Source organism: Streptomyces sp. STAM6 (genome assembly GCF_054963715.1).
On the sequence record NZ_JBUEFZ010000047.1, the window covers coordinates 1 to 41,048 of the forward strand.

Below are 41,048 nucleotides of genomic sequence, written 5' to 3' on the forward strand. Positions count from 1 at the left end.
TCGCGTTCCGTCGCGGTACGGGTTGCCGGCATGACGCTGCGTCATGCCGGAGCCGCCTCAAGAGCCGGGATACACCCAGGGGTTGGGGCGGCACTTGACGCCGTCGACCTCCAGCGACTTGGTCTGCTGCTGCATGACCGGCGCGAGGGCGCCCGGTGTCGTGCAGTTCACGTGGTTGTGGCCCAGCCGGTGGCCGACCTCGTGGTTGATCAGCATCTGCCGGTAGGTGTACATCGCCTTGATGCCGTACGTCGGCGAGCCCTGCGCCCACCGGTAGGCGTTGATCATCACGCGCTCGGTGGAGGCCGAGTCGCACGAGACGTTGTCGACGGTGGTGTCCAGGTCGGACTTGGCGCACCAGACGCCGGTGGTGCCGGGGCTGGCCAGCGTGACCACGAAGTCCGGCTCGCCGGAGGAGATGCGCTCGAACGTCATGGCGCCGCCGTGCGCCCAGCTGCGGTCGTCGTTGAGGGTCTTCTGGACCGCCTCGGCGAACAGCTTGGAGTCGAGCCCGAGGCCCTTCTCCACGTCGACGCGGTAGCGGACCTTGCGTCCCTTGCCCGGCGCCTTGTCGAGGCCGGGCACGGCCTCGAAGTCACCGGACCCGGTCAGCTTCGGGTCGAGCGGGTAGGGCCGGGCCATCAGCTGGGCGTAGGTGGCCGGGGCGGCCGGGCGGGCGGCCTGCGGAGGGGCGGCCCGCTGGTCGGAGCGGGAGGCGGAGCCGTCGTCGGCCTCCCGTTCGGCGGTCTCGCCCGCGGAGCGTGCGGCGGAGGGGTCCTGGCCGGGGTCGGTGACCTGGCCGGCCACGACGACGGCGAGGACGGTGGTGACGGCTGCGGCCGCGATGCCGGTGAAGGTACGGCCCTTGCCGGTCCTGGCGCCGGGCTCGGCCGCGGTCCGCTCGCCGTCCTCGTCGGGTGCGCCGCTGTACGGCGCGGCCGTGCGCTCCCCGTCGGGCCCGGCGTCCCCGAACGCCTCGACGAACTCCCGCCGGGGGCCGGGGATCCGGGCTCCCGCTCCCCTGCCGCTCGCCGGGCGGAAGCCCGGTGGCAGGGGGCCGGCGGGAAGGGGGCCGGTGGAAAGGGGCGGCGTGGGGCGGGGGGCGGCCGGGAAGGTCCCGGTGTCCGTGGCGGCGGCCGTGGCCGTCGTGGCGCCGCCGGTGCGTGGTGCGCCGCGCCAGTCGCCGTAGCGGGCGGCTTCGCCCCAGCCGCCGCCGGGCTCGTGCTGCTCCGGATGGCCGCCCCTCACCCGCTGCCGGGGCGCCGGCTGTTGCGGGCCGGGGTACGGGGCCCGGTCCGGGGTGCCGTGGGCGGGAGTGCCGTACGCCGGGGTGCCGTGGGAGGGCGTCCCGTACGCGGGGGTCCCGTACGCCGGGGTGCCGTGGGAGGGCGTCCCGTACGCGGGGGTCCCGTACGCCGGGGTGCCGTGGGGCGGGGTGCCGACGTGCGGGTGACTGCCGGTGTCCTGCTCCGGCGCGGCACCCCGGCGTCGCCGCCCGGTGCCCGCCCCCGGGCCGTCGCCCGGGGCGGTTCGTGCCGCCGACGCGCCCTGTCCCCCCGCGCCCTGTCCCGGACCGGCCGGTGCCTTGCGTTCGGAGCCCTGAGGTGCGGGGCCTTTGCGGCTGTGTCGTCCCACGCCCCGGATCAGCTCCCGCCGTTGTTGTCGATCATTTCACGGACGGCCGTGGCGACCGTTTCCGGATACTCCATCATCGCGACGTGCCCGGCGTCCGGAAGGGACAGCAGCCGCGAGTCACGGAAGGCCGCCGCGGCCTTGCGCGCCATCCGGTACGAGACGAGCTGGTCGCGTCCTCCGTACACGAGCAGCGTCGGAGCGAGCACCCGCTCGGCCTGCCGCCAGAGCCCGTGCTGTCCGCCGAGGGTGTACGCGTCGACGATGCCACGCGCCGAGCGTGCCATCGCGTCCCAGAAATAGGGAAGGCTCAGCCGCCGCTCCATCTCCTCGACCGCGTTGCGCATGCCTTCCTCGCTGACCCGCCCGGGGTCGCCGTAGCAGAGGGCCATCACGCCGCGCACGCGCTGTTCCGCCGTCCAGTCCTTCGTGATCCGGGCGAAGAGCGGCGCCACGCCCGGCAGTGCGAGCAGGGCGGTGGGCCAGGCGCCGCGCTGGGCGCGGAGCTCCGGCAGCGCGGGAGAGACGAGGGTCAGGGTGCGCACCAGGTCGGGCCGGACGGCCGCGACCCGGGTGGCGACGGCGCCGCCCAGCGAGTTTCCGATCAGGTGCACCGGCCCGCGGTCACCCGCGTCCAGCAGCCGGATGACGGCCCGGGCGTGTCCCGTCAGGGAGTAGTTGCCGTCGTCGGGCGGCGGGGAGTCCCCGAAGCCCGGCAGGTCGACCGCCTCGCCGTCCAGGATGTCCTCGAGCAGCGGCATCAGCGCCGACCAGTTCTGCGAAGAGCCGCCGAGCCCGTGGACGTACAGCGCGGGCGCGCGGCCGTCGCGGCCGGAGGGGCGGTGACGCACCGTGAGCGTCAGCCCCGGCAGCGCGACGGAGCGCAGGCGCTCGCCCTCGGCGACCCGCACGGGACTCACCCGTGGGGCGGCCGCCGCCGCGGCGACGGACTCCGGGAGCTCGGTCGAAGACATGCGGGCAATGTTACGAGACGATCACGCGGCGATTGATGTGTTCGCCGTCACAGATCGTATAGCGCCTGGAAGGGGTACCTCCTAGGCTCGTAGTGAGGGCATTGCGCCCAGGCCCCGCCCGCCCCCATGTGAAAGGGAGCCCATGACCACCGCCGATCCCGCCGACCCTGAAACCTTCGACGAGTTCACCGACGACGAAGCGGGGACCGCCGAACTGGACGAGGAGACCCCGGAGGCCGATGCGGCCGAACAGCACAAGGAGCTCCGGCCGGACGCGGACGACCCGCTGACCGGCATCGATACGACCAGGGTGAATGAGGCGGACGCCGTGGAGCAGACCCGGGTGGTCGCCCAGGACGAGGACGACTACCGCTGATTTGGGCGGCTTGGCGTTGTATCACCGGCTACCCGAAGCGTCCGGTACGTGAAATTCTGCGCTCGCACCGCGCACAGCCGGGTTACCCAAAAGTACGATGGCGGCGCGGCGCACAGCGCGCATGGATCGATTTTGGGAGGCGGCGTGACAGCCATCGAGCAGACAGAGGCGGCGCGCCCTAGGGGCACGCGCCTGCCGCGCCGAGCCCGACGCAACCAGCTCCTGGGAGCGGCCCAGGAAGTGTTCGTGGCCCAGGGCTACCACTCGGCCGCCATGGACGACATCGCAGAGCGCGCGGGCGTCAGCAAGCCGGTGCTCTATCAGCACTTCCCCGGGAAGCTGGAGCTCTACCTCGCGCTGCTGGACCAGCACTGCGAGTCGCTGCTCCAGGCGGTCCGTACGGCGCTGGCCTCGACGACGGACAACAAGCTGCGCGTGGCGGCCACGATGGACGCCTACTTCGCCTATGTGGAGGACGAGGGCGGCGCCTTCCGACTGGTGTTCGAGTCGGACCTGACCAATGAGCCGGCGGTCCGCGAACGGGTGGAGCGGGTCTCGCTGCAGTGCGCGGAGGCCATCTCCGAGGTGATCGCCGAGGACACCGGGCTGTCCAAGGACGAGTCCATGCTGCTGGCCGTGGGCCTCGGCGGGGTCTCCCAGGTGGTGGCGCGGTACTGGCTGTCGAGCGAGTCCGCGATTCCCCGCGACAAGGCGGTGGAGTTGCTGACGTCGCTGGCGTGGCGGGGCATCGCCGGCTTCCCGCTGCACGGCACGGAAGGCCACTGACCCTGGTCCGTTCCCGGCCGTTGTTCGCTCCTGGCGTGCCGCCGTGAGCCCTGCCGTGTCCACTCTCCGGGCTAATGTGTGCTGCGTACGGCGCGGCTGACCGCGCATCGCTGACCGTTCGGAGGGACATAGCCGTGGAGGTCAAGATCGGCGTGCAGCACGCGCCCCGGGAGATCGTTCTGGAGAGCGGGCAGTCCGCCGAGGAGGTCGAGCGCGCGGTTGCCGACGCGCTGGCCGGCAAGGCGCAGCTGCTCAGCCTCACGGACGAGAAGGGCCGCAGGGTCCTGGTGCCGGCCGACCGGATCGCCTACGTGGAGATCGGCGAGCCGGCCGTGCGCCGGGTGGGCTTCGGAGCGCTCTGAGCAGCACACGGTACGGAACATGAAGGCCCGGCGGGGTGCTCCCCGCCGGGCCTTTCGCCGTTCACGGCCGGCGCCGGCCGTCCTGTCACGGGGGGTCCGGCCGTCCTGTCCCGGGGGATTTCCGGTGCCCCACGAGCAGGATTGCCTTTCGTGCGCATCGGGTAGTACGGGCATTGACCGTTTTGCCCGCCCCGCCGTACGCGAGGTGATCCGCAGTGTTCTGGGAAGCTCTCGGCTCCGTCGTGCTGGGACTCGCGCTGTCCCTCGCCGCCGTCCACCGGCTCGCTGACCGGCTTCCGTCAGGCCGCGTGGTCGTCGTCACCGGTGTGCTCGGCGCACTGTTCGGGGCGCTGCTCACCCACGCGGCGCTGGGGCCCGGCCATGCGCTCGGCACCCTCGCCGGCGCGGCGGTCGTCGGCGCCGTACTGCTCTCGCTGCTGATCCGCCCGGCCCGCCGCTTGCGACGATCAGCGGCGACGTGATCCACGCCGCCGCGATCCCGATTCCTGAGTCCCCCCGAGTGGAGCGGGCTCGCCTCAGGCGGCCAGGCCCAGCGCCGCCATGCGCTTGGTGTGCGCCTTGGTGATCCGGGAGAACATCTCGCCGACCGCCGCCAGGTCGAAGCCGTCCGCGACGCCGCCGACCAGCATCGTCGACAGGGCGTCCCGCTCGGCCACCACTCGCTGGGCCTGCGACAGCGCCTCGCCCATCAGCCGGCGCGCCCACAGCGCGAGGCGGCCGCCGACGCGCGGGTCCGCCTCGATCGCGGCGCGCACCTTCTCGACGGCGAAGTTGCCGTGGCCCGTGTCGTCGAGCACGGCCAGCACCAGCGCGCGGGTGTCCGAGTCCAGCCGGACCGCGACCTCTCGGTAGAAGTCACTGGCGATCGAGTCGCCCACGTACGCCTTGACCAGGCCCTCCAGCCAGTCCGACGGGGCCGTCTGGCGGTGGAAGTCGTCCAGCGCCTTGGCGAACGGCTCCATCGCGGCGGTGGGCTCCGCGTCGATCGCGGTCAGCCGGTCACGCAGCCGCTCGAAGTGGTGGAACTCGGCGGACGCCATCTTCGCCAGCTCCGCCTTGTCGGCGAGGGTCGGCGCCAGCTTCGCGTCCTCGGCGAGCCGCTCGAAGGCCGCCAGCTCTCCGTAGGCCAGCGCGCCGAGCAGGTCCACGACCGCCGCGCGGTACTGGGGCTCGGCGGAGGCCGCGGCCCAGTCCAGGGCGGCGATCCCGGTCGGTTCTTCGGCGGCAGTGGCGTTGTCAGGCGTCTCCATGGAGCGCACAATAGCCCGCCCGTCGGCACCCGGAAGGCCCTGGTCAGTCACTGTGACCTCCCCCTCCTTATGAATTGGCCCGACACGCCTGCGCGAATCCGGGGTACAGTGGTAATGCGCCTGCTGAGTATTCAGTCACGTTCGTACGTACTCGGTGGGCCATCTCATGAATGAGGATGCCCGGTCGGTGGCCCGATCGGCTCCGACCCGACAGCCCTCCGTGCGGATCGACGCACCGGAGGGGCCCTCAGCGGTATGACGCTCGAGCGACGGCAGTGGTCCCGCGCCACCCGACTGCGGTCTTGACGGGCTGCGGCCGGACGTGACCGGCACGGTAAGACCCCCAGCGTTCGCCTCATGCCGCGTCTCACAGAAGAGGCAGCACCCTGACTACGACTTTCCGAGAGCTCGGGATCCTTCCCGAGACGGCCGAGGCCCTGGAGGCCGTCGGCATCACCAATCCCTTTCCCATCCAGGAGATGACCCTCCCGGTCGCGCTCTCCGGCACCGACGTCATCGGCCAGGCCAAGACCGGCACCGGCAAGACGCTGGGCTTCGGCCTTCCGCTGCTGGAGCGCGTCACCGTTCCCGCGGACGTCGAGGCGGGCCGGGCGAAGCCCGAGCAGCTGACCGACACCCCGCAGGCACTCGTGGTGGTCCCCACCCGCGAGCTGTGCACGCAGGTCACCAACGACCTGCTCACCGCCGGCAAGGTCCGCAACGTGCGGGTGCTCGCGATCTACGGCGGCCGGGCGTACGAGCCGCAGGTCGAGGCGCTCAAGAAGGGCGTCGACGTGGTGGTCGGCACACCGGGCCGTCTCCTCGACCTGGCCGGTCAGCGCAAGCTGAACCTGTCCCACGTCAAGGCCCTCGTCCTCGACGAGGCCGACGAGATGCTCGACCTGGGCTTCCTGCCCGACGTCGAGAAGATCATCAACATGCTTCCGGCCAAGCGTCAGACCATGCTGTTCTCGGCGACCATGCCGGGCGCGGTCATCGGCCTGGCCCGGCGGTACATGTCGCAGCCCACCCACATCCGCGCCACCGCGCCGGACGACCAGGGCGCGACCGTGGCGAACATCGCGCAGCACGTGTTCCGCGCGCACTCCATGGACAAGCCCGAGATGGTCTCGCGCATACTGCAGGCCGATGGCCGCGGGCTGGCGATGATCTTCTGCCGTACGAAGCGCACGGCGGCCGACATCGCCGAGCAGCTGGAGCGCCGCGGCTTCGCGTCCGGCGCCGTCCACGGCGACCTGGGCCAGGGGGCCCGCGAGCAGGCGCTGCGCGCCTTCCGCAACGGCAAGGTCGACGTCCTGGTCTGCACCGACGTCGCGGCCCGCGGCATCGACGTCGACGGTGTCACGCACGTGATCAACTACCAGTCGCCGGAGGACGAGAAGACCTACCTCCACCGCATCGGCCGCACCGGCCGTGCGGGCCGCACCGGTACGGCGATCACGCTGGTCGACTGGGACGACATCCCGCGCTGGCAGCTGATCAACAAGGCGCTGGAGCTGGACTTCAACGACCCGGTCGAGACGTACTCCACCTCTCCGCACCTGTACGCGGAGCTGAACATCCCCGAGGGCACCAAGGGCATCCTGCCGCGCGCCGAGCGGACCCGTGCGGGTCTGGACGCCGAGGAGCTGGAGGACCTGGGCGAGACCGGCGGCCGTGGCGGCCGTTCCTCGCGCGCCCCGCGCCCCGCGGAGGAGCGCCCGGCCCGTACGCGTACGCCTCGCCAGCGCCGCCGCACCCGGGGCGGTACCCCGCTGGCGGAGGGTGCGGCGCCCGTCGCCGGTGCGCCGGAGCAGACCGCCGAGCAGGTCGCCGACGCGCCGCGCACCCCGCGCCGTCGGCGCCGTACCCGTGCCGGTGCGGGCGCCGGGGAGGCCGCCGCGGTGGCCACGGCGCCGGTGACGCCGGTCGCCCCGGTGGAGCAGCCGGAGCCGGTCGTGGAGCAGGTCGTGACCGACCGGCCCGTGACCGACCGGCCCGTGGCCGACCAGGCCGTCGCGGACGAGGCCGCCGAGGCGCCTGCCAAGCCGCGCCGCCGCCGCACGCGCAAGGCCGCGGAGCCCGCCGTCGTGGCCGTGGACACGGCCGAGGCGGTCGAGGCGGTCGAAACCGCCGAGGCGAAGCCCCGGCGCCGTACGCGCAAGGCCGCCGAGCCGGCCACCGAGGCCGTCGCCGCGGTCGAGACGGCGGAGGGCACGGAGGCCAAGCCCCGCCGCGCCCGCAAGACCGCCGCCACCACGGTCGAGGCCACCGCCGACGCCCCCGAGGCCGAGGCCAAGCCCCGCCGCCGCACCCGCAAGACCGCCGCGCCGGCCGCGGAGGCCACCGAGGCCGTGGAGGCCACCGCACCGGAGGCCGAGGCCAAGCCGCGCCGTGCGCGCAAGGCCGTCGCCGCGGTGGAAACCGCGGAGGGCACGGAGGCCAAGCCGCGCCGCACCCGCAAGACCGCCGCCACCACGGTCGAGGCCACCGCCGACGCCCCCGAGGCCGAGGCCAAGCCCCGCCGCCGCACCCGGAAGGCCACCGCGCCGGCCGCGGAGGCCACCGAGGCCGTGGAGGCCACCGCACCGGAGGCCGAGGCCAAGCCGCGCCGCCGTCGCACGACGAAGGCCGCCGCGGCCGCTCAGCCCGAGAGCTGACGCGCCCTCACGCCGACGGCCCCGTTCCCTGCCGGGAGCGGGGCCGTCGGCGTTCGGCCCCGCGGGCCCGGGTGGCGCGCGGCCGGGAGGGGGCCGGTTAGCCTCGTTCCATGAGTCGCCCGCCCACGTTCGTCCCGCCCGCCTGCGCTCGCGCGCACCACCTCCGCACCGTCCGCGGCGACTTCGCCGTGCTCGACGCGGCGCCCGCCGACGGCCGGCCTCCCAGGGGCACCGCGCTCCTGCTGCCCGGGTACACCGGGAGCAAGGAGGACTTCATCGCGATGCTGGAACCGCTCGCCGGCGCGGGCTACCGCGTGGTCGCCGTGGATGGCCGCGGGCAGTACGAGACGGACGGCCCCGAGGACCAACAGGCTTACGCGCAGGGCGAGTTGGCCCGCGATGTACTGGCTCAGGCGGCGGCCCTCGACAGCGGCCGCGTCCACCTTCTCGGACACTCGCTGGGCGGTCAGATCGCTCGTGCCGCCGTCCTGCTCGACGCCTCGCCGTTCCGCACGCTGACCCTCATGTCGTCCGGCCCCGCACAGGTGGCACAGGCCCAGCAGGACAAGGTGAAGCTGCTCGGCGACGCTCTGCGGGTGATGGACATGGGGCAGGTGTGGGAGGCGATGCGTGCCCTGGACCCGCCGGAGGACGCCGACGACCCGCGGAGCGACCGGGAGGACCTCCGCCGCCGCTGGCTGCGGCACAACCCGGCGCAGTTGCTGGCCACCGGTCGGCAGCTGACCGTCGAGCCGGACCGGATCGACGAGCTGACGGCGCTGCGTCCGCCGCTTCCCGTGCACGTGATCTCGGGCGTGCGGGACGACACCTGGCCGGTGCCGCTGCTGAACGACATGGCGGAGCGGCTCGGCGCGCACCGCACGATCGTCGAAGGTGCCGAGCACTCGCCGAACACCGACCGGCCGGCCGAGACGGCGCGCGCGGTGGCGGCCTTCTGGAGCGGCCGGGACGGCGGTCAGAACCGCGACTGAAGGTGCTGCCAGAAGCCGTCGCGCAGCGCGCGGCGCAGGACGGCGTGCCCGCGCAGCGACCGGCTCAGCACCCGTTCCGCCTCGATGAGCAGGTCCTGATCGACGGGGCCGGGCAGATAGGGGTGGCCGGGCAGCAGCTCGGCCATCGCGTCGCGGCCCCGCTCGGCCAGCCAGGTGGCGGCGATCTGGGCGCCCACGAAGCGCACTTCGTCGCGCGACGGCGGGGGCTCACCCTCGTTCTCGTACGTCGTCACGGCCCGCCGGGTGATGTAGGGGCGGCAGAAGTCCAGGTCGAAGGTGCGCGTGCTGTCGACTTCCCAGAGCAGGGGTTCCGCCTGGTTGCGCCCGTCGGCGGCCTCGATGCCCCACAGGTGGACACGGGCGCCGTAGCCCTGGGCCGCCTCGACGGCGGAGACCAGGTCCTCGTCGCCGCCGACCAGCGCGGCGTCGCTGATGGCGCGGTGTCGGGCCAGGGACTCCAGGTCGGAGCGGATGAGTGAGTCGACGCCTTTCTGCTGGTTGTTGGCGTTGAGGTTGCCCAGCCGCACCTTGACGTCGGGGAGTTCGGCGATGGCCTGCTGCTCGGGGGTGTGGATGCGGCGCCGGGCGCCGTCGTACCAGTAGACGCGCAGCAGCCGGCTGTCGGCGAAGATCGTGCGCGCCTTGTCGATGAAGGCGTCGATCAGCCCTTCGGCGTCGAGGTCGAAGGAGCGCCGGTCCTCGGTGCCCGCTACAAGCAACCCGGCCGCAGCATGGACGTAACCGGCGTCGACGAAGATGGCATGCGTCGAGGGGGTCTTCGCCACCTCGGCGAGCATGCGCTGCAGGAGCTCGTTGGTGCGCTCCAGGCGGATGCCGAGTTCGGTGATCCGGTCGGGGGCGAGCCCGTCGGTGCGGGGGGTGTCTTCGTCGTTCATACCGGCCTCATTGTCCGCCGCCCCGAGCCACTCCGCCAGCTTCCCTACCCCTTAGTAGTTAGCTACTCGAAAATTTTCTTTAGCGTAGGGAATGTTTGAGCGGGCCATCCTGTTGCACCCGTACAGAACCACAGTTCTCCATCAGGAGGATCAACTCGGACGAAGGGAGAAGCCTCATGCGCTTCGAGATTCTGCGACTCGACGACGTCGACGGCACGCCCGTGGACAGCACCGTCGTGGACGCCGCCTCCGTCAACCGGATCGTGCAGCAGGCCGCCTCCGTGGGCCAGCGCATCTGGATCCGCCCGGCCGGCACCACGGCCTCGTAACGCTCGGCCCAGTCAGGCAGCACCGCGCCCCCGCGCGGACTCCGAACGGCACCGTTGGAAGACGGTCGCACCGGAATCCGCACGGGGGCGCAGTGGTCTCGGCGGGCGGGCGCGGCGAGCGCGGCGGTCAGGCTCCCTGGATCACCTGCGACACACCGTTGATGATCTGCTGCACGGCGATCGCCGAGAGCATCATTCCGGCGAGCCGGGTCACCAGCACCACACCGCCGTCCTTGATGACGCGGATGATCAGCAGCGAGTAGCGCATGGTCAGCCAGAGCACCACGTGCATGGCGGCGATCGCCGCCCAGACCGAGATCTGCTGCCCCACGCCGTCCGCGTGCTGCACGGCGAGGATCACCGACACGATCGCGCCCGGCCCGGCCAGCAGCGGCATGCCCAGCGGCACGAGCGCCACGTTGACGTCCTTGGTCTGCTTGGGCTCGTCCGTCTTGCCGGTGAGCAGGTCGAGCGCGATCAGGAGCAGGAGCAGTCCGCCCGCGATCATCAGGGCGGGGACGGAGACGTGCAGATACGCCAGGATCTGCTGCCCCAGGATGCCGAAGACGGTGATGACGCCGAAGGCGACGGCGACGGCCTGCCAGGCCATCCGGCGCTGCACCTTGGTGGCCCGGCCGGAGGTCAGGGCGAGGAAGATCGGTGTGATCCCGGGGGGATCCATGATGACAAAAAGGGTCAGAAAGAGAGAGCCGAAGACGGCGATGTCGAACACAGTGAGGCCTTGCGAGAAGAGGTCGTACAGAAGAAAGCGGGGGCCGTGGAAGCCGGGCCGGACCGAGGAGAGAAGAGGCGCGGGGCCGGGGCGGGAAAGCCCCTAGCGGCGTCCCCCCGTGCCGGGCACCGGGAACGCGCCGGTCGCGCGCCGGGTGATCTCGCCGTAGATCTCCGGGTCGGTCGTGAAGTCGCCGAGCCGGCAGGTCTTGCGGGTGCCGTGGTAGTCGCTGGAGCCGGTGGCCAGCAGGCCGAGATCGACGGCGAGGCCGCGCAACCGGGCGCGCGTGGGCTCGTCGTGGTCCATGTGGTCGACCTCGATGCCGTCGAGCCCGACGGCGGCGAGCTCCGCCAGGACGGACTCGGGCACGGTGCGACCGCGCTTGTGGGCACCGGGGTGGGCGAAGACGGTGACGCCGCCCGCCGCCTTGACGAGGCGGACCGCGGTGAAGGGGTCCAGTTCGTGCTTCTCGACGTACGCACGGCCGCCGTCCGCGAGCCACTCGGGTGTGAAGGCGTCGGAGACACTGGCCACGACGCCGAGCTCGACCAGCGCCTCGGCGATGTGCGGGCGGCCGACCGAGCCGTCCGCGGCGATGGCGGCGACCCGGTCCCAGGTGACGGGCACACCGAGCGCCTGGAGCTTGGTCACCATGGCCTGGGCGCGCGGGACGCGGTCGTCCCGCACCAGCTCGCGCTCGCGGGCCAGCTCGGGCTCGTCCGCGTCGAAGAGGTACGCCAGCATGTGGACGCCCACGCCGTCGATCCGGCAGGAGAGCTCCGCACCGGTGACCAGCGTGAGCGCCCGGTCGAGGTGCGCGAGCCCGGCGATCGCCTCGGCGTGGCCGCGGGTGGTGTCGTGGTCGGTCAGCGCGACCACGTCGAGACCGGCCGCGGCGGCGGCACGCATCAGCCCGGCCGGGGAGTCCGTGCCGTCGGAAGCCGTGGAGTGGGTGTGCAGATCGATGCGCACGACGCTGGCTCCGGGGCTCGGGACGGACAGGGGACGCTCAAGGATAACGTCGATACGGAACCCGCCCGACCGCCTCGTGTCTCCCCCGCGGACGACGGCGGGCCCGCGTCAGGACAGCAGGCGCGGCGAGAGCGCCCCGCACGGCAGGAGTTCCATCTCGGAGCCCCGCTCGCGCAGATCGGTGAGCACCAGCTCGTCGTAGAGCAGCAACCCCGACTGCTCGGGCCAGACGATCGCCCAGAGCCACAGCCCGCGGGCCTCTCCCGCGAAGACGGCACGGTCCTCGGGGGCGTCGCTGACGTGCCAGAGCGGGGTGGGCCGGCCGGCCGCCAGCACCTTGGCCTGCGGCGGCTTGTCGACGCACATGTGGGGGCCGGGGTCGGGGCCGTCGATGCCGGCGTACCGCGCGCCGAGTCCGACGCCCAGTTCCTCGGCGATCAGCAGCAGCTCGCCCATGCCGCCCACCGGGCCGGGGCCCGAACAGGCGACGGCGGTGGCGCGGCCGCCGCTGCGGTCGTCGCCGGCGTACGCGACGCCGGTGAACAGCCACCCGATGGGCAGCGGCCACGGCATCCAGACGGGGACCTGGGCGCGGTGCGTGACCACACCGAGGGCCTCGACGCTCGGCGGGATCACGGGCTGCAGCGGATGCACGGCGCCGTGCACGTCGCACTGCCAGGAGTCGGAAAAGAGACCGGGCGCCCGGACCCGGCCTCCACACTTCGGGCAACTGGGTTCGCCCCTCATAGCGTTCAACGGTCCTCCCCGGCCGTCGCCGCGTCAAGGACGATCACCCGTCCGGTGTGCCGCTCTGCCCGGGGAATTTACGTGCACCCTGCACCCATTAGCCGCTCTAACTCATTCCGTGGGTAGAGCAACCATCCGAAGGAGCCAAGGGGCCACAGGCATGCGCGCGGAGGAGGTCTGGGGCACCCTCCGCCGCCGGCCCATGGCCGCCCGGCGCGCCGCCGGCGCGCCCATCGACCCGTTCACGGGACGGGCATCGGTCCGGTGGACCCGGACCGTCTCCGTGCCGGTCGTTCGCGCCGGTCGTTCGTGCTGCTCGCCGCCGTCGCCGTCGGGGAGGGCGACCACACCACCGCGGCCGTCCGCACGGCACCGCGGGGAGCATCCACCGGTACGCACATCACCCGCCGTCACCGAACCGGCCCTCGGCGTCCCGGGCTCCCCGAGCGGCGAGCGGCGAGCGGCGAGCAGTGGAGCGACCCGTTCGTGGTCACCGGGTTCGCGGCGCCGGCCGGTGCCGGCCTCGTGCGGGCACGGCGGCACCGCCGGCGCGCCGGCCGGGAGCAGGCACCCCGGCACGCCACCGAGGACGGCGGCCCCGCGTCAGCCGGCTGATACGGGGTCAGTCCAGAGTCACGGACCCGCGTCGCGGATCGCGCAGGTCCGTGCCGTGGTTCAGCCAGCGCTCCTGCAGGGCCTGCGCCCCGTGCACCCGCTTCCACGCCGCCTCGTTGGGCGTCATCGGCAGCAACGGCAGGAAACGCACCGGGTCCATCGGCTCGTCCAGTTCGAGGTCCTCCACCAGCCCGCCGGGCTCGGCGACGAGGACGGAGCTGAACGGCGCGCCGGGCCACAGCGGTTCACCCACGTCGAGCGAGGCGCCCGGCGCCACGACGACGCCCTCGACCTGCGGCGAGGCCGCCAGTACCGCCAGCGGGCGCAGCACCTTGTCGGTCTCGGCGAGCCCGGCCCTCACGGTGAGGACCAGCTCCGCCCGCGGACCCCTCACGGGGTCGGCCAGGGCAGCCGTGGGATCGGTCATCGGCGAGGCCGACATACCGAGCGTGGCGTACCTCACGACGTCCCCGTCGACGAAGCGGAGCACCTCGATGCGGTCGGTGCCGAGGAAGGTCACCGCCGCGCGCGCGTCCGGTTCGCCCAGGGCGGTACGCAGCCGGGCCTCGACCAGAGCAAGAACTTCTCCCATGCAGCGAGCATAAAGCGCGTATGGAGCGGGCAAAGTGAGGGATTGACCCTCAGTCGGCTGATACGCTTGGCCGTCTGATCGGGACAGCATGCCGAGCATCGCTCTCAGTCCCGACGACACGTCATCCCCCACGGGGGACCGGCCGGAGGAGGTGGGGCTGCGGTGGATCGAAGTCGACCGTGCAGTACCAACCGTTCTTCCGCTCCGCGCTCATCTTCGTGAGCTCACTTCTGTGACCCGAGGCGTCCCGGCGCCGCGCTCATGGCTACTCGCACGACGGAAGAGCACACCGTTTTTGCCTGTCTGTAGCGAACGCCGTCACCGCGACCCCGCGGTGCCGCCCGCTTTGCGGACGTAATCAACGCCACGTCCTCATTCCGGGCTGTGCCACGCCTCTCGCCGACGGCCTCTCCGTGAAGGAGCCAGCCATGTCGATGATTCGTGACCTGCGTGCGGTGGTCCGTCCCTCCCTGCGCAAGCGGACCGCCTCGCCGTACAACGCGTACAACTCCTACGACGCGACCCGCGACCCGTCCGCGTCCAGCGCCGTCGTCGACTGCGCGGTCTACCGCGACGGTCGCCGGGTGAAGGACGACTCGTGCCTGACGCCGCGCGAGGCGATGCGGCGGGTGCGTGAGGACGGCGGCTTCGCCTGGATCGGGCTGCACGAGCCGACCGAGGCCGAATTCGCGGGTATCGCGGCCGAGTTCGGGCTGCACCCGCTGGCCGTGGAGGACGCGGTCCACGCCCACCAGCGGCCCAAGCTGGAGCGGTACGACGACACGCTCTTCACGGTCTTCAAGACCATCCACTACGTCGAGCACGCCGAGCTCACGGCGACCAGCGAGGTCGTCGAGACCGGTGAGGTGATGTGCTTCACCGGCCGGGACTTCGTCATCACCGTGCGGCACGGCGGGCAGGGCTCGCTGCGCAATCTGCGCCACCGCATGGAGGGCGAGCCGGAGCTGCTGCAGAAGGGGCCGTCGGCGGTGCTGCACGCGATCGCCGACCATGTGGTCGACGGCTACATCGCGGTCGCCGACGCGGTGGAGATCGACATCGACCAGATCGAGATCGATGTCTTCTCGCCGCCCGCCAAGGGCAGCACGCGCGGCGCCGACACCGGGCGGATCTACCAGCTCAAGCGCGAGGTGCTGGAGTTCAAGCGGGCGGTCACCCCGCTGCTGCGGCCCATGCAGCTGCTCAGCGAGCGGCCGATGCGGCTGGTCGACCCGGACATCCAGAAGTACTTCCGGGACGTCGCCGACCACCTGGCCCGGGTGCAGGAGCAGGTCATCGGCTTCGACGAACTCCTCAACTCGATCCTCCAGGCCAACCTCGCGCAGGCGACCGTCGCGCAGAACGAGGACATGCGCAAGATCACCTCGTGGGCGGCGATCGTCGCCGTTCCGACGGCGGTGTGCGGGGTGTACGGCATGAACTTCGATTACATGCCGGAGCTGCACTGGAAGTACGGCTATCCGATGGTGCTCACCGGCATCATCGGCATCTGCCTCGCGATCCACCGGACCCTGAAGCGCAACGGCTGGCTGTAGGCCCGGGAGGCCTGGTTAAGCTGCGGGCATGACGGAAAAGCTGCTCGGCCAGGCCCTCGTCGAGGAGGCCACGAAGAAGTCCGGCCTCATCTGGGTGCGGGGCGCCGGTCCGTCCCGGGCGCTGTGGCACGTCTGGCACGAGGGCGCGGCGCACGTCGTGGGCGACGGGCCGGGCGAGCAGCCGCTGCCGGGCGGGCTGACCGACGGCGCGACCGCCCAGGTCACCGTGCGCAGCAAGGACAAGGGCGGCCGGCTGGTCGCCTGGTCGGCGACGGTGAGCGAGCTGGCGCCCGGCTCCGATGAGTGGGAGTCGGCGGTCGGCGAGCTGAAGGGCAAGCGGCTGAACGCGCCGGACGCGGAGACGATGACCGAGCGCTGGGCGCGCGAGTGCCGGGTGCTGCGGCTGACGCCGCGCGACGCCTCCACGGACCATCCGCAGGGCTCACTGGCCGCGCGGCCGCTGCCCACCCCCGCCACCACCCGCCGGCCGGTCCCGGCCGCGCTGCCGCGCCTGCTGCTGGGGCGCAAGAAGAAGCACCGGGGCTGACACCGCGGCCCCGCCCGCTCGGGCGGGCCACAGTCGCTGCGGCCCCTAGTCGCTCGTACGGGGGAGCTGGCGGCCGTAGTCGACCGTCTCGTCCTTGGTCGGGGCGGCCAGGGGGAAGTCCTTGTTCCAGTCGGAGAGGGTCACCACGCCGGCGCCGCCGCCGCGGGCGTACTGCAGCGGGAAGGGCGTGCCCTCCAGCGCCACGTCGAGCGTTCCGCCCTCGCCCTGCCGGCCGCCGACGACCTTGATCGTGCGGATGCCGCCGACCTTGTCCCGGTCTCCCTTGGTGACCTCGCCGTGGACCGCGAGCAGCCCGTCGAGCAGCACGTTCATCTCGGTGAAGCCGCGCAACTGCTTGTACGAAGGGTCGTCCTGCGGCACTTTGACGTATTTGTCCTCGAGCTTGTCCGCCGCCTCGGAGTCCGACTCGGTGGGCTCGGAGCTCTCTGCGTGGCTCCAGAAATCCGCGTCCGCCTTCAGATAGAGCGCGTCACCGACCCGCAGCAGTTCGAAGGTGCTGGTCTTGGTGACCAGCGAGCCGGACGCCCCGGACCGCTTCAGTCGCATGTTCAGCTTGTACGTGCCGCCCTTGCTGACCAGCGTTCCGGCCAGGCGCACCGCCTGCGCCTCGTCCGCCGCCGCCTGGGCCTTGGACTCGATCTCGGCGGGCTGGAGTCTGCCCACCCCGTTGGTCCCCTCGTCCGGATCCTCGCCGCAGCCCGTCAGCACTGCGGTCAGCCCGACGCAGAACGCGACGGGGAGGGCGGCCCGGCGGGCACGCGAAGCCGGGGGGAGAGCGGTCACGTGCGCACTGCCTCTCGTCTACGTGTGGGGGGTTGGCTGACCGCAGCGTACCGGGGTCCTCTACGCAGCTTGCAGAGAGCCGTACGGACGCCCTGCCAGCGCGACGCCGAACGGGACGGGCTAGCCTGAACCGGGACAGAGCTGCACTGCGTACGTGGAGGAGGCGCGCGGCATGGCGGCAGGCGCCCCCCGGATCTTCGTCTCGCACCTCGCCGGCGTTCCGGTCTTCGACCCGGCGGGCGACCAGGTGGGGCGCGTGCGCGATCTGGTCGCGATGCTGCGGGTGGGCCGCCGCCCGCCGCGGCTGCTCGGCCTGGTCGTCGAGGTGATCGGTCGGCGGCGGATCTTCCTGCCCATGACCCGGGTCACCGGCATCGAGTCCGGCCAGGTCATCACCACGGGCGTGATGAACGTCCGGCGCTTCGAGCAGCGGCCGACCGAGCGCCTGGTCCTGGGGGAGCTGCTCGACCGGCGGGTGCGCCTGGTGGAGGACGGCTCCGAGGTCACGGTCCTGGACGTGGCGATCCAGCAGCTGCCCGCCCGCCGCGACTGGGAGATCGACAAGGTCTTCGTGCGCCGGGGCGGCGGCGGGGCGCTGCGCCGCAAGGGCGAGGCGCTGACCGTCGAGTGGTCCGCGGTGACCGGCTTCTCGCTGGAGGAGGAAGGGCAGGGCGCGGAGAGCCTGGTGGCCACCTTCGAGCGGATGCGCCCCGCCGACCTGGCCAATGTGCTGCACCACCTGTCGCCGAAGCGGCGCGCCGAGGTGGCGGCCGCGCTCGACGACGACCGGCTCGCCGACGTGCTGGAGGAACTGCCCGAGGACGACCAGGTCGAGATCCTGGGCAAGCTCAAGGAGGAGCGGGCCGCCGACGTGCTGGAGGCGATGGACCCGGACGACGCCGCCGACCTGCTGTCCGAGCTGCCCGAGGACGAGAAGGAGCGGCTGCTGGACCTGATGCGCCCGGACGACGCGGCGGACGTGCGGCGGCTGATGGCGTACGAGGAGCGCACCGCGGGCGGCCTGATGACCACCGAGCCGATCGTGCTGCGGCCCGACGCGACGGTGGCCGACGCCCTCGCGCGCGTGCGGCAGCAGGACCTCTCCCCGGCGCTCGCCGCCCAGGTGTACGTCTGCCGGCCGCCGGACGAGACGCCGACGGGCAAGTTCCTGGGCACCGTGCACTTCCAGCGGCTGCTGCGCGACCCGCCCTTCACGCTCGTCTCGGCGATCGTCGACAGCGATCTGGAGCCGCTCGCCCCGGACACCCCGCTGCGCGCGGTGACCAGCCACCTCGCCACCTACAACCTGGTCGCCGCCCCCGTCGTGGACGAGAGCGGTTCCCTGCTCGGCGCGGTCACGGTCGACGACGTCCTGGACCACCTGCTGCCCGAGGACTGGCGGGAGACCGAGTTCACCCCGGGCACGGAGGAAGCCGCGCATGGTGTCTGAGCGCACGCAGGAGCGGTCCGCGCCCCGGATCCGGCTGGACCAGCCGGGGGTGCGGCGTCCGAGGCTGCTGCCGGCGTACGACCCGGAGGCGTTCGGGCGGCTGTCGGAGCGCATCGCCCGCTTCCTCGGCACGGGCCGGTTCCTGGTCTGGATGACCGCCGCGATCATCGTGTGGGTGCTGTGGAACGTCTCCGCGCCCACGCATCTGCGGTTCGACCCGTACCCGTTCATCTTCCTGACGCTGATGCTGTCGCTGCAGGCCTCCTACGCGGCGCCGCTCATCCTGCTCGCGCAGAACCGGCAGGACGACCGTGACCGGGTCACCCACGAGCAGGACCGCAAGCAGAACGAGCGGTCGATCGCGGACACCGAGTACCTCACCCGGGAGATCGCCGCGCTGCGCATCGGCCTGGGCGAGGTGGCGACCCGGGACTGGATCCGCTCCGAGCTGGAAGACCTGATCAGGGAGCTGGAGGAGCGGCAGGAAGGGCGGCGGCGCGGTCTATTCCCGCACTCGCCGGCGCACGGGAGTGACGAAGCCGACCGCTGACAGGCTTTCCGGGGGCCGGGTGGGGCGCCGTACCATCTCCGTATGGCTACGGAAGACGCGGTGCGCGAAGCACTGGCGACGGTGAACGACCCAGAGATCAACCGACCGATCACCGAGCTCGGCATGGTCAAGTCGGTCGAGATCGGCTCGGACGGGGCGGTGGCCGTCACCGTCTACCTGACGGTCTCCGGCTGTCCGATGCGCGAGACGATCATCACGAACGTGCGTGAGGCGGTCTCCCGGGTCGAGGGCGTGACCTCCGTCTCCGTGGACCTGGACGTGATGAGCGACGCCCAGCGCAAGGAGCTGGCCGCCGCGCTGCGCGGCACCACCGCCGAGCGCGAGGTGCCGTTCGCCAAGCCCGGCTCGCTGACCCGGGTGTACGCCGTGGCGTCCGGCAAGGGCGGCGTCGGAAAGTCGTCCGTGACCGTGAACCTGGCCGCCGCGATGGCCGCCGACGGGCTGAAGGTCGGTGTCGTCGACGCCGACATCTACGGGCACTCGGTGCCCCGCATGCTGGGCGCGGACGGCCGGCCGACGCAGGTCGAGAACATGATCATGCCGCCGTCGGCGAACGGTGTGAAGGTCATCTCGATCGGGATGTTCACCCCGGGCAACGCGCCGGTGGTGTGGCGCGGCCCGATGCTGCACCGCGCGCTGCAGCAGTTCCTCGCCGACGTGTACTGGGGCGACCTGGACGTGCTGCTGCTCGACCTGCCGCCGGGCACCGGCGACATCGCCATCTCGGTGGCGCAACTGGTGCCGAACGCGGAGATCCTGGTCGTCACCACCCCGCAGCAGGCGGCGGCGGAGGTCGCCGAGCGGGCCGGCTCGATCGCGGTCCAGACCCACCAGAAGATCGTCGGTGTCGTCGAGAACATGTCGGGCCTGCCCTGCCCGCACTGTGACGAGATGGTCGACGTCTTCGGCACCGGCGGCGGCCAGAAGGTCGCCGACGGTCTGACCCGGACGACCGGTGCCACGGTGCCGGTGCTGGGCTCGATCCCGATCGACGTGCGGCTGCGCGAGGGCGGCGACGAGGGCAAGCCCGTCGTGATCACCGACCCCGACTCCCCCGCGGGCTCCGCCCTGCGCGCCATCGCCGGCAAGCTGGGCGGCCGTCAGCGCGGCCTGTCGGGCATGAGCCTGGGGATCACGCCGCGCAACAAGTTCTGAGCGCGAACAGCGTGAAGGCACGGACAGCGTGAAGGCACGGACAGCGTGAAGGCACGGACAGCGTGAAGGGGCGCCGCTCACCGAGCGGCGCCCCTTTCGTCGTCCCGGAAGCCCCGGAACCGTCTACACGTACGTCGTGATGTCCTTGACCACGGCGAAGCCGAGCCCGTACGCGCTCATCCCCCGTCCGTACGCACCCAGATGGACGCCCCCGTCGGTCGTCCCCGCCAGCACCCAGCCGAACTCGGACTCGCGGTAGTGGAACGGCATCGGCACGCCGTCGACCGGCAGCGAGAGCGTCGACCAGGCGCTCCCGCCCAGGTCGTCGGCGAGTTCGAAGGCGGTCTCGGTCTGCTGGTCCAGCCACTCGTCCCGCAGCGCGTGGTCCATCTGCGGCGGCCAGGTGTGGGCGAGGAGCCCGGAGCCGGCCAGCCAGGCGGCGGAGGAGACGGTGGTGGCGTCCAGGACGCCCGTACCGTCACCGGTGCGGCGCACGGGATGGGCGGCGACCGTGACGACGGCCGCGAACCGCTCCTTCTCGGCGCCGCTGTCGGACCTTATCGACGGCTCGTCACCGTGGCCGGTGGAACCGTGCTGCACCGTGCCGTCGGCGGCCGTGCCGACCTGCATCAGCCAGCGCGGCCCGGTGAACGCCTCGTCCAGGCCGTACCACGGGAAGGGGGCACTCAAATAGCCGTCGACCGTACGCCGGGCCGTGGGCACCCCCTCGGAAGTGGCTGGGGTGCTCGGCGCTGCCCCCTGCGCGCCTACCCGACTTGTCGTCTCCATCTGCCTGGCCGCCTCCTCGCTACATCCGGACAGATGGAGAGGATATCCACCCCGGGCGGGGTCTTCGGGAACGGCGCTGTCAGGTGGCGTCGGCGTCGAACGGCGGGCGCTCGTCCGCGCCGGGCGTGTCGCGCTTCTTCAGCAGGTCCGGCGAGCCTCCCCCGTTGCCTTCGGCACGGGAGGCGCCCCCGACGCCGGCCGGGACGGCGGTACCGGACCCGGGGTCGTTCACCGCGTCGGCGACGTCGTTGATCTCCTTCTTGAGATCGAAGCTGCTGCGGAGCTCCTTGAGGTCCTCGTTCTCCGTGAGCTGCTTGCGGATGAACGTCTTCGGGTTGAGGTCCTCGAAGTCGAAGTCCTTGAACTCCGGTCCCAGCTCGCTGCGGATGTCCTGCTTCGCGCTCTCGGAGAAGGCCCGGATCTTGCGGATGAAGCGCGCGGCGTCCTGGATGACCTTCGGCAGCTTGTCCGGGCCGAAGATGAGCACGGCAAGGATCACGAGCGTCACCAGCTCGAGTGCGCCTATGTCACTGAACACCTTGCTGCTCCTTCCTCCGGGCCTCGGGGCCCGCTCCACGGTACCCGGCAAATCTGTCGGGGAGGTACCTTCCGGTGACCATCGGGGGTGTGGCCCGCACCGGGCGGATCAGCCGCTCGTGGAGGAGCCGAGGGTGAGCGTCTTGGTCTGCTCCTTGCCGCTCCGGAGCAGGGTGAGCCGCAGCTGGTCGCCGGGGCGGTGGGCGCGGATCTTCACGATGAGTTCCTCGCCGCTGTGCACGCGCTGGCCGTCGACCTTGGTGATGACGTCGCCGGGGAGGATGCCCGCCTTGGCCGCGGCGCCGCCGGGGGTGACCGAGGGACCGCCGTCCTGGGCCTTGTCGCCGACACGGGCGCCGTCGCCGCTGTACTTCATGTCGAGGCTGACGCCGATGACGGGATGGCTGGCCTTGCCGGTGTTGATGAGCTCTTCCGCGACGCGCTTGCCCTGGTTGATGGGGATGGCGAAGCCGAGCCCTATGGAGCCGGCCTGACCGCCCTCGGGCCCCGAGCCGTTGTCCGCCGCCCGGATGGCGCTGTTGATGCCGATGACACGGGCCTTTGAGTCGACCAGCGGCCCGCCCGAGTTGCCCGGGTTTATCGGGGCGTCGGTCTGCAGGGCGTCGACGTAGCTGATGTCGCTGCCGTCACCCTTCTCGCCGCCCGCGGTGATGGGCCGCTCCTTGGCGCTGATGATGCCGGACGTCACGGTGTTCTGGAGGTCGAAGGGGGCGCCGATGGCCACGACCGGGTCCCCGACGCGGACGTTGTCGGAGTTGCCGAGCGGCAGCGGCTTGAGGTTGGACACCCCGGACACCTTGACGACCGCGAGGTCGTAGCCGCTGTCCTTGCCGACGAGCTTGGCGCGGGCGGTCTCGCCGCCGCTGAAGGTGACGGTGATCTCGCCGGAGCTGCCCGCCGGGTCGACGACGTGGTTGTTGGTGAGGATGTGGCCCTGCTCGTCGAGGACGAAGCCGGTGCCGGTGCCCTGCTCCCCGCCGCCGCTGACGTGCAGGGTGACGACGCTGGGCAGGGCGCTTGCGGCGATGCCCGCGACGGAGTCCGGGGCGCGGCCGCCGTCCTCCCGGCCCGCCTGCGGCAGCTCGACCGTGGTGAGCCCGCCGTGGCGCTCTATGTACGCCCCGACGCCGCCGCCCAGTACGCCGGTGAGCAGCGCGAAGAGCAGGGCCGCCGCGACTTTGGCGCCACGCCGCTTCCGGCGGCCGCCGTCCGGAGCGGGCTGCCCGGGGTGCGTCAGAGGCCCGCGGGCCGCGGGGCTGCTCCAGGGGTCGTACTGCAGCCACTGCGTCGACGCCGGCTGGGGCTGAGCCTGGGCCTGGGCCTGGGCCTGGGCCTGGGCCTGCGGGACGGCTCCCGGCTGCGGGACGGTTCCCGGCATCTGCGTCCGGGGCTGGGGCAGGGGCTGGGCCGGCTGCTGAGGGTGCGGGGTTCCGTACGCCGCCACGGGCGGGGCCTGCGGCGCCGCCGGTGCCGGCGCGGGCGGCTGCGCGGGCGGCACCGGGGTGCCGTGCGCGGGGGTCGCCACCGGCCGCTGTACGGGCGGGGCCGGGGCCCACGGACCGGGCTCGCCGTACGGCGGGGTGCTGTACTCGTCGGGCTGGTGCAGCGGCTGCGGCCGCACCTGAGTCTGAAGGGGCCGGGTGGCGGGCGCGGGGCCACCGTCCCGGACCGGCGCCGTGGGGCCCGCCGGTGCGGACACGTCGGGCTCCGGGGCCGTCGCGGGGTGCGCCTGGGTGTCGGCCCGGTTCGGCGCGGGGGCGGCGCCCTCCGGCTCCGTGGGCGTCGTCGCGTCCGGCCGCGCGGGCCGGCTCCACCACTTCGGCTTCGACCCGGTCGGCTTCCCGTCGTCCATGCTCTCCCCGCAACTGGCCCTCCGCGCCCCCTGCCGGGCGCCCCTGTCCATGGATTCAACCAGGTCCGGGGCCCTTCGCGCAGGGGGCCCTGCGACGGGCCGTCAGCGTCTGGCCGAGAGTGGCAGCACGCTGGGGGACGGTGTGGCGGACGGGCTGAGCCCCGCGGCCGTCGCGAGGTGCAGCGCCGACCCGGTGGGCCGGGCGAGCGGCAGCGGCGTGGCACTGCTCAGCGCGGAGAGACCGCTCAGACCGCCCAGCCCGCTCTGCTGTGCGGCCAGCAGAAAGGGGTGGTCTCCCGGCTGCCGGTTCTGCCGCACCGGTACGCCCGGCAGCGGGGCGGTGCTGTCCGTGGCCCTGACGGGTCCGACTCCCCGGCGGCGGCTGGTCTCGGCGCCGGGCGTCTGGGCGGGTGCGCGGAGCGGGGTGACGCTGTTCCCGCTCCCCTCGCCGCGGGCGTCGAGCGGGGCGACCGTTGGCAGGGCGCCGCCGAGGGCGATGGCCGCGAACGACACGGCGCTGGCGGCGGCGAAGGCGAACCTGCGCCCGCGCCAGGCCGACGAGCGGTCGTGGTCCGGACGGCCCACCGCGTGGATGCGGAAGCCGGCGCCGGGGCCGCCGGGCAGCACGGATTCGGCCGTGCCGTCGGCCGGGGCGTACCGGAAGCCGTCCGTCTTCACCGTGAGGACTCCGTCGCCGAGGCGTCCGGGGCCGAAGGGCCCGCTCCGGTCGTCGTCTCCCGGAGCACCCCCGGGCAACCCCTGGAGGCGTGCGAGCAGCCCCTCCGAGGGAGGAGGAGGGGCTGCCTGGGCGAAGACGCTCTTCAGCCGGCGCTGGGCGTCGGCCTCGGCCTTGCACTTGGGACAGGTCGCCAGGTGGGCCAGGACCCGCTCGCGCGCGTCGTGGCCGAGCTCGCCGTCCACCAGGGCAGCGAGACGGTCCCCCAGGTGCTGTTCCGCGGGGGTAGGACTGGTGCCACTCACGCGGGTCCGCCCTCCCCGCCCACGGCCACGAAGGTGCGCTGCTCGGCCCGGGCCTCGGGCGATCGGTGCTTGAGGGCCTTGCGCAGGTGCGAGCGGCCGCGGTGGATGCGGCTGCGGACGGTGCCGAGCTTCACGCCGAGGGTCGCGGCGATCTCCTCGTACGACAGTCCTTCGATGTCGCACAGCACCACGGCGGCGCGGAACTCCGGTGCGAGGGTGTCGAGCGCCTGCTGGACGTCGGCGTCGAAGTGCGTGTCGTGGAAGACCTGCTGGGGGGACGGCTCCCGGCTGGGCAGCCGCTCGGCCGCGTCGTCGCCGAGGGCGTCGAAGCGGATGCGCTGCTTACGGCGCACCATGTCCAGGAAGAGGTTGGTGGTGATGCGGTGCAGCCAGCCCTCGAAGGTGCCGGGGGTGTAGGTCGACAGCGAGCGGAACACCCGGACGAAGACCTCCTGGGTCAGGTCCTCGGCGTCGTGCTGGTTGCCGGTGAGGCGGTAGGCGAGACGGTAGACCCGGCCACTGTGCGTGCTGACGATCTCCTCCCAGGAGGGCGGAGTCCACGCCTGCGATTCCGCATCCGATGCGAAGGTCGCGGTGGTGGGTGCGAAGTCGGTGGCGGCGTGGGAACGGTCAGCGGTGTCGGTCACGGATTTCGGCTCACCCGCCGACCTGAGAAGGCGCCGAAGCACTCCTCCCCGATCCACAGGCGCAGCCGCACCTCCCCTGTCGGCTCTGGTGGTGTCCAGTGGAGCCCCTACCATAGCCACCTCGCCCGTTAGCTCCGGATAAGAATCTTTACGTGAATTTGGGACCGGCTTCGGGTCTTGATCCATGTAATCCCCCCTGCCCCTCCATAACGCACGGTCCCATCTGCGGGTTCCCGGCCCCGAACGGATACAGTCACCGTTGCGCCAACTACGGGGACAGGAGAGGGTCATTACCGCCAACCGGCAGACGAGCTGGGCGTTCGCCGACGCCTTTGTCGCCGAGGACGATGCTCTGCGCTGGGCCCGTGAGCGGGCCCGGGAGGCAGGGCTGCCCTCGGTGTCGCCAGGCACCGGCGCCGCGCTGCGTTTGCTGGCGGCCACGGCGGACGCCAAGGCGATCGCCGAGATCGGCACGGGGACCGGCGTCTCGGGGATCTACCTGCTGCACGGCATGCGGCCCGACGGCGTTCTGACCACGGTGGACACGGAGCCGGAGCGGCAGCAGTTCGCCCGGCAGGCGTTCCGGGCGGCGGGCTTCGCGGGGAACCGGGCACGGTTCATCCCGGGCCGTGCTCTGGATGTACTCCCCCGGCTCGCGGACGGCGGGTACGACCTGGTCTTCTGCGACGGCGACCGTACCGAGTCCCTCGACTATCTCGCTGAATCGTTGCGCCTGCTGCGACCGGGGGGTCTCGTGTGTTTCGAGGGGGTCTTCGCGGACGGCCGCACGGTCGACTCGGGGGCCCAGCCGGCCGAGGTCCTCAGGCTGCGCGAGCTGCTGCGGACGGTCCGCGAGAGCCAGGAGCTGGTGCCCTCACTGCTGCCCGTGGGCGACGGGCTGCTCTGCGCGGTCAGACGCGGCTGAGCCGAGCGGCCGCGGCCGGACGGCACACGGCTCGACAGGCGCTCGACGGGCACACGGCTCGACGGGGGCGGGGCCGGGACGGGCGCACGGCCGGGCCGGCGTCGCGGGAACGCGAGAGCCCCGGTGGAAGCGCGTGAACGCGTTCCGTACCGGGGCTCTCGGAAAAACCGTGCGCGTTGCCGCGTCAGCCGACGACCTTCTTCAGTGCGTCGCCGAGGGCGTCGGCCTCGTCCGGAGTCAGCTCGACGACAAGCCGACCGCCGCCTTCGAGCGGAACGCGCATGACGATGCCCCGCCCCTCCTTGGTCACCTCGAGCGGGCCGTCGCCCGTCCGCGGCTTCATGGCCGCCATGCTCGTTCCCCTTCCTGAAACCAGCTCATCGTCAGCCGACGGCCCTCTGGCATGGGCACGCATCACCGGCATCGAACACATTGCTTCCAGGTCATTATCCCGCATGGCAGGACCCGATGACCAACATCGGACGGCATCGCTTAGGCAACGCGCTCTCGCAAAACGGCCCAATTCGGGGATCCGCCTGCGATACTTCGCCGCCGCACGCACCGGGGTGACCGGACATTCTTTGACGCAGGTCACATGTCGGAGCCGGACGATCTCCGCCATGCTGAGCGGGACATCGCCGCATCGACTGAGGGGACCTGCCATGGCCGACACCGTGCTGTACGAGGTGAGCGACGGGCTCGCGACGATCACACTCAACCGGCCCGAGGCCATGAACGCCATGAACATCGAGGCGAAGGTCGCCCTGCGGGACGCGCTGCGGACCGCCGCCGACGACGACGCGGTGCGGGCGGTGCTGCTCACCGCTGCCGGGGACCGTGCCTTCTGTGTCGGCCAGGACCTCAAGGAGCACATCGGGCTGCTCCAGGCCGCCCACGAGTCGGGCGGCGGCGACAACGTGATGAACACGGTGAAGGAGCACTACAACCCCATCGTGCGGACGATCACCGAGATGCCGAAGCCGGTGGTGGCCGGCGTGAACGGCGTCGCCGCCGGCGCCGGCGCGGGCTTCGCCTTCGCCGCGGACTACCGCGTGGTGGCGGACACGGCGAAGTTCACCACCTCCTTCGCGGGAGTGGCGCTCACCGCCGACTCGGGCGTCTCCTGGACCCTGCCTCGGCTGATCGGTCCGAGCCGCGCCGCCGACCTGCTGCTCTTCCCCCGCTCGATCACCGCCCAGGAGGCCCAGGAGCTGGGCATCGTGAACAAGCTGGTGCCGGCCGCGGACCTGGCGGCGGAGGCCGAGGCCGTGGCGCGCGCCCTCGCCGAGGGCCCGACCCTCGCCTACGCGGCGATCAAGGAGTCGCTCGCGTACGGGGCGGGACACTCCCTCTCCGAGACCCTGGACAAGGAGGATGAGCTGCAGTCACGGGCCGGTGCCTCCGCGGACCACACGATCGCGGTGACGGCGTTCGTCACGAAGACGAAGCCGGAGTTCACGGGCCGCTGACCGGCCGGGGCGGCCGCCCGCGCCACATCTCCGCGCCGCCCGCCGGCGCGCGGGGCGCGGGCACCCGGGACGGGCGTCGGGCCGACGTCAGGCCCGGGCGGGCCCCCGGGCGACGCAGTCCGCCAGGTGGTCGTCGACCAGGCCGCAGGCCTGCATCAGGGCGTAGGCGGTCGTGGGCCCGATGAAGCGCAGTCCGCGCTTCTTGAGGGCCTTCGACAGGGCGGTCGACTCCTCGGTGACCGCCGGGACGTCGGCGATGGTGCGGGGCGCCGGGCGCGCGGCCGGGTCGGGGGCGTGCGACCAGATCAGCTCGTCCAGCTCGCCCGGCGCCCAGCCGGCCAGCACACGGGCGTTGGCGAGACAGGCGTCGATCTTGGCGCGGTTGCGGATGATGCCCTCGTCGGCGAGGAGCCGCTCGCGGTCGGCGTCGGTGAACTCCGCGACCGTCTTGATCCTGAAGTCCGCGAAGGCGCGGCGGAAGCCCTCACGCCTGCGCAGGATCGTGATCCAGGACAGGCCGGACTGGAACGCCTCCAGGCAGAGCCGTTCGAAGAGGGCGTCGTCGCCGTGGACCGGGCGGCCCCACTCCTCGTCGTGGTACGTCACGTAGTCCGCCGTGGACAGGCCCCACGGGCAGCGCGGCCGTCCGTCCGGCCCCGGGACGGCGGTCACCGGTCCCGCTCCTCGTCCTCGTCCCCGTCCCGGTCTTCGCCGGACGGGCGCTCGGGCCGGGCGCCCGGCTTCTCGAAGAGATCCGGTCCGCCGACCGCCGTGGCCTGGGCCCCGGCCAGCGCCGCCTCCAGCTCGGCGATCCGCGCGTCGCGCTCGGCGAGTTCGGCGCCCAGCCGGCTCAGCACGTCGTCGACGTCCCCCATCCGGTAGCCGCGCGGTGCGAGCGGCAGCCGGAGGGCCTCCACGTCGGCGCGCCCCACGGGCCGGGTCGCCGGCAGCGGGTCGACCAGCTGCTCGGGCGCCGCCTCGGGAAGGACCTCGCTCTCCCCGCCGCCGACCACGGCGAGGGTGACCGCGGCGACGACCACGACCATCGTGATCAGCAAGAACCAGAACACAGCGTGCGCCTCTCCACCGGGAGCGAAAAACGTACCGGAGCCGATCGTGCCATGCGCCACCGACGGTTAAGGTCGCAGGCGACGTAACGCGAGGAGGACAAACGGGATGCTGCGCTTGGGACGGCGTGAATTCGATGCGCACGAGCCGGTGATCATGGCGATCGTGAACCGGACACCCGACTCCTTCTACGACCAGGGGGCCACCTTCCGGGACGAGCCGGCGCTGGCCCGCGTCGAGCAGGCGGTGGCCGAGGGCGCCGCCATCATCGACATCGGCGGCGTGAAGGCCGGTCCCGGCGAGGAGGTGACGGCCGAGGAGGAGGCGCGTCGCACGGTCGGGTTCGTGGCCGAGGTGCGGCGGCGCCACCCGGACGTGGTGATCAGCGTCGACACCTGGCGGCACGATGTGGGCGAGGCGGTCTGCGAGGCCGGCGCCGATCTGCTGAACGACGCCTGGGGCGGGGTCGATCCCCGGCTCGCCGAGGTCGCGGCACGGTACGGCGCCGGTCTGGTGTGCACGCACGCCGGCGGCGCCGAGCCCCGGACCCGGCCGCACCGGATCACGTACGACGACGTGATGGCCGACATCCTGCGGGTGACCGTGGGGCTGGCGGAGCGGGCCGTGTCGCTCGGGGTGCGCCGGGACGGCATCCTGATCGACCCGGGCCACGACTTCGGCAAGAACACCCGGCACAGCCTGGAGGCGACCCGCCGGCTGGACGAGATGGTGGAGACGGGCTGGCCGGTGCTGGTGTCGCTGTCCAACAAGGACTTCGTCGGCGAGACGCTCGACAAGCCGGTCAAGGAGCGGGTGCTCGGCACCCTCGCGACGACCGCGGTCTCGGCGTGGCTGGGCGCGCGCGTCTACCGCGTCCACGAGGTCGCCGAGACCAGGCAGATCCTGGACATGGTGGCCACGATCGCCGGCCACCGCGCCCCGGCGGTCGCCCGCCGGGGACTGGCCTAGGGAGTGTCCCGCCACCGGACGGCGGCGGGAACGGGGCGGCCGACGGGACCGGGCCGGCCGGACCGGCCCGGGGGCCGGCTCAGCGGCCGGGGCCGTGCGGCCCGACCTCCTTGGTGACCAGCGCGACCGCCTCCTCGACGTCGTCCGTGACGTGGAAGAGCAGCAGGTCGTGCTCGGAGGCCTTGCCCCCGGCGATCACCGTGCCGCGGAGCCAGTCGACGAGTCCGGCCCAGTACTCCGTCCCGAAGAGCACGATCGGGAAGCGGGTCACCTTCCGCGTCTGGACCAGCGTCAGTGCCTCGAAGAGCTCGTCGAGAGTGCCGAGCCCGCCCGGCAGGACGACGAAGCCCTGCGCGTACTTCACGAACATCGTCTTGCGGACGAAGAAGTAGCGGAAGTTGACCCCGATGTCGACGTGCGGGTTCAGACCCTGCTCGAAGGGCAGCTCGATGCCCAGGCCGACCGAGATGCCCTTCGCCTCCCGCGCGCCCCGGTTCGCGGCCTCCATGGCCCCGGGCCCGCCGCCGGTGATCACCGCGAAACCGGCCTCGACCAGCGCGCGGCCGATCCGGACGCCCGCCTCGTACTCCGGCGTGCCCTCCGGGGTGCGGGCCGAGCCGAAGACGCTGATGGCACTGGGCAGTTCGGCGAGGGCCCCGAAGCCCTCCACGAACTCCGACTGGATGCGCATGACCCGCCAGGGGTCGGTGTGGACCCACTCGGAGTCGCCCGCCGTGTCCAGCAGCCGCTGATCGGTCGTGCCGGGCTGCACCTGCTCCCTGCGGCGCAGCACCGGACCCAGCCGCTGTTCCGCCAGCGCCCGCAGTCCCTCGGCCTCGGCCTCGGTCTCGGAGTTCCCCATGACCCGCTCCCTCCGCTGAACATCGTTGCTTGGCTCAGGGTAGGACGAGCGACGTTACAAAAGGCGAAATTACGGAGGTCAGGCAGTGAGCCAGTCGTACAGACGGCGCTCGCAGTGCGTGATCTTCTCGACGGCGACGTGCTCGTCCCGCTTGTGCGCGAAGTGCGGATTGCCGGGCCCGTAATTGACCGCCGGGACGCCGAGGGCGCTGAACCGGGCCACGTCGGTCCAGCCGAACTTCGGCTTCGCGGTGCCGCCGACCGCCGCCATGAAGGCCGCGGCCGCCGGGTGGGAGAGCCCGGGCAGCGCGCCACCCGCGTGGTCGTCGACCACGAACTCCTCGACGCCGCAGTCAGCGAAGACCTCACGCACGTGCGCCTCGGCCTCCTCCATGGACCGGTCGGGGGCGTAGCGGTAGTTGACGATCACGGTGCACTCGTCGGGGATCACGTTGGTGGCGACGAAACCGTCGATCCCCACGGCGTTGAGGCCCTCGTGGTACTCGAGGCCGTCGATGACCGGCCGGCGCGGTTCATAGGCGGCCAGGCGGGCGAGGATCGGTGCGGCGGCGTGGATGGCGTTGGACCCCATCCAGCCGCGCGCGGAGTGGGCGCGCTCACCCTTCGTACGGAGGTGGACGCGGAGCGTGCCCTGGCAGCCGCCCTCCACCTCGCCCTCGGAGGGCTCCAGAAGGACGGCGAAGTCGCCGGCGAGCCAGTCCGGGTGTGCTTCCGCCACATGTCCGAGGCCGTTGAGGTGGGAGGCGACCTCTTCGTTGTCGTAGAAGACGAAGGTGAGGTCGCGGTTGGGCTCGGGGACGGTGGCGGCGATCCTCAGCTGCACGGCGACGCCGGACTTCATGTCGGTGGTCCCGCAGCCCCACAGCACTCCGTCGTCGTCCAGCCGGGACGGGACGTTGTCGGCGATGGGCACGGTGTCGATGTGTCCGGCGAGCACGACCCGCTCGGCCCTGCCGAGGTTCGTGCGGGCCACGACGTTGTTCCCGTGCCGGTCCACGGTGAGGTGCGGAAGCGCGCGCAGTGCCTGCTCGATGGCGTCCGCGAGGGGCTTCTCGCTGCCGCTGACCGAGGGGAAGTCGACGAGCGCGGCGGTCAGCGCCGGGCCGTCCTGGCTGAGGTCGAGCACTGATTCGGACATGGTGCCGACCCTATCCCGGCCTCCAGTACGGTTGGCTCCGTGTCCGAGTCCACGACTGCCCGCAGGGGTCGCCGCGTCCGCGTGGCGGCCGCTCTCGCCGTGCTCCTGGCGGTGATCGGGTACGTGGTGGTGCAGTACGTGACGGGCGGAAAGGGCGCCCCGCGCTGCACGGTGGGCAGCGGCAGTACGACGTACCGGCTCAGTCCGGAGCAGGCGTCGAACGCCGCGACGATCGCCGCCGTCGGCACCGGCCGCGGAATGCCGGAGCGCGCGGTCACGATCGCCCTGGCGACGGCGCTGCAGGAGTCGGCGCTGCGCAACATCGACCACGGCGACCGGGACTCGATCGGCCTGTTCCAGCAGCGGCCGTCGCAGGGCTGGGGGACGCAGAAGCAGATCCTCGACCCGGTGTTCTCGGCGAGCCGGTTCTACGAGCGCCTGGCCGAGGTGCCGGGCTATTCGCGGCTGCCGCTGACCGTGGCGGCCCAGCGCGTCCAGCGCAGCGGCTATCCGCAGGCGTACGCGAAGCACGAGCCGGACGCCACGCTGCTGGCGGCGGCGCTGACGGGACGGTCGGCCGCGTCCCTGACCTGTACGTCGGGCAGCGGCGCCGGGCCGCGGCCGGGCGATCCGGCGAAGGTCCGGGCGGAGCTGACGCGGGTGTTCGGCAAGGACGTGCTGGCCGGCGGCACCCGGGGCGGCACGGCGGACATCGCGCTGGCGGTGCCGGCGGCCGGCGGGACGGCGGCGGGCCCGGAGGGCACCAGCGCCGGGGTCGGCGCCGGGGGCGCGCGGCGGGGCTGGGAGCTGGCGCAGTGGGCGGTGGCGCGGGCGGACGACCTGGGCCTCGCCGAAGTGTCCTACGCGGGGCGGGTCTGGAGCGCGAGCCGGTCGGCCGAGGGCTGGCGCACGGGCGGGGATTCCGGCGCCGACGCGGTGCGCATCCGCGTGGTGCGCCAGGCCGCCTAAGGGCTGTCCCGTAATCCCCGGTGGATCAGCGCGCGGCGTCGGATGCGGTGCATCGCAAGGCCGGGGGGCGTCCTCATACTGGGCGTATTCGGGCGTTCCGACAACTCAGCGAGGTACCGTGGCTGTCGCCGTGCGCCCGCCGGGGATTACGGGACAGCCCTTAGGGCGCCCGCGACCGCGGTCGCACACCTTTCGTACGACCTCCGGTCGCTCGTACGACGATTCACCCCGAGGAGTTGATCCCGGCTTTCCCCCGGGCGGCTTTCCGGCGCTTCCCCCGCACCTTCGCGCCTTGCTGCTTTTCCCTTGCGGGCCAAGCGAAGTGACGGTTCTTCAGGCATTCTCGAAGTGCGTTTGTTTGCCCACTTTTCGGCGAAACCGATAATGCGACGCATTACCAACTCTTTACCTTGGGTCACCGCAACCTTCCCGGGCCTCGGACCGGTTGTCACAGCGTCCGATCGTCGGACAGGCACCACTCACGCACCACCAGCCCATGTCTTCTCCCGTCGAAGGAGCACCATGTCCCTCCCCCTGACCCGTCGGATCGCCCGTGCCGCGCTGCTCGTCGCAGCGGGCGCAGCTCCCGTGGTCGGTGCGGCCGGCTCCGCAAGCGCCGTGGAAGCTCTCCCCGCCACTCCCGACCTGGGCGGCGTCGCCGCCCCCGACTCCGGCGCGGTCGCCGACAAGATCGCCGGCACCTCGCAGAACGCCGCCGAGACGGCGGGTGCCACCGGCAACGCGACCGTGAAGAAGGCCATGCCGGCCGCGGGCAACCTCGTCGGCACCACCCACAAGACCGCCGCTCCGGCCGTGCCGGCCGCGCAGCAGGCCGCCGGTGAGGCCGCGGGCAACGCCGGTGGCCTGGTCGGCGGTGCCGCCGCGGCGGCACCGGCCGGTGCGCTCGGCGGCCCGCTCGGCTGAGACCCGGCGCCCGGCAGGCAGCCGGAAGGGCCCGGGGAGCATCCCGCTCCCCGGGCCCTTCCGCATGTCGTGACCGGCGCGGGCCGCCGCGGGCCCTCAGCCCAGCCGCTTGACCGCGGCCTCGACCCGCTCGTCCGTGGCGGTGAACGCCACCCGTACGAACCGCTCGCCCGCCTCGCCGTAGAAGTCGCCGGGCGCGACCAGGATGCCCAGTTCCGCCAGGGACCCCACGGTCTCCCAGCACGGCTCGTCCCGGGTCGCCCACAGGTACAGGCTCGCCTCGCTGTGCTCGATCCGGAAGCCGTGCGACTCCAGCGCCGAGCGCAGCGCGGCCCGCCGGGCCGCGTACCGCGCCCGCTGCTCGCGCACATGGGCGTCGTCGCCGAGGGCCGCGACCGTCGCCGCCTGCACCGGGGCGGGCGTCATCATGCCGCCGTGCTTGCGGATCTGCAGCAGCTCACCGAGCACGGCCGCGTCGCCCGCGATGAACGCCGCGCGGTAGCCCGCCAGGTTGGACCGCTTGGACAGCGAGTGGACGGCGACGATGCCGTCGTACGTACCGCCGCAGACGTCCGGGTGCAGCACCGAGACCGGGTCGGACTCCCAGCCCAGCTCCAGGTAGCACTCGTCACTGAAGACGAGCACCCCGTGCTCGCGCGCCCAGGCGACGATCCGGGTCAGCTCCTCCTTGGGGATGACCCTGCCGGTCGGGTTGGACGGGGAGTTCAGCCAGAGCAGCTTCAGGCCGGCCGGATCCAGCTCCGTCGGGTCGTCGTAGACCACCGGGGTCGCACCGCACAGCCGGGCGCCGACCTCGTAGGTCGGGTAGGCCAGGCGGGGGTGGGCGACCGTGTCACCGGCACCCAGGCCCAGCTGGGTGGGCAGCCAGGCGACCAGTTCCTTGGAGCCGACCACGGGCAGCACATTGGTGTGCGCGAAGCCCCGCGCGCCCAGCCGCCGCTCGCACCAGCCGGTGAGCGCGTCGCGCAGCGCGGCGGTCCCCCACACCATCGGATAGCCCGGCGAGTCGGCCGCGGCGACCAGTGCCTGCCGGACCACTTCGGGGACCGGATCCACGGGCGTGCCGACGGAGAGGTCCACGATGCCGTCCGGGTGGGCCGCGGCCGTCTTCTTGTACGGCTCGAGCTTGTCCCAGGGGAAGACGGGGAGGCGTGCGGAGACGGGGGACACGGGGCTCACTTTCTCGTACGGGCGGGAACGCCGCGGTCCCGTACGGCGGACGTACCGTACGGGACCGAGGGTGTGGAAATCAGCCGTTCTGCGGCGGCAGCGCGGCGATGAAGGGGTGGTCGCGCTCGATCAGACCCAGCTTCGAGGCGCCACCGGGCGAACCGAGCTCGTCGAAGAACTCGACGTTCGCCTTGTAGTAGTCCTTCCACTCCTCCGGAGTGTCGTCCTCGTAGAAGATCGCCTCGACCGGGCAGACCGGCTCACAAGCACCACAGTCGACGCACTCGTCCGGGTGGATGTACAAGGACCGGGAGCCCTCGTAGATGCAGTCGACGGGGCACTCCTCGATGCACGCCTTGTCCTTGACGTCGACACAAGGCTGCGCGATGACGTAGGTCACGCTGTCGTTCCTCCTCGGTAGGGCTGGCTTGCGCGGGAGCGCGGCGTCGTCGATGCCCGCACCTAGTATCTCCGTTCCTGGGGACGATCCGAACAGGAGGGGCGTAGAGAGCTGTGGAATTCACTGCGGGCGGACGACTGGAGGTCCGTATCACCCCCTCTGACGTGGGAAAACGCGTCTCCGTCCGCCGGTTGAGCGACTCCGGGGGGACCGGGGAGAAGTTCACCGACACGGTTGGTGTTCTCACATCATGGAACGAGGGTGTGCTGCTGGTCACACGCCGGACCGGTGAGACCGTCCGTATCCCGGAATCGTCGCTGGTCGCGGGCAAGGTCGTGCCCCCCGCGCCGGCCCGGAGGCGGGGGCCGGCGGCGAGCTTCGAGGAGCTCGCCCGGGTGCAGGCGCGGTCCTGGCAGCCGGTGGAGAGCGAACCACTCGGAGAGTGGACCCTGCGCGCCGCCGGAGGATTCACCCGCAGGGCCAACTCGGCGCTTCCCCTGGGTGATCCCGGCATGGCGCTGGACCCGGCGCTCGCGCGGGTGCGCGCCTGGTACGAGGAGCGGGGCCTGCCGCCGTACATCCAGGCCGCGACCGGCGCGGAGGGCACCCATGAGCCGCTGTGCGCCGCGCTGGAGGAGCGGAGCTGGCTGCGCGAGGTGTCGGCGGAGGTGCGGACCGGAGGGCTGGCGCCGGTCGCGGACCTCCCCGCCGAGGGCGTCCTGCTGTCGCGCTCCCCCGAGGAGCCGTGGCTCCGGCGCTACCAGCGGTTCAATGTGCCGGGGCCCCATGTGCTGCGGGTTCTGGGCAGCGGGCCCTCGGTGTGGTTCGCCACCGTGCCGGGCGGGTCGGAGGTGCCCGCCGCCATCGGGCGGTGCGTCGTGGACGGCCGCTGGGCCGGTTTCATGGCGGTCGAGGTGGCTCCGGAGCACCGGCGCCGCGGCCTGGCCACCGCGGTGATGGCGGCGCTGGCCCGCCGGGCGCTGGACGAGGGCGCCTCGGCCGCATGGCTGCAGGTGGAAACGGACAACGAGGGGGCACGCTCCCTCTACGACGGGATGGGCTTCGCGGTCCATCACCTCTACCACCACTTCCGATCTCCCGAAGCGGGTACGTGATGCGTATGCAGCCGCAGCGCCCCGACCCCGATCGTGATCCGGACCGCCCGGACCCGCGGGAGTGGTTCGCCGAGGAGGTCCGCGAGGAGCGGCCCGACCTCACCACCCTCTGTCTGCTGGTCGGTGCCGAGGCGGACGCGTCGCTGGGGCAGGCCGGGATGGACGCGGCCGAGATCGAGCTGGACCGGCTCGCCGGGATGCTGCCGTACGGCATCCGGGACGCCCGCTCCTGGGTGGGCGCGCTCGGCGAGCTGCTGGGCGAGCGCTGCGGCTTCCACGGCACGCCCGCGGACTACCAGCGCCTGGACTCGTCGCTGCTCCACGAAGTGCTGAGGCGCCGCAGGGGCCTGCCCATCCTGCTGTCCGTGGTCTGGATCGAGGTGGCGCGACGGGCGGGCGCCCCGGTGTACGGCGTGGCGCTGCCGGGCCACTTCGTCGTCGGTTTCGGGGACCCGGAGGAACAGGTGCTGGCCGATCCGTTCGCCGGGGGCCGGCCGCTCACCGGCCAGGACGCGGAGCTGCTGGTGGTGGGTGCGACGGGCGGGCCGCTGAGCGCGTCGATGCTGATGCCCGCCGATCCGCTCGACATCGTGCTGCGGATCCTGAACAACATCCGCGCCTGGGCGGCGCCCCGGCCCGAGCGGTCGGACGTCGCGCTCTGGGCGGTCGAGCTGTCGCTGCTGATGCCCTCCCACCCCGCCCGGCTGCGCTACGAGCGCGCGCAGCTGCTGGTCCAGCGGGGCGACTTCCTGACCGGGGCCGCGGAGATGGACGCGTACGCGCAGGTCGTGGACGCGGTCGAGCCGGTGGCCGCGGAGAAGGTGCGGGAGCTGGCGCGGGCGGCACGGGCGATGCTGAACTGACCGCTCGCGGTCGCGCGCCCCGCCGGTCGGCACGGTGCCCGGCCGCACCGCAGGTCACCACCGCGATCGGCCGCCCCGCACGGCCGGCACGGCGTCGGGCCGCGACACCAGGCGGCGCTGTGGTCGGCCGTCTCGTAGATCGGCACGCGGCATTCGGGCGCACAGCAGGTCGCCACCGCGATCGGCCGCAGCGCGCGGCCGGCACGGCGTCCGGCCGCGACACACCGGGCGGCACCGTCGTCCGCCGCGCCCCCGGTCCACCACAGTCGGCCGCACCGCAGGTCGCCACCGCATACGCGCACCGCGCGGGAAGCGCGGCGTCCGGCCGCTCGACACCGGCGGCACCGTCGCCGGCACGGTGTCCGGTCGGTACGGACGCGGCAGCGGGGCACAGGCCGTGTCGAAGGCGAGCCGTGTCCCCGCGGCGTCGGTTGCACCGCCGGTGGGCGGCCGGGCCGCGTCAGCCGTACACCACGGTCCAGGGCCGGACCGGCCGCTGCTCCAGCTCGGAGGCGGGCGAAGCCGGGGGCTCGCCGGTGCATCCGGGGTCACCGCGCCGGTGCCCCGCGTCGCCCGCGCCCGGACCGGGTCCCCCGGTGGGCCCGTCGTCGCCCCGGGACAGCGGCCCGGTGGCCGACGTACGGTCGCGGGCGAGGACGCCGGCCGCGAGTTCCGCGAACCGCCGGACCGCCGGGTGGGCGCCCTGCTCGGGCCAGACCGGGGTGATCCGCTGGACGAGGGGCCGTCCGGCCAGCGGGCGCCAGGCCACGCGGGGCTCCTTGCGCGCCACCGGGCCCTGGTCGAAGGCGACCCCGCGGCCGGCCGTGACCAGGCCGATCAGGAACTCCGGATTGCGGGCGTGCCGGACACGGCCGGGGGTGAAGCCCGCCCGGCGGCACAGGTCCAGGACGGCGTCGTACCAGCCGGGTGCGGTGGCCCGGGGGAAGAGCACCAGGTCGTGCCCGGTCAGGTCGGCGAGGGTGACCTCCGGGAGCCGGGCCAGCGGTGAGGTGCGGGGCAGGACGACCCCGAGCTCCAGCCGTACCTCCGGGCCCAGGGCGAGTTCGGTGGCGTCCACGGGCTGGTGGACGAGTCCCGCGTCGAGCCGCCCCGACGCCAGCATCCGCAGCTGTTCCTCGGTGGTCACCTCCTGGAGGTCGACCCGGAGGCCGGGGGCATGCCGGGAGCACGCGTCGAGCAGCGCGTGCAGCACCGGGGCCGGTGTGTCCGGCGGGACCCCGGCGCGGAGTGTGCCGAGGTCGCCGTCACGGGCGCGGAGCACGAGGGCCCTCGTCCGCTCCTCGCGGGCCAGCAGCTCGCGCGCCTCGTCGAGCAGGACCGCCCCGGCCGCCGTCAGCCGCACCTGACGGCGTGAGCGGTCGAAGAGTTCGGCCCCGAGGTCCTTCTCCAGCCGGCGGACGGCCTGGCTGAGCGGCGGCTGGGCCATGCCGAGCAGCTCGGCGGCCCGGCTGAAGTGCAACTCCTCGGCGACGACGACGAAGATACGCAGGTGGCGCAAGAGATCCACACGTCGACTCTAGCCGGGGGGCGGATAGTTGATCGAAGGACGTTTGAGCGCGGTGTTCGCGGCGGCGGGCGCGGAGGGCCGGCTGCATGCCGTCGGCGTGGACACCGAGGCGGAGACGGGCCTCGGGGCGGACGACCCGGTCGTCATCGCCTCGGTGTTCAAGGTGCTGCTGGTGCTGGAGTTCGCCCGGCAGGTGGCGGCGGGCCAGCTCGACCCCCGGGAACGGGTCCTGGTCCGGGCGGAGCACCGGCTGGGCGGATGGGGCACGGCGGGCTGCGCGGACGACGCCGAACTGTCGCTGCGGGACCTCGCGTTCTTCGCCCTCTCGGTGAGCGACAACACGGCGGCGGACCTGCTGATGGAGCGGGTGGGGCTGGACACGGTCCGGCTGCTCGCCGCGGAGCTCGGCCTGGCCCGTACGCACATCCTGGGCGGTCCACGGCAGGTGCTGGAGGCGATGCTGGCCGAGGTCGGGGCCCGTAACGAGGCGGAGTTCGCCGCCGTCTACCCGACGCTCCGCGCCGAGGAGGTCGGCCGGCTGAGCGTGCTGGACCCGGCCCGTACGAACGCGAGCACACCGCGTGACATCACCCGGTTGCTGCGGCTGATCTGGCGCGACGAGGCGGGCTGCGCCGAAGCATGCGCTTTCGTCCGGGGACTGATGGCCCGCCAGGTGTTCCGGCACCGGCTCGTGGCCGGCTTCCCCGACGAGGCGTCCGTCGCCGCGAAGACGGGCACGCTGCCCGGCCTGCACATCGAGGCGGGTGTCGTGGAGTACCCGGACGGCGGCCGGTACGCGGTGGCCGTCTTCGCCCGCACGCCGGACCTGGCGACCGGCCGTACCGCGACGGACGCGGCGATCGGGAGGGCGGCGCGGATCGCCGTCGACCGGCTGCGAGGCCTCTGACCCGCATCGATACGGATTCCGGTATGGAAAGCGGGCCGTTCGGGTCTTGGACGCAGCCCTACCGGGCCTGTTCTGCTACGCCCCATGACGCACACCGACGCACACTCTTTCGGGCGCCGCACGATGCTGCGCGGCGCCGCGGCCGGAGCGGCTGCCGGAGCCGCCCTTCCCCTGCTGCCGGGTCCGGCCGGGAAAGCCGCGGCGGCACCCGGCCGCCCGGGCCGGACACGGGCGGACGCGGCCTCGCTGCGCTGGCTCGGCACCTCGGGCTGGCGCATCGACATCGCCGGCCGGACGGTGCTCTTCGACCCCTACGTCACCCGCTTCCGTACCGGCCTGTTCGGGCCGAAGGTCCCGGGTGGACCGGTGGGATTCGACGCCACGACGGAACTGACCACCGACGAGGCCCTGGCCACCCGGCACGCGGGCCGCCCGCAGCTGATCCTGGTCAGCCACAGCCACTGGGACCACATCAACGACGTGCCGTTCCTGGCGCGTTCGACCGGGGCGCGGGTGGTCGGCACGGAGACGACCTACCACCTGCTGTGCGCACTCGGCGTGGATCCCAAGCAGATATCGGTGGTCAAGGGCGGGGAGGTGCTGGACTTCGACGGGTACACGGTGGAGGTGGTGGCGAGCCTCCACAGTCGCAACGCCCGCCACTCCTACCTCTTCCCCCGCACCCTCAACGCTCCGCCGGCCGAGCCCCCGAAGACCGTCGCCGATCTGCCCGAGGGCGACACCCTGGCCTTCCTGCTGACCGTCGCCGACGGTCCCTCGATCTTCCTGATGGGCGCGAGCGACTTCGCCGAACGCGCGGCCGACGGACTGCGCCCGGACATCGCGACCATCGCCGTCCCGTCCAGCACGGCGACCCACCGCTACGTACCCCGACTACTGCGGGCGCTCGGCGATCCCGGCATCGTCGTCCCGGTCCACTGGGACGACTTCGAGGAGCCCCTGTCGTCCCCGCCGCGCCGCGATCCCTCGTCCCGTCTGGACGCCCTGCTCGACGAGGTCCGGACCGCGAGCCCGGCGTCCCGGATCGTGGTGCCGGACTACCGGACGGTGTACGGGGCGGACATGCGGGCGCTGCGCCGCATCCCGGCTTGATCCATTTCTCCGGCCCATGACAGGCTGTTCGCACAAGCATTCTGCGAATGCATATGAGTACGGGGGTACTTGGGGTCATGGCTGTCACAGTGCCGGACTGGGCCGATACGCTGCTTGACCTTGTGGGGGTGAACTGGCCCAACGTTGACGAGGACGCCTATCGGGAGATGGCGGACGCGCTCAGGGAGTTCGCGGACGATCTCGCCGACGACGGTCAGCTCGCCAACAACCACATGGAGCGTTTGCTGTCGTCGGGTCACGGCGAGGCGATGGACGCGCTGAACGAGCACTGGGGCAAGGTCAAGGGCAAGCACCTGAAGGACATGGTGTCCGCCGCCCGGACGATCGCGGGCGCACTCGACATGGCCGCGGGCGCGATCGAGACCATGAAGTGGAAGGCGGTCGCGGAGCTGGGCATTCTGGCCGGGCAGACGGGCCTGGCCATGGCGCTGATACCCGTGACGGGCGGTCTGTCGGCCCTGCTCGGCGCCGGTGCGATCGCGTTCACGAAGAAGCAGCTGCTGAAGCTCATCACGGGCGCGATGGAGGAGGCGGTCGGTCACATCGTGGCGGTGATGACCGAGCCGGCCGTGGCGGCGCTGGAGAACATGGCCGCGGACCTGGTGGTCCAGGTCAGCATGGACGCCCTGGGCGTCCAGAACGGTGTGAACCTCGACCAGACGAAGCAGGCCGGGAAGGACGGCTTCAACGAGGGTGTC

Annotated in this window: 45 protein-coding genes; 23 read left to right on the forward strand and 22 right to left on the reverse strand. The window is 72.6% G+C overall.

Annotated elements, in window-relative coordinates:
- Positions 1 to 57: 57 nt before the first annotated feature.
- On the reverse strand, positions 58 to 1,635 hold the full coding sequence (locus tag ACY34K_RS31125) for a DUF3152 domain-containing protein (RefSeq protein ID WP_462753095.1): 1,578 nt from the start codon (positions 1,633 to 1,635) through the stop codon (positions 58 to 60).
- A gap of 8 nt (positions 1,636 to 1,643) precedes the next feature.
- Complete coding sequence (locus tag ACY34K_RS31130) at positions 1,644 to 2,606, reverse strand: alpha/beta fold hydrolase (protein WP_462753097.1); 963 nt, start codon at positions 2,604 to 2,606, stop codon at positions 1,644 to 1,646.
- Between the two features lie 142 nt (positions 2,607 to 2,748).
- Here ACY34K_RS31130 and ACY34K_RS31135 point away from each other — a divergent pair, with 142 nt between their 5' ends.
- From ACY34K_RS31135 to ACY34K_RS31150, 4 genes are all read left to right on the forward strand, one after another.
- Positions 2,749 to 2,982, forward strand: a complete 234-nt coding sequence (locus tag ACY34K_RS31135) for a hypothetical protein (RefSeq protein WP_462753099.1) — start codon at positions 2,749 to 2,751, stop codon at positions 2,980 to 2,982.
- A gap of 144 nt (positions 2,983 to 3,126) precedes the next feature.
- Positions 3,127 to 3,768, forward strand: coding sequence for a TetR/AcrR family transcriptional regulator (locus tag ACY34K_RS31140; protein ID WP_462753101.1), 642 nt, complete (start codon positions 3,127 to 3,129; stop codon positions 3,766 to 3,768).
- A 134-nt stretch (positions 3,769 to 3,902) separates the two neighbouring features.
- Positions 3,903 to 4,130, forward strand: a complete 228-nt coding sequence (locus ACY34K_RS31145) for a DUF3107 domain-containing protein (RefSeq protein ID WP_462753103.1) — start codon at positions 3,903 to 3,905, stop codon at positions 4,128 to 4,130.
- Positions 4,131 to 4,345: 215 nt separating this feature from the next.
- Positions 4,346 to 4,612 (forward strand): hypothetical protein, encoded by a 267-nt coding sequence (locus ACY34K_RS31150; RefSeq protein ID WP_462753105.1) that lies wholly within the window; start codon positions 4,346 to 4,348, stop codon positions 4,610 to 4,612.
- 54 nt (positions 4,613 to 4,666) lie between these two features.
- On the opposite strand, the gene ACY34K_RS31155 is transcribed toward ACY34K_RS31150, so the two are convergent.
- Positions 4,667 to 5,401 (reverse strand): ferritin-like fold-containing protein, encoded by a 735-nt coding sequence (locus ACY34K_RS31155; RefSeq protein WP_462753107.1) that lies wholly within the window; start codon positions 5,399 to 5,401, stop codon positions 4,667 to 4,669.
- A 479-nt stretch (positions 5,402 to 5,880) separates the two neighbouring features.
- Between ACY34K_RS31155 and ACY34K_RS31160 the strand changes: the two genes are divergently transcribed.
- On the forward strand, positions 5,881 to 8,061 hold the full coding sequence (locus ACY34K_RS31160; RefSeq protein ID WP_462753109.1) for a DEAD/DEAH box helicase: 2,181 nt from the start codon (positions 5,881 to 5,883) through the stop codon (positions 8,059 to 8,061).
- A gap of 110 nt (positions 8,062 to 8,171) precedes the next feature.
- A complete protein-coding gene (locus ACY34K_RS31165; RefSeq protein ID WP_462753111.1) occupies positions 8,172 to 9,053 on the forward strand; it encodes an alpha/beta fold hydrolase in 882 nt (293 codons plus the stop codon).
- Here the strand turns inward: ACY34K_RS31165 and ACY34K_RS31170 are convergent.
- Positions 9,038 to 9,970, reverse strand: a complete 933-nt coding sequence (locus ACY34K_RS31170; RefSeq protein ID WP_462753113.1) for an NYN domain-containing protein — start codon at positions 9,968 to 9,970, stop codon at positions 9,038 to 9,040. The genes ACY34K_RS31165 and ACY34K_RS31170 overlap by 16 nt on opposite strands.
- Positions 9,971 to 10,146: 176 nt before the next feature.
- Between ACY34K_RS31170 and ACY34K_RS31175 the strand changes: the two genes are divergently transcribed.
- Positions 10,147 to 10,299, forward strand: coding sequence for a hypothetical protein (locus ACY34K_RS31175; protein WP_462753114.1), 153 nt, complete (start codon positions 10,147 to 10,149; stop codon positions 10,297 to 10,299).
- A gap of 127 nt (positions 10,300 to 10,426) precedes the next feature.
- Here ACY34K_RS31175 and ACY34K_RS31180 read toward each other — a convergent pair whose 3' ends face one another.
- The 3 genes from ACY34K_RS31180 to ACY34K_RS31190 form a co-directional block, all read right to left on the reverse strand.
- A complete protein-coding gene (locus tag ACY34K_RS31180) occupies positions 10,427 to 11,032 on the reverse strand; it encodes a MarC family protein (RefSeq protein ID WP_462753116.1) in 606 nt (201 codons plus the stop codon).
- A 102-nt stretch (positions 11,033 to 11,134) separates the two neighbouring features.
- Positions 11,135 to 12,004, reverse strand: a complete 870-nt coding sequence (locus ACY34K_RS31185; RefSeq protein WP_462753118.1) for a PHP domain-containing protein — start codon at positions 12,002 to 12,004, stop codon at positions 11,135 to 11,137.
- Positions 12,005 to 12,112: 108 nt separating this feature from the next.
- On the reverse strand, positions 12,113 to 12,751 hold the full coding sequence (locus ACY34K_RS31190; protein ID WP_462753120.1) for a DUF6758 family protein: 639 nt from the start codon (positions 12,749 to 12,751) through the stop codon (positions 12,113 to 12,115).
- Positions 12,752 to 13,015: 264 nt separating this feature from the next.
- Between ACY34K_RS31190 and ACY34K_RS31195 the strand changes: the two genes are divergently transcribed.
- Positions 13,016 to 13,366, forward strand: a complete 351-nt coding sequence (locus ACY34K_RS31195; protein ID WP_462753122.1) for a hypothetical protein — start codon at positions 13,016 to 13,018, stop codon at positions 13,364 to 13,366.
- A gap of 7 nt (positions 13,367 to 13,373) precedes the next feature.
- Here the strand turns inward: ACY34K_RS31195 and ACY34K_RS31200 are convergent, their stop codons facing one another.
- A complete protein-coding gene (locus ACY34K_RS31200; protein ID WP_462753124.1) occupies positions 13,374 to 13,958 on the reverse strand; it encodes a suppressor of fused domain protein in 585 nt (194 codons plus the stop codon).
- A gap of 428 nt (positions 13,959 to 14,386) precedes the next feature.
- On the opposite strand from ACY34K_RS31200, the gene ACY34K_RS31205 reads away from it, so the two are divergent.
- Together ACY34K_RS31205 and ACY34K_RS31210 are read left to right on the forward strand one after the other, a co-directional pair.
- Complete coding sequence (locus tag ACY34K_RS31205) at positions 14,387 to 15,514, forward strand: magnesium and cobalt transport protein CorA (RefSeq protein WP_462753126.1); 1,128 nt, start codon at positions 14,387 to 14,389, stop codon at positions 15,512 to 15,514.
- A gap of 28 nt (positions 15,515 to 15,542) precedes the next feature.
- The gene (locus ACY34K_RS31210) at positions 15,543 to 16,061 is read left to right on the forward strand and encodes a hypothetical protein (protein ID WP_462753128.1); all 519 of its coding nucleotides are present in this window, start codon (positions 15,543 to 15,545) and stop codon (positions 16,059 to 16,061) included.
- Between the two features lie 45 nt (positions 16,062 to 16,106).
- On the opposite strand, the gene ACY34K_RS31215 is transcribed toward ACY34K_RS31210, so the two are convergent.
- On the reverse strand, positions 16,107 to 16,865 hold the full coding sequence (locus tag ACY34K_RS31215; protein WP_462753130.1) for a hypothetical protein: 759 nt from the start codon (positions 16,863 to 16,865) through the stop codon (positions 16,107 to 16,109).
- A gap of 172 nt (positions 16,866 to 17,037) precedes the next feature.
- Between ACY34K_RS31215 and ACY34K_RS31220 the strand changes: the two genes are divergently transcribed.
- Genes ACY34K_RS31220 through ACY34K_RS31230 form a run of 3 tightly spaced genes read left to right on the forward strand, consistent with a single transcriptional unit; the run spans position 17,038 to position 20,041 of the window.
- Positions 17,038 to 18,315 carry a magnesium transporter MgtE N-terminal domain-containing protein gene (locus ACY34K_RS31220; RefSeq protein WP_462753132.1) on the forward strand — a complete coding sequence of 426 codons (1,278 nt, stop codon included), beginning with the start codon at positions 17,038 to 17,040 and terminating at the stop codon, positions 18,313 to 18,315.
- Positions 18,305 to 18,865: a DUF1003 domain-containing protein gene (locus tag ACY34K_RS31225; RefSeq protein ID WP_462753134.1), complete on the forward strand. Its 561-nt coding sequence runs from the start codon at positions 18,305 to 18,307 to the stop codon at positions 18,863 to 18,865. The genes ACY34K_RS31220 and ACY34K_RS31225 overlap by 11 nt, the downstream gene beginning before the upstream one ends.
- Before the next feature lie 42 nt (positions 18,866 to 18,907).
- Positions 18,908 to 20,041 (forward strand): Mrp/NBP35 family ATP-binding protein, encoded by a 1,134-nt coding sequence (locus ACY34K_RS31230; protein WP_462753136.1) that lies wholly within the window; start codon positions 18,908 to 18,910, stop codon positions 20,039 to 20,041.
- Positions 20,042 to 20,164: 123 nt separating this feature from the next.
- Here the strand turns inward: ACY34K_RS31230 and ACY34K_RS31235 are convergent, their stop codons facing one another.
- The 5 genes from ACY34K_RS31235 to sigE all read right to left on the reverse strand — a co-directional run bounded on the left by ACY34K_RS31235 (position 20,165) and on the right by sigE (position 24,982).
- A complete protein-coding gene (locus ACY34K_RS31235) occupies positions 20,165 to 20,830 on the reverse strand; it encodes a hypothetical protein (protein ID WP_462753138.1) in 666 nt (221 codons plus the stop codon).
- Positions 20,831 to 20,909: 79 nt separating this feature from the next.
- Entirely contained in the window at positions 20,910 to 21,368 is a 459-nt protein-coding gene (locus tag ACY34K_RS31240) for a sec-independent translocase (RefSeq protein WP_462753140.1), read from the reverse strand.
- Between the two features lie 108 nt (positions 21,369 to 21,476).
- Positions 21,477 to 23,240, reverse strand: a complete 1,764-nt coding sequence (locus ACY34K_RS31245) for a S1C family serine protease (RefSeq protein ID WP_462753142.1) — start codon at positions 23,238 to 23,240, stop codon at positions 21,477 to 21,479.
- A 102-nt stretch (positions 23,241 to 23,342) separates the two neighbouring features.
- Entirely contained in the window at positions 23,343 to 24,221 is an 879-nt protein-coding gene (locus ACY34K_RS31250; protein WP_462753144.1) for an anti-sigma factor family protein, read from the reverse strand.
- Positions 24,218 to 24,982: an RNA polymerase sigma factor SigE gene (gene sigE, locus ACY34K_RS31255; protein ID WP_462753146.1), complete on the reverse strand. Its 765-nt coding sequence runs from the start codon at positions 24,980 to 24,982 to the stop codon at positions 24,218 to 24,220. The genes ACY34K_RS31250 and sigE overlap by 4 nt, the downstream gene beginning before the upstream one ends.
- A gap of 145 nt (positions 24,983 to 25,127) precedes the next feature.
- On the opposite strand from sigE, the gene ACY34K_RS31260 reads away from it, so the two are divergent.
- The gene (locus ACY34K_RS31260; RefSeq protein ID WP_462753148.1) at positions 25,128 to 25,793 is read left to right on the forward strand and encodes an O-methyltransferase; all 666 of its coding nucleotides are present in this window, start codon (positions 25,128 to 25,130) and stop codon (positions 25,791 to 25,793) included.
- A 184-nt stretch (positions 25,794 to 25,977) separates the two neighbouring features.
- Here ACY34K_RS31260 and ACY34K_RS31265 read toward each other — a convergent pair whose 3' ends face one another.
- Positions 25,978 to 26,145 carry a DUF3117 domain-containing protein gene (locus ACY34K_RS31265; protein ID WP_003966491.1) on the reverse strand — a complete coding sequence of 56 codons (168 nt, stop codon included), beginning with the start codon at positions 26,143 to 26,145 and terminating at the stop codon, positions 25,978 to 25,980.
- A gap of 310 nt (positions 26,146 to 26,455) precedes the next feature.
- Here ACY34K_RS31265 and chcB point away from each other — a divergent pair, with 310 nt between their 5' ends.
- Complete coding sequence (chcB, locus tag ACY34K_RS31270) at positions 26,456 to 27,262, forward strand: 2-cyclohexenylcarbonyl CoA isomerase (RefSeq protein ID WP_462753150.1); 807 nt, start codon at positions 26,456 to 26,458, stop codon at positions 27,260 to 27,262.
- Between the two features lie 87 nt (positions 27,263 to 27,349).
- On the opposite strand, the gene ACY34K_RS31275 is transcribed toward chcB, so the two are convergent.
- Entirely contained in the window at positions 27,350 to 27,934 is a 585-nt protein-coding gene (locus ACY34K_RS31275) for a DNA-3-methyladenine glycosylase I (protein ID WP_462753152.1), read from the reverse strand.
- The gene (locus ACY34K_RS31280; RefSeq protein ID WP_462753154.1) at positions 27,931 to 28,332 is read right to left on the reverse strand and encodes a cell division protein DivIVA; all 402 of its coding nucleotides are present in this window, start codon (positions 28,330 to 28,332) and stop codon (positions 27,931 to 27,933) included. The genes ACY34K_RS31275 and ACY34K_RS31280 overlap by 4 nt, the downstream gene beginning before the upstream one ends.
- A gap of 106 nt (positions 28,333 to 28,438) precedes the next feature.
- Between ACY34K_RS31280 and folP the strand changes: the two genes are divergently transcribed.
- Complete coding sequence (gene folP / locus ACY34K_RS31285; RefSeq protein ID WP_462753156.1) at positions 28,439 to 29,299, forward strand: dihydropteroate synthase; 861 nt, start codon at positions 28,439 to 28,441, stop codon at positions 29,297 to 29,299.
- 79 nt (positions 29,300 to 29,378) lie between these two features.
- Here folP and ACY34K_RS31290 read toward each other — a convergent pair whose 3' ends face one another.
- Entirely contained in the window at positions 29,379 to 30,161 is a 783-nt protein-coding gene (locus tag ACY34K_RS31290; protein WP_462753158.1) for an LOG family protein, read from the reverse strand.
- 78 nt (positions 30,162 to 30,239) lie between these two features.
- Positions 30,240 to 31,319: a succinyl-diaminopimelate desuccinylase gene (gene dapE / locus ACY34K_RS31295; RefSeq protein ID WP_462753160.1), complete on the reverse strand. Its 1,080-nt coding sequence runs from the start codon at positions 31,317 to 31,319 to the stop codon at positions 30,240 to 30,242.
- 39 nt (positions 31,320 to 31,358) lie between these two features.
- Between dapE and ACY34K_RS31300 the strand changes: the two genes are divergently transcribed.
- Both ACY34K_RS31300 and ACY34K_RS31305 read left to right on the forward strand, forming a co-directional pair.
- Positions 31,359 to 32,288, forward strand: a complete 930-nt coding sequence (locus ACY34K_RS31300) for a hypothetical protein (protein WP_462753162.1) — start codon at positions 31,359 to 31,361, stop codon at positions 32,286 to 32,288.
- Between the two features lie 522 nt (positions 32,289 to 32,810).
- A complete protein-coding gene (locus ACY34K_RS31305) occupies positions 32,811 to 33,212 on the forward strand; it encodes an ATP-binding protein (RefSeq protein WP_462753164.1) in 402 nt (133 codons plus the stop codon).
- A gap of 96 nt (positions 33,213 to 33,308) precedes the next feature.
- Here ACY34K_RS31305 and dapC read toward each other — a convergent pair whose 3' ends face one another.
- Positions 33,309 to 34,403: a succinyldiaminopimelate transaminase gene (gene dapC / locus ACY34K_RS31310; RefSeq protein WP_462753166.1), complete on the reverse strand. Its 1,095-nt coding sequence runs from the start codon at positions 34,401 to 34,403 to the stop codon at positions 33,309 to 33,311.
- Between the two features lie 79 nt (positions 34,404 to 34,482).
- On the reverse strand, positions 34,483 to 34,803 hold the full coding sequence (gene fdxA / locus ACY34K_RS31315; protein ID WP_003985062.1) for a ferredoxin: 321 nt from the start codon (positions 34,801 to 34,803) through the stop codon (positions 34,483 to 34,485).
- A 113-nt stretch (positions 34,804 to 34,916) separates the two neighbouring features.
- Here fdxA and ACY34K_RS31320 point away from each other — a divergent pair, with 113 nt between their 5' ends.
- Together ACY34K_RS31320 and ACY34K_RS31325 are read left to right on the forward strand one after the other, a co-directional pair.
- A complete protein-coding gene (locus ACY34K_RS31320; RefSeq protein WP_462753168.1) occupies positions 34,917 to 35,918 on the forward strand; it encodes a GNAT family N-acetyltransferase in 1,002 nt (333 codons plus the stop codon).
- Positions 35,919 to 35,923: 5 nt separating this feature from the next.
- On the forward strand, positions 35,924 to 36,781 hold the full coding sequence (locus ACY34K_RS31325) for a transglutaminase family protein (protein ID WP_462753170.1): 858 nt from the start codon (positions 35,924 to 35,926) through the stop codon (positions 36,779 to 36,781).
- A 460-nt stretch (positions 36,782 to 37,241) separates the two neighbouring features.
- Here ACY34K_RS31325 and ACY34K_RS31330 read toward each other — a convergent pair whose 3' ends face one another.
- The gene (locus ACY34K_RS31330) at positions 37,242 to 38,300 is read right to left on the reverse strand and encodes a LysR family transcriptional regulator (protein WP_462753178.1); all 1,059 of its coding nucleotides are present in this window, start codon (positions 38,298 to 38,300) and stop codon (positions 37,242 to 37,244) included.
- 37 nt (positions 38,301 to 38,337) lie between these two features.
- Between ACY34K_RS31330 and ACY34K_RS31335 the strand changes: the two genes are divergently transcribed.
- The 3 genes from ACY34K_RS31335 to ACY34K_RS31345 all read left to right on the forward strand — a co-directional run.
- Complete coding sequence (locus tag ACY34K_RS31335; protein WP_462753172.1) at positions 38,338 to 39,216, forward strand: serine hydrolase; 879 nt, start codon at positions 38,338 to 38,340, stop codon at positions 39,214 to 39,216.
- An 84-nt stretch (positions 39,217 to 39,300) separates the two neighbouring features.
- The gene (locus ACY34K_RS31340) at positions 39,301 to 40,329 is read left to right on the forward strand and encodes an MBL fold metallo-hydrolase (protein ID WP_462753174.1); all 1,029 of its coding nucleotides are present in this window, start codon (positions 39,301 to 39,303) and stop codon (positions 40,327 to 40,329) included.
- 77 nt (positions 40,330 to 40,406) lie between these two features.
- Positions 40,407 to 41,048: WXG100-like domain-containing protein (locus ACY34K_RS31345; protein WP_462753176.1), on the forward strand; the 642-nt coding region annotated here is incomplete at its 3' end.

Bases quoted from the DNA above. Each gene is read 5' to 3' on its own strand.
- ACY34K_RS31130 (WP_462753097.1), bottom strand. From the start codon at position 2,606: ATGTCTTCGACCGAGCTCCCGGAGTCCGTCGCCGCGGCGGCGGCCGCC.
- ACY34K_RS31135 (WP_462753099.1), top strand. From the start codon at position 2,749: ATGACCACCGCCGATCCCGCCGACCCTGAAACCTTCGACGAGTTCACC.
- ACY34K_RS31155 (WP_462753107.1), bottom strand. From the start codon at position 5,401: ATGGAGACGCCTGACAACGCCACTGCCGCCGAAGAACCGACCGGGATC.
- ACY34K_RS31160 (WP_462753109.1), top strand. From the start codon at position 5,881: ATGACCCTCCCGGTCGCGCTCTCCGGCACCGACGTCATCGGCCAGGCC.
- ACY34K_RS31165 (WP_462753111.1), top strand. From the start codon at position 8,172: ATGAGTCGCCCGCCCACGTTCGTCCCGCCCGCCTGCGCTCGCGCGCAC.
- ACY34K_RS31170 (WP_462753113.1), bottom strand. From the start codon at position 9,970: ATGAACGACGAAGACACCCCCCGCACCGACGGGCTCGCCCCCGACCGG.
- ACY34K_RS31175 (WP_462753114.1), top strand. From the start codon at position 10,147: ATGCGCTTCGAGATTCTGCGACTCGACGACGTCGACGGCACGCCCGTG.
- ACY34K_RS31190 (WP_462753120.1), bottom strand. From the start codon at position 12,751: ATGAGGGGCGAACCCAGTTGCCCGAAGTGTGGAGGCCGGGTCCGGGCG.
- ACY34K_RS31200 (WP_462753124.1), bottom strand. From the start codon at position 13,958: ATGGGAGAAGTTCTTGCTCTGGTCGAGGCCCGGCTGCGTACCGCCCTG.
- ACY34K_RS31205 (WP_462753126.1), top strand. From the start codon at position 14,387: ATGTCGATGATTCGTGACCTGCGTGCGGTGGTCCGTCCCTCCCTGCGC.
- ACY34K_RS31210 (WP_462753128.1), top strand. From the start codon at position 15,543: ATGACGGAAAAGCTGCTCGGCCAGGCCCTCGTCGAGGAGGCCACGAAG.
- ACY34K_RS31220 (WP_462753132.1), top strand. From the start codon at position 17,038: ATGGCGGCAGGCGCCCCCCGGATCTTCGTCTCGCACCTCGCCGGCGTT.
- ACY34K_RS31225 (WP_462753134.1), top strand. From the start codon at position 18,305: ATGGTGTCTGAGCGCACGCAGGAGCGGTCCGCGCCCCGGATCCGGCTG.
- ACY34K_RS31230 (WP_462753136.1), top strand. From the start codon at position 18,908: ATGGCTACGGAAGACGCGGTGCGCGAAGCACTGGCGACGGTGAACGAC.
- ACY34K_RS31235 (WP_462753138.1), bottom strand. From the start codon at position 20,830: ATGGAGACGACAAGTCGGGTAGGCGCGCAGGGGGCAGCGCCGAGCACC.
- ACY34K_RS31245 (WP_462753142.1), bottom strand. From the start codon at position 23,240: ATGGACGACGGGAAGCCGACCGGGTCGAAGCCGAAGTGGTGGAGCCGG.
- sigE (WP_462753146.1), bottom strand. From the start codon at position 24,982: ATGGTAGGGGCTCCACTGGACACCACCAGAGCCGACAGGGGAGGTGCG.
- ACY34K_RS31265 (WP_003966491.1), bottom strand. From the start codon at position 26,145: ATGGCGGCCATGAAGCCGCGGACGGGCGACGGCCCGCTCGAGGTGACC.
- chcB (WP_462753150.1), top strand. From the start codon at position 26,456: ATGGCCGACACCGTGCTGTACGAGGTGAGCGACGGGCTCGCGACGATC.
- folP (WP_462753156.1), top strand. From the start codon at position 28,439: ATGCTGCGCTTGGGACGGCGTGAATTCGATGCGCACGAGCCGGTGATC.
- ACY34K_RS31290 (WP_462753158.1), bottom strand. From the start codon at position 30,161: ATGGGGAACTCCGAGACCGAGGCCGAGGCCGAGGGACTGCGGGCGCTG.
- dapE (WP_462753160.1), bottom strand. From the start codon at position 31,319: ATGTCCGAATCAGTGCTCGACCTCAGCCAGGACGGCCCGGCGCTGACC.
- ACY34K_RS31305 (WP_462753164.1), top strand. From the start codon at position 32,811: ATGTCCCTCCCCCTGACCCGTCGGATCGCCCGTGCCGCGCTGCTCGTC.
- ACY34K_RS31325 (WP_462753170.1), top strand. From the start codon at position 35,924: ATGCAGCCGCAGCGCCCCGACCCCGATCGTGATCCGGACCGCCCGGAC.
- ACY34K_RS31340 (WP_462753174.1), top strand. From the start codon at position 39,301: ATGACGCACACCGACGCACACTCTTTCGGGCGCCGCACGATGCTGCGC.